Origin of the sequence: Kitasatospora sp. NPDC051702 (assembly GCF_040681575.1) — a bacterium.
GTDB lineage: Bacteria > Actinomycetota > Actinomycetes > Streptomycetales > Streptomycetaceae > Kitasatospora.
This window is the reverse complement of sequence record NZ_JBFAZB010000048.1, coordinates 1-57,671: the sequence shown is the minus strand read 5'-3', so window position 1 is coordinate 57,671 and position 57,671 is coordinate 1. Positions and strand designations below refer to the sequence as shown.

20 protein-coding genes (1 of these 20 running past the window's edge) are annotated in these 57,671 nt (G+C 77.1%); all 20 read left to right on the top strand.

Going from position 1 to position 57,671, the window contains the following annotated elements; translation table 11 throughout:
* A protein-coding gene (locus AB0N04_RS31045; protein WP_360214072.1) for an amino acid adenylation domain-containing protein crosses the window boundary here: on the top strand, positions 1-3,448 show its 3' portion. 2,888 nt of this gene lie to the left of the window's left edge; only the last 3,448 of its 6,336 coding nucleotides appear in the window; the start codon falls outside the window, past its left edge; the stop codon is at positions 3,446-3,448.
* Positions 3,445-15,930 (top strand): amino acid adenylation domain-containing protein, encoded by a 12,486-nt coding sequence (locus AB0N04_RS31040; RefSeq protein WP_360214074.1) that lies wholly within the window; start codon positions 3,445-3,447, stop codon positions 15,928-15,930. Before AB0N04_RS31045 ends, AB0N04_RS31040 begins: the two co-directional genes overlap by 4 nt.
* A 12-nt stretch (positions 15,931-15,942) precedes the next feature.
* Entirely contained in the window at positions 15,943-20,565 is a 4,623-nt protein-coding gene (locus AB0N04_RS31035) for an amino acid adenylation domain-containing protein (RefSeq protein ID WP_360214076.1), read from the top strand.
* 67 nt (positions 20,566-20,632) lie between these two features.
* Positions 20,633-21,388 (top strand): alpha/beta fold hydrolase, encoded by a 756-nt coding sequence (locus AB0N04_RS31030; RefSeq protein WP_360214078.1) that lies wholly within the window; start codon positions 20,633-20,635, stop codon positions 21,386-21,388.
* Between the two features lie 299 nt (positions 21,389-21,687).
* A complete protein-coding gene (locus AB0N04_RS31025; RefSeq protein ID WP_360214080.1) occupies positions 21,688-23,232 on the top strand; it encodes a tryptophan halogenase family protein in 1,545 nt (514 codons plus the stop codon).
* Between the two features lie 29 nt (positions 23,233-23,261).
* Positions 23,262-24,527, top strand: coding sequence for a cation:proton antiporter (locus AB0N04_RS31020; protein ID WP_360214082.1), 1,266 nt, complete (start codon positions 23,262-23,264; stop codon positions 24,525-24,527).
* A complete protein-coding gene (locus AB0N04_RS31015) occupies positions 24,524-25,030 on the top strand; it encodes a flavin reductase family protein (RefSeq protein ID WP_360214084.1) in 507 nt (168 codons plus the stop codon). Before AB0N04_RS31020 ends, AB0N04_RS31015 begins: the two co-directional genes overlap by 4 nt.
* A 47-nt stretch (positions 25,031-25,077) precedes the next feature.
* Complete coding sequence (locus AB0N04_RS31010) at positions 25,078-26,781, top strand: 2-isopropylmalate synthase (RefSeq protein ID WP_360214086.1); 1,704 nt, start codon at positions 25,078-25,080, stop codon at positions 26,779-26,781.
* 36 nt (positions 26,782-26,817) lie between these two features.
* Positions 26,818-28,239: a PLP-dependent aminotransferase family protein gene (locus AB0N04_RS31005; RefSeq protein ID WP_360214088.1), complete on the top strand. Its 1,422-nt coding sequence runs from the start codon at positions 26,818-26,820 to the stop codon at positions 28,237-28,239.
* A 59-nt stretch (positions 28,240-28,298) separates the two neighbouring features.
* On the top strand, positions 28,299-29,321 hold the full coding sequence (locus AB0N04_RS31000; RefSeq protein ID WP_360214090.1) for a 3-oxoacyl-ACP synthase: 1,023 nt from the start codon (positions 28,299-28,301) through the stop codon (positions 29,319-29,321).
* Positions 29,318-29,599 carry an acyl carrier protein gene (locus AB0N04_RS30995; RefSeq protein WP_360214092.1) on the top strand — a complete coding sequence of 94 codons (282 nt, stop codon included), beginning with the start codon at positions 29,318-29,320 and terminating at the stop codon, positions 29,597-29,599. Before AB0N04_RS31000 ends, AB0N04_RS30995 begins: the two co-directional genes overlap by 4 nt.
* A gap of 64 nt (positions 29,600-29,663) precedes the next feature.
* The gene (locus AB0N04_RS30990; RefSeq protein ID WP_360214094.1) at positions 29,664-30,806 is read left to right on the top strand and encodes an acyl-CoA dehydrogenase family protein; all 1,143 of its coding nucleotides are present in this window, start codon (positions 29,664-29,666) and stop codon (positions 30,804-30,806) included.
* Positions 30,803-32,038 (top strand): HAD-IIIC family phosphatase, encoded by a 1,236-nt coding sequence (locus tag AB0N04_RS30985; RefSeq protein ID WP_360214096.1) that lies wholly within the window; start codon positions 30,803-30,805, stop codon positions 32,036-32,038. The genes AB0N04_RS30990 and AB0N04_RS30985 overlap by 4 nt, the downstream gene beginning before the upstream one ends.
* A 14-nt stretch (positions 32,039-32,052) precedes the next feature.
* Positions 32,053-32,982 (top strand): 3-hydroxyacyl-CoA dehydrogenase family protein, encoded by a 930-nt coding sequence (locus tag AB0N04_RS30980; RefSeq protein ID WP_360214098.1) that lies wholly within the window; start codon positions 32,053-32,055, stop codon positions 32,980-32,982.
* Complete coding sequence (locus tag AB0N04_RS30975; protein WP_360214100.1) at positions 32,979-34,877, top strand: non-ribosomal peptide synthetase; 1,899 nt, start codon at positions 32,979-32,981, stop codon at positions 34,875-34,877. The genes AB0N04_RS30980 and AB0N04_RS30975 overlap by 4 nt, the downstream gene beginning before the upstream one ends.
* A gap of 50 nt (positions 34,878-34,927) precedes the next feature.
* Positions 34,928-39,631 (top strand): condensation domain-containing protein, encoded by a 4,704-nt coding sequence (locus AB0N04_RS30970; protein ID WP_360214102.1) that lies wholly within the window; start codon positions 34,928-34,930, stop codon positions 39,629-39,631.
* Entirely contained in the window at positions 39,628-45,342 is a 5,715-nt protein-coding gene (locus AB0N04_RS30965; RefSeq protein WP_360214104.1) for an amino acid adenylation domain-containing protein, read from the top strand. Before AB0N04_RS30970 ends, AB0N04_RS30965 begins: the two co-directional genes overlap by 4 nt.
* 3 nt (positions 45,343-45,345) lie before the next feature.
* A complete protein-coding gene (locus AB0N04_RS30960) occupies positions 45,346-56,322 on the top strand; it encodes an amino acid adenylation domain-containing protein (RefSeq protein WP_360214106.1) in 10,977 nt (3,658 codons plus the stop codon).
* Positions 56,319-56,543: an MbtH family protein gene (locus tag AB0N04_RS30955; protein ID WP_360214108.1), complete on the top strand. Its 225-nt coding sequence runs from the start codon at positions 56,319-56,321 to the stop codon at positions 56,541-56,543. The genes AB0N04_RS30960 and AB0N04_RS30955 overlap by 4 nt, the downstream gene beginning before the upstream one ends.
* A 257-nt stretch (positions 56,544-56,800) precedes the next feature.
* On the top strand, positions 56,801-57,671 hold an 871-nt coding region (gene ddaH / locus AB0N04_RS30950; protein ID WP_363365625.1), incomplete at its 3' end, for a dimethylargininase.

Below are 57,671 nucleotides of genomic sequence, written 5' to 3'. Positions count from 1 at the left end.
GCCGCGCAGCGCCCGGGAGGAGCAGCTGTGCGACCTCTTCAGCGAGGTGCTCGGGGTCGGCTCCGTCGGCGTCGACGACAGCTTCTTCGACCTCGGCGGGCACTCCCTGCTCGCCACCCGGCTGATCGGCCGGATCCGCTCGGTGCTGGACGTCGAGGTGCCGATCCGCACCCTGTTCGAGTCGCCCACCGTCGCCGGGCTGGCCGGCCGGCTGGGCGGCGTGCCGGCCCGCCGGGCCGGGCTCGTCCCGGTCGGGCGCGAGCGGCCGCTGCCGCTGTCCTACGGGCAGCAGCGGCTCTGGTTCCTGTACGACTACGAGTCCCAGGGCACCGAGTACAACTCGCCGCTGGGCCTGCGGCTCACCGGGCCGCTCGACGTCGCCGCCCTCGGCCGCGCCGTCGACGCCCTGGTCGAGCGGCACGAGATCCTGCGCACCACCTTCGCCACCGAGGACGGCCGGGGCGTCCAGGTCGTCCACGACCCCGCACCGCGGCCGCTGCGCCGCACCGACCTCGGGCAGGAGGGCGGCGCCGAGGGCCTGGACGCGCTGCTGCGCACCGGGCTGAGCCGCAGCTTCGACCTGCGCGGCGGCCCGCTGCTGCGCCCCTGGCTGATCCGGCTGGGCGACGAGGAGCACCTGCTGGTCCTCGACATGCACCACGTCGTCACCGACGGCTGGTCCAAGGAGGTGATGGCCCGCGAACTCGTCGCGCTGCTCGACCGGGAGACCACCGGCCGGCCCGCCGGGCTCGCCCCGCTGCCGCTGCAGTACGCCGACTACGCCGCGCACCAGCACGCCGAGCACGGCGAGCGGGAGGCCGCCGACCTGGCCTACTGGAAGGGCCGACTGGACGGCGTGGTGCCGCTGGAGCTGCCCACCGACCGCCCCCGGCCGGCCACCCGCAGCACCGTCGGCGCCGTCCACGCCTTCGAGCTCCCCGCCGCCCTGGTCGCCGACCTCACCCGGCTCTGCCGCCGCGAGGGCAGCACCCTGTTCACCGTGCTGACCGCCGGCGTCCAGCTGCTGCTGTCCCGCTACGCCCGCCAGCGCGACGTCGCGGTCGGCACCATCGTCTCCGGCCGCGAGCACAGCGAACTCGAGGACGTGCTCGGCTTCTTCGTCAACACCCTGGTGCTGCGCGCCCGCACCACGCCGGAGACGACCGTCGGCGCCTTCCTGGCCGAGGTACGGCAGACCGTCCTGGACGCCTTCACCCACCAGCACCTGCCGTACGACCGGCTGATCGACGAGCTCAAGCCCGACCGCGACCCGAGCCGCACCCCGCTGATCCAGGCGGCGCTGATGCTCAAGCGCGCCCAGGACGCCCTGCCCGGCCCCGACGGCCTGCGGGTCGAGGAGGCGGCGCTGCCGCGGATGCACGCGCTGTTCGACATCGGCTTCGAGTTCGAGGAGCGCGACGGCCGGATCGGCGGCCTGGTCGAGTACAGCACGGCGCTGTTCGACCCGGAGACCGTCGAGCGGATCGCCGGCCACCTCACCGCCCTGCTCGCGGGCATGGCGGCCGACCCGGACCGGCTCGTCGACGACGTGCCGATCATGGGGGAGGAGGAGCGCCGGCTCGTCACCACCGGCTGGAACGCCACCGCCACCGACGCCCGCTTCCGCACCGCCACCGTCCACCGGCTGGTGGCCGAGCAGGCCCGGCGCACCCCGGACGCCCCCGCCGTCACCACCGAGGACCGCAGCCTGACCTTCGCCGAACTCGACGCGCTCACCGACGCGCTGGCGCACCGGCTGGTCGATCGCGGCGTCGCACCCGGCACCGTGGTCGGCGTCCGGACGCTGCGCGGCGCCGAGATGACGATCGCCCAGCTCGCGGTGCTCAAGGCCGGCGGAGCCTACCTGCCGCTCGACCCGGAACTCCCCGACGACCGCACGCTCTTCGTGCTCGGCGACGCCGGTGTGCCGGTGCTGCTCACCCAGCGCGGCCTGGCCGGGCCCGGGGCGCCGGAGGGAGTCGAGACGCTCTACGTCGAGGACACCGCGGCGGGCACCCCGGCCGGTGGCCCCGACGGGCCGCCCGAGGTGGCCGTCGGCCCGTCCGACCTCGCCTACGTGATCTACACCTCGGGCTCCACCGGCCAGGCCAAGGGCGTGCTGATCGAGCACCGCGGCGTGGTCAACCTCTGCGACTGGTACCGGGAGTTCTTCGACGCCCGGCCGGGCGACCGGGCCACCCAGATGGTGCCGCCCGGCTTCGACCCCACCGTCCTGGAGCAGTGGGGCGCGCTCGCCTGCGGCGTCGAGATCCGCTACCTGCCCGACCGGGTGCTGGAGGACCCGCACCTGACGGCGGACTGGATCGTCGACCAGGGCATCACCCTGATCCTCGTCCCGGCGCCGCGGCTGGAGGCCCTGCTGGACCAGCCCGCGCTGTACCGGGGCCGGGTGCGGCACGTCATCACCGGCGCCGACGTGGTGCGCCGGCGGCTGCCGCGCGGCACCGCGTTCTCGCTGGCCAACCTCTACGGCCCGACCGAGACCACGGTGCTGACCACCGGCACCGTCCTGGAGTGCGAGGAGGACGCCCCGGCCGGGCGGCTGCCCTCGATCGGCCGGCCGATCGCCAACACCACCGGCTACGTGCTCGACGAGCGCCGCGCGCCGGTGCCGGTCGGCGTCCCCGGCGAGCTGTACGTCGGCGGTGCCGGGGTGGCCCGCGGCTACCTGGGCCGCCCCGAGCTGACCGAGGAACGGTTCGTCCCGGACCACCTCGGCGCCGGGCCCGGCGCCCGGCTCTACCGCACCGGCGACCTCGTCCGCTGGCTGCCCGACGGCACCCTGGAGTTCCTCGGCCGGATCGACAACCAGGTCAAGGTGCGCGGCTACCGGATCGAGCTCGGCGAGATCGAGACCGCGCTGCTCGACGACGAGAGCGTCGAGCAGACCGCCGTCGTCGCCCGCACCGGGCCGTCCGGGCAGACCGCACTGACCGGCTACGTGGTGCCCGCGGGCGGCACCGCCGACCCGGAGCGGATCAGGGCCCGGCTCGCCGAGCGGCTGCCCGGCTACATGGTGCCGCCGGTGGTCGTGGTGCTGGACGCGTTCCCGATGACCACCAGCGGGAAGATCGACCGCCGGGCCCTGCCGGAGCCGCAGGAACGCCGCCCGGCCGGCGAGCCGACCGCCCCGCGGGACGAGACCGAGGCGGCCCTGGCCGGGATCTGGGCCGACGTCCTGGGCGTGGCCGCGGTGGGAGCCGAGGACGACATCTTCGACCACGGCGCCAACTCCGTGCTCACCCTGCAGGTGACCGCCCGGATCCGCGAGGTGTTCGGCGTCGGCGTCTCGGCGCGGCACGTGTTCGCCGCCCGCACCGTGGCCGCCCTGGCGGACCGCGTCCGCAAGCAAGTACTCGAAGACGTGCGCCGGACACCGGCGGACCGGACCACGAAGCGCGGCGTCGCGCGGGGGAGCAAGCGATGACAGACCAGCGACACGGCGACGACACCACGGCCGCCGAGCCGGACGCCGACGAGATCCTGCGCCGCCGGCTGGCCACCGCGGCCGGCGGCGACCGGGACGCCGTCCGCCCCGGCGGGGACGGGCCGGCCCCGCTCTCCTTCGGCCAGGAACGGCTCTGGTTCCTGCAGGAGTTCGAGACCGACGCGGTGGAGTACACCACCTCCTTCGGCCTGCGGCTGCGCGGCGGCCTGGACCTGGGCGCGCTGCGCACCGCCCTGACCGCCCTGGTCGAGCGGCACGAGCCGCTGCGCACCGTCTTCACCACCGAGGACGGCGTCGCCCGCCAGGAGGTGCGCCCCGCCTACACCCCGGACACCGAGCCGGTGGACCTCGCCGGGCTCGGCGCCGAGGAGCGCGAGGCCGAGTTCGCCGCGCTGCTGCAACGCGAACTCGCCACGCCCTTCGACCTGTCCCGCGGCCCGCTGCTGCGCTCCACCGTGGTGCGGCACGCCCCGGACGACCACGCGCTCTTCCTCAACCTGCACCACATCGCCGCCGACGGCTGGTCCAAGGGCCTGCTGACCACCGAGCTGGGCGAGCTCTACCGGGCCGCCGTCGAGGGCCGCCCGCACACCCTCGCCCCGCTGCCGGTCAGCTACCGCGACTACTCCCGCTGGCAGCGCGAACGCTGCACCGAGGAGCTCCTCGCCGGCCAGCTGGACCACTGGCGCGAGGAACTGGCCGACCTCCAGCCGCTGGAGCTGCCCACCGACCGGCCCCGGCCCGCGGTGCGCACCACCGTCGGCGCCCTGCACGCCTTCCGGGTGGACGCGGCGGTGGCCCGCGGCCTGGAGGAGCTCGGCGCCGAACGCGGCACCACCCTGTTCGCCGTGCTCGCCGCGGCCACCCAGGTCCTGCTGGCCCGGCACACCGGGCAGCGCACGGTGGGCCTCGGCACCGTCTCGGTCGGCCGCGACCGCTCCGAACTGGAGCCACTGGTCGGCTTCTTCGTGAACACCCTGGTCCTGCAGGGCCGGATCGACCTGGACGAGCCCTTCGGCGAGCTGCTGGAGCGCACCACCGACCAGCTGTGGGACGCCCTGAGCAACCAGGACGTGCCCTTCCACCGCCTGGTGGACGAGATCCAGCCCGAGCGCGACCCGAGCCGCACCCCGCTGGTGCAGGCCGCCCTGGTGCTGCAGAACGCGCCCGGCGGGCTGCCCGACTTCGGCGGCCCGGAGGTCTCCGAGTTCCGCGCGCCCTCGGTCTCCTCCATCTTCGACCTGACGCTGGAGTTCACCCCGGACGCCGACGGCGGGCTGGGCGGGACGGTGGAGTACAACACCGACCTGTTCGACGCCGCCACCGTCGACGCGCTCTGCACCCGTCTGCTGCTCCTGCTGGCCGGCGTGGCCGCCGACGCCGACCGGCCGGTCGGCGACCTGCCGCTGCTCACCGCCGCCGAACTCGCCCTCGTCACCGGCGAGTGGGCCGAGAACCGGGTGCCCTACCCGGCCGACCGGACGGTCCACTCCCTGGTCGCCGAGCAGGCCGCGGCCACCCCCGACGCGATCGCCGCCTCCGACCCGGACGGCGAACTGACGTACCGTCAACTCGACGACCGGTCGGACCGGCTGGCCCGGCTGCTGGTCGAGCGGGGCGCCGGCGCCGGGCAGCACGTCGCGGTCTGCCTGCCCCGCGGGACGGGGCTGGTCGTCGCCCTGCTGGCGGTGCTCAAGGCCGGCTGCACCTACGTGCCGCTGGACCCGGACTACCCGGCCGACCGGCTGGAGTTCATGCTGGCGGACACCGCGGCCGCGCTCTGCGTCACCGACCGCGAGCTGCTCGCCCGACTGCCCGACCTGGCCGTGCCCGCCCTGCTCCCCGCCGAGCACGCCGCCGAACTGGCCGCGCTGCCGGCCGGCCCGCCGCGGACCGAGGCCGGCCCGGAGACCGCCGCCTACGTCATCTACACCTCCGGCTCCACCGGCCGGCCCAAGGGCGTCGTGGTCGAGCACCGCGCCGTCGTCCGGCTGGTCCACGGCGCCGACTACGCCCCGCTGCGGGCCGACGACGTGGTCGCCCAGGTCGCCGACGCCACCTTCGACGCCGCCACCTTCGAGTTCTGGGCGCCGCTCGTGGTCGGCGCGCGGATCGCCGTCATCACCAAGGACGTCCTGCTCGACCCGCCGGCCTTCGCCGCCGCGCTGGCCTCCACCGGCACCACCGCGATGTTCCTCACCGCCGGCGTCTTCAACCAGGTCGTCAGCCTGGAGCCGACCGCCTTCGGCGGCATGCGCCACCTGCTGGTCGGCGGCGAGGCGCTCAACCCGCGCCGGATCGCCGAGCTGCTGGCGGGCGGCCGCCCGCCGCAGCGGCTGGTCAACGCCTACGGGCCGACCGAGACCACCACCTTCGCCGTCACCCACCTGATCCGCGAGACCGACGGCGTGCGGGCCATCCCGATCGGGCGCCCGATCTCCAACACCGCGGTCTACGTCCTCGACGAGCGCCGCCGGCCCGTCCCGCCGGGCACCCCCGGCGAGCTCTGGATCGCCGGCCCGGGCGTGGCCCGCGGCTACCTGGGCCGCCCCGAGCTGACGGAGGAGCGCTTCCTCCCGTCGCCGTTCGCCACCGGGCCCGGCGAGCGGATGTACCGCACCGGGGACGTGGTGCGCTGGGCCGACGGCCTGGTCGAGTACCTCGGCCGCGCCGACACGCAGGTCAAGGTGCGCGGCTACCGGATCGAGCCCGGCGAGGTCGAGGCCGTGCTGGAGCAGCACCCGGGGGTGGCCGCGGCCCTGGTCGTCGCCCTCGCCGACGGCGACCACAAGCGGCTGGTCGGCTACCTGCGGGCGGAGCCCGGCGCCGCGCCGGCACCGCTCGACCTGCGCGCCTTCGCCGAGGAGCGGCTGCCGTCCTACAGCGTGCCGACGGCCTTCGTCACCCTGGACGCCTTCCCGCTCACCGCCAACGGCAAGGTCGACGTCCGGGCCCTGCCCGCGCCGGAGACCACCCTGGAACGGGAGGACTACCGGGCCCCCGAGGACCCGGCCGAGCAGGCGCTCGCCGAGGTCTGGTCGGAGGTCCTCGGCATCGACCGGGTCGGCGCCGACGACAACTTCTTCGAACTCGGCGGCGACTCCATCCTCAGCATCCAGGTGGTCGCCAGGGCCCGCCGGGCCGGCCTCGTCATCACCTCGAAGGACATCTTCTCCCGGCAGTCGCTCGCCGACCTGGCCCGCGCCGCCCGGCCCGTCGAGCAGGCCCCGGCGGCCGGGCCCGAGGCCGAGGACCACGAGCCGGCCCCGCTCGGCCCCGTCCAGGAGTGGTTCTTCGAACACCACACCCGGGGCGCGCACCACTTCAACCAGTCCGTGCTGATCACCCTGGACGGCGCGGTCGACGAGGCGGCGCTGGCCCGCGCGGTGGCCGGCCTGGTCGGCCGGCACGACGCCCTGCGCACCCGCTTCGCCACCGGCCCCGACGGCCGGCGCGTGCAGTTCGTCCCCGCGCTCGAACCCGGCAGCACGCCCTCCGAGGCCCGGATCGAGCGGATCACCCTCGACCAGGCCGCCCCCGAGGAGCGGGACGCCGCCATGCGCGCCCTCGCCGAGGCCGCCCAGGCCTCGCTGGACCCGGTCGAGGGCCCGCTGCTGCGCACCCTGCTCTTCGACCACGGCGCCGGCCGGCCGCCCCGCCTGCTGATCACCGTGCACCACCTCGCGGTGGACGGCGTCTCCTGGCGCATCCTGCTGGACGACCTGGAGGGCGCCTACCGCCAGGCCGTCCGGGGCGGGGCCGTCGACCTCGGCCCGGCCGGCACCTCCTACCGCGGCTGGGCCCGCCGGCTCGCCGCCCTCACCCGGGACGGCGGCCTGGACGCCGAGCTGGACCACTGGGCCCGCCCGGTGCCGGCCGGCTCCGCCGAGCTGCCCACCGACCGGGAGGGCCGCAACACCGTCGGCGAGACCCGTGCCGTCTCCGCCGGCCTGGACGCCGAGCGCACCCGGCAGCTGCTCCAGGACGTGCCGGCCGTCTACCGCACCCAGGTCAACGACGTCCTGCTGACCGCGCTCGGCCGCGCGCTGGCCCGTTTCACCGGCCGGTCCCGCACCCTGATCACCCTGGAGGGCCACGGCCGCGAGGAGATCCTCGACGGCGTCGACGTCTCCCGCACGGTCGGCTGGTTCACCTCGATCTTCCCGGTGCTGCTGGAGTCCCCGGCCGACCGCCCGCTCGGCCGGCTGATCCGCGACACCAAGGAGCTGCTGCGCGCCGTGCCCGCCCGCGGCGCCGGCTACGGCCCGCTGCGCCACCTGCGCGGCGACGAGCCGCGGGCCCGCGCGCTGGCCGCGGCGCCGCAGCCGCAGGTGAGCTTCAACTACCTCGGCCAGTGGAGCGACGCGGCGGCCGGCAGCGAGCTGTTCCGCGCCGTCGAGCCGGACTACGGCCGCGACCACCACCCGGACGAGGAACGGCCGCACCTGCTGGACGTCGTCGGCGAGGTCCGCAACGGCGTGCTGACCTTCGACGTCCACTACGCCCCGCAGCGCCACGACCGGGCCACCGTCCAGCGCTTCGCCGACGACTTCGCGGCGGCCCTGGCCGAACTCGTCGAACACTGCCTCACCCCCGGCGCGGGCGGCGCCACGCCCGGCGACTTCCCGCTGCTCAGCCTCGACCAGGCCACCGTCGACCGGCTGGTGCCGGCCGGCTCCTCGGTCGAGGACGTCCACCCGCTCACCCCGATGCAGAGCGGCATGCTCTTCCACACCCTCAACCAGGACGGCGTCGGCGCCTACTCCGACCACGTCGCCTTCCGGCTGGAGGGCGTGCGCGACGTCGACGCGCTGGCCGCCGCCTGGCAGCACGTCGTCGACCGCACGCCCGCGCTGCGCACCCGGCTGGTCTGGGACGGCGTCCCCGAGCCCGTCCAGGTGGTCGAGCGCACCGCCGAACTGACGGTCCGCCGCCTCGACTGGACCGGCCTGCCCGCCGCCGAGCTGGAGCGCCGGGTCAGGGCCCTGATCGACGAGGAGCGCGCCACCGGGATCGAGCTGTCCCGGGCGCCGCTGATGCGCCTGGCGCTGGCCCGCGAGGACGAGCGGACGGTGCGCGTCGTGTGGACCTTCCACCACGCCGTGCTGGACGGCTGGAGCACCTCGCACCTGTTCGCCGACCTCTTCGCCGCCTACCGGGCGCTCACCGACGGCCGGGGCGCGGCCCCGGCGCTGCCCGAGCGCCGGCCCTTCCGCGACTACGTCGCCTGGCTGGCCCGGCAGGACAAGGACGCGGCCGCCGCGCACTGGAGCGCCCTGCTGGGCGACCTGGACGCGCCGACCCCGCTGCCGTTCGGCCGCACGGTGCCGCAGGGCCACGAGTCGCAGTCCGCCGGTCAGGTCCGGGTCGGCCTGTCGGGCGCCGAGACGGACGCGCTGGTCGCGATGGTCCGGCGCCACCGGCTCACCCTCAACACCGCCGTCCAGGGCGCCTGGGCGATCCTGCTGGCCCGCCACTCGGGGCAGCGCGACGTCTGCTTCGGCACCACCGTGGCCGGCCGCCCGACCGACCTGCCCGGCGCCGACACCATGGTCGGCAACCTGCTGAACACCCTGCCGCTGCGCACCGCCGTCGACCCGGACGCGCCGCTGGTGGAGTGGCTCGCGGCGCTGCAGGCCGACCAGGCGGAGTCCCGCCGCTTCGAGTACTCCTCGATCGCCGAGATCCAGCGCAGCAGCGGCGTCCCGCGCGGCAGTGCGCTCTTCCAGACCCTGGTGGTGTTCGAGAACTACCCGGGCAACGGCGCCGCCGCCGAGCGCCACGGACTGCGGCTCAGCGACGTCCGCGCCGTCGACACCACCAGCTTCACGCTGGACCTCACCGCCTACGACGACGACGGCTCGCTGACCCTGCTGCTCTCCTACGACCCGGCGCTCTACGACCGGGCCCGGGCCGAGGCGCTGGCCGACCAGCTGGCCGTCCTGCTCGGCAGCATGCCGAGCGCCCCCGAGCAGCGGGTCGGCGACGTCCCGATGCTGTCGCTGCGCGCCCGCGACCGGGTGCTGTACGAGTGGAACGACACCGGCACCCCGGGCAGCGACGCCTGCCTGCACGAGCTGTTCGCCGAGCAGGTCCGGCTGACCCCGGACGCCGAGGCGGTGGTCTTCGAGGACACCTCGCTGACCTACGCCCAGCTCGACGCCCGCGCCAACCGGCTGGCCCAGCACCTCGTCGGCCAGGGCATCGGCCCGGAGACCGTGGTCGCGATCTGCCTGGACCGCGGCCCGGACACCGTCGTCGCCGCCCTCGGCGTGCTCAAGGCGGGCGCCGCCTACCTGCCGCTGGACCCCTCCCACCCGGCCGAGCGGCTGCGCCTGGTGCTGGACGACAGCGCCGCCGCCATGCTCGTCACCCAGCAGGACCTCGCCGAGCGGCTCCCGCTCTGCGACGCGACGGTGCTCTGCCTGGACGCCGACCGCGCCGAGATCGACAGCTGGCCCGCCGAGGCGCCCAGCACCGAGGTCACCCCGGACAACCTGGCCTACGTCATCTACACCTCCGGCTCCACCGGCCGGCCCAAGGGCGTCACGGTCGAGCACCGCAGCGTCGCCCGGGCCGCCGCGGCCTGGCGCGAGGCGTACCGGCTCGACCAGGCGCCGGCCCGCCAGCTCAACCTCGCCAGCATGGCCTTCGACGTCTTCGTCTCCGACCTCACCCACGCGCTGACCACCGGCGGCGCCCTGGTGCTCTGCCCGAAGGAGGCCACCACCGACCCGGCCCGCCTGTTCGACCTGATCGAGCGCCACCGCGTCACCCACGTCGAGACCGTCCCGTCGCTGGCCAACGCGCTGGCCGACGAGGCCGCCCGCACCGGCCGGCCCTTCCCGCCGCTGCGCTACCTGGCCGTCGGCTCGGACAACTGGCGCACCGACGACTGCCGCCGGCTGCTGGCCGCCGTCGCCCCCGGCACCGTGGTGCTCAACTCCTACGGCGTCACCGAGGCCACCGTCGAGTCCTCGTACTTCACCGTCACCCCGCAGTCGCTGCCGGACGTGGCGAGCGTGCCGATCGGCCGGCCCGTCCCGGGCACCCGGATGTACGTCCTGGACGCGGACCTCGAACCGCTGCCGGTCGGCGTCGTCGGCGAGCTCTACCTCGGCGGCTTCGGCGTCACCCGCGGCTACCTCAACCGCCCCGACCTCACCGAGGAGCGCTTCAGCGCCGACCCGTTCACCCCGCACCCCGACGGCCGGCTCTACCGCACCGGCGACCAGGCGCGCTTCCTGCCCACCGGGGACGTCGAGTTCCTCGGCCGCGGCGACGACCAGGTCAAGATCCGCGGCTTCCGGGTGGAACTGGCCGAGATCGAGGCCGTGCTGCGCCGCCACCCCGACGTCCTGGACGCCGTCGCGGCGCTGCGCACCGAACCCGGCGCCGTGCTCACCGGCTACGTGGTGGCCGTGCCCGGCACCGACCCGCAGAGCGCCGACCTGCGCCGGTACCTGGAGGGCTCGCTGCCCCGGCACATGGTGCCGCAGGCCTTCGTCCGGCTCGACCGGCTGCCGCTGAACGCCAACGGCAAGGTCGACCGCCGGGCGCTGCCCGCGGCCGCCGCCGACGACCGCCCCGCCACCACCAGGACCGCCCCCCGCACCCCCGCCGAGCAGGCGCTCGCCGGGCTCTGGGCCGAGGTCTTCCGGGTGCCCGAGGTCGGCGTCGACGACAACTTCTTCGACCTCGGCGGCGACTCGATCCTGAGCATCCAGGTCGTCTCCCGGGCACGCCAGCTGGGCCTGCGCCTCAGCTCGCAGGACATCTTCAGCCACCAGACCATCGCCGGGATCGCCGCGGCGATCACCACCCACGAACCCGAGGAGCCGGCCGGCGTGAACACCGAACCCGTCACCGGAAGGGCGCCGCTGACCCCGATCCAGCGGGCCTTCTTCCAGCACCACACCGAGGCCCCGCAGCACAGCACCATGTCCGTGCTGGCCGAGCTGCGGGAGCTCCCCGACGAGGCGCACCTGCGCACCGCGCTGGACGCGCTGCTCACCCACCACGACGCGCTGCGCACCCGGTTCCGCACCGTCTACGGCCGCTGGCAGCAGGAGATCGCCGCCCCCGGCGACGCCTGGCCGCTGGAGCGGCTGGACCTCGCCCTGGAGGCCGACCCGGAGGGCGCGCTGCTGGCCGCCGCCACCGCCGCCCAGGCCGGCTTCGACCTGGCCGAGGGCCCGCTGGTGAAGGCCGTGCTCGCCGACCTCGGCGGCACCGCCGGCGCCCGGCTCTTCCTGACCGCCCACCACCTGGTCGTCGACGCGGTCTCCTGGCAGATCCTGCTGGGCGACCTGGAGACCGCCTACCGGCAGGCCGCCGCGGGGCGCCCGGTCGACCTCGGCCCGCGCGGCACCTCCTTCCCGGACTGGTCCCGGCGGCTGTCCGAGCACACCGCGGTCGGCGGCTTCGACGAGGAGCTCGACCACTGGTTCGCGGCCGGCCGCGCGGCCGCCGCGCCGCTGCCCGCCGACGCCGACGGCACCCCGACCGTGGCCACCGCGGCCGCCGTCCGGGCCGCCCTCGACGCCGGGACCACAGACGCGCTGCTGCGCGAGGTCCCGGCCGTCTACCGCACCCAGGTCAACGACGTGCTGCTGACCGCGCTCGCCCGGGTCCTCGCCGACTGGACCGGCGGCTCCGCCGTCCTGGTCGACCTGGAGGGCCACGGCCGCGAGGAGATCTTCGACGACGTCGACCTGAGCCGCACCACCGGCTGGTTCACCAGCTCCTTCCCGGTCGCCCTGGACACCGACGCCGGCGCCGACTGGGGCGCCCGCCTGCGGTCCGTCAAGGAGCAGCTGCGCAGCCTCCCGCAGCGCGGCATCGGCTACGGCGCGCTGCGCCACCTCAGCCCCGCCGGCGCGCCCGGGGAGCTGCTCGCCGAGGGGGCCCGCGCCCAGGTCGGCTTCAACTACCTCGGCCGGGTCGTCGACGGCCACGACGGCGCCCTGCTGCGGGACGTGCGGCTCGGCTACGGCGCCGAGCAGTCGCCCGCGGAGCTGCTGGAGTACCCGCTCGACATCGTCGCGTACGTGCGCGACGGCGAGCTGGGCTTCGAGCTGTTCCACTCCACCGCCACCCACACCACGGAGACCGTCCAGCGGGTCGCCGACCAGCTGGTGGCGGCCCTGCGCGGGATCGTCGCGCACTGCCGGGAGGCCGGTGCCACCGCCTCCGGCGCGACCCCCTCGGACTTCCCGCTCGCCCGGGTCGACCAGCCGCTGCTGGACGAGCTCGGCCGCGCCGGCCGGATCGCCGACCTCTACCCGGCCACGCCGATGCAGCACGGCCTGCTGTTCCACAGCCTCACCGAGGAGGGCGAGGGCGTCTACCTCGGCCAGCTGTCCTTCCTGCTGGAGGGCGGCGTGGACCCGGACGCCTTCGCCGAGGCCTGGCAGCGCCTCGCCGACCGCACCCCGATGCTGCGCACCGCCTTCGCCCGGGTGGACACCGACCAGCCGCTGCAGGTCGTCCGGGAGAAGGTCACCGTGCCCGTCGAGCGGCTGGACTGGCGGGACCTGCCCGCCGCCGAGCGCGAGGAGCGGCTCGCCCGCCACCTCGCCGAGGACCGCACCCGCGGCATCGACCTGGCCGCCGCGCCGCTGATGCGGCTGGCCCTGATCGACGAGCCGGACGGCGCCCTGCGGGTCGTCTGGACCTCGCACCACCTGCTGCTGGACGGCTGGAGCAGCGCCGAGCTGGTCTCCGAGGTGGTCGACGACTACCTGCGGCTGACCGGCCACGACCGGCCCGCCCCGGCCGCCCGCCGCCCGTTCCGCGACTACGTCGCCTGGCTCGGCGAGCAGGACCTCGGCGACGCCGAACGCTACTGGCGCGGGCTGCTGGACGGCTTCACCGCCCCGACCGCGCTGCCCGCCGACCGCACCGGCGAGGAGGCGGCCCGCCAGGGCAGCGAGGCGACCAGCGTCTTCCAGCTGGACCGGGCCACCACCGAGCGCCTCGCCGAGGTCGCCCGGCGCCACCGCCTCACCACCAACACGCTCGCCCAGGGCGCCTGGGCCCTGCTGCTCTCGCGCTACTCGGGCGAACGGGAGGTCTGCTTCGGCTCGGCCGTCTCCGGCCGCCCCGCGGACCTGCCCGACGTCGAGTCGATGATCGGCCTGTTCATCAACAACCTGCCGGTGCGGGTGGAGGTCAGGCCCGAGCAGCCCGTCCTCGACTGGCTGGGCGACCTCCAGCGCGGTCAGGTCCAGGCCCGCAGCCACGAGTACGTGTCGCTGGCGCAGATCCGCGGCTGGACCGGACTGCCCGCCGGCGTCGACCTGTTCGACAGCTACGTGGTCGTCGAGAACTACCCCTTCGACGGCGAGATGGGCTCCGACCAGGGCATCGGCATCCGTGACGTGCGCTCGCAGGAGCCCACCAGCTACGCGATGGTGCTGGCGGTCTTCGCGGGCGAGCGGCTCTCCTTCCGGCTCGCCTACGACCCGGGGCTCTTCGACGCGGACACCGCCGACCGGGTCACCGGAGACCTGCGGGCCCTGCTGGAGGACCTCGCGGCCGAGCCCGGGCGCACCCTGGCCGAGCTGCCCGCGCTCGCCCCCGCCCACCGGGAGCTGCTGGTCACCGGGTACAACGCCACCGAGACCGCGCTGACCGACGACGCCCTGGTGCCCGGGCGGTTCGCCCGCCGGGCCGCGCAGACCCCGCAGGCCGTCGCGCTGGTCCACGACGGCGAGCGGCTCACCTTCGCCGAGCTGGACGAGCGGGCCAACCGGCTCGCCCACCACCTCGCCGACCGGGGCGTCGGCCCCGAGGTGCCGGTCGCGGTCTGCCTGCGGCGCGGGACCGGCCTGATCACCGCGCTGCTCGCGGTGCTCAAGGCGGGCGGCGTGTACACCCCGCTGGACCCGGCCGCCCCGGCCGAGCGGCTGCGGCTGCTGGTCGAGGACGTCCGCCCCCGGGTGGTGATCGCCGACGAGGCGACCGGCGCCCTGCTGACGCTGCCCGCGGACGTCGACCTGCTCGCCCCGGACCGGGAGCGGGACGCGATCGCCGCCCGGCCGGCCACCGCGCCCGAGGTGGCGCTCGCCCCCGAGCACGCCGCCTACGTCATCCACACCTCCGGCTCCACCGGCCGGCCCAAGGGCGTGCTGATCGAGCACGGCAGCCTGGCGAACCTGTTCGACAGCCACCTGCGGACGGTCTTCGAGCCGCTGCGCGAGGCCTGCGGCGGCCGGCAGGTCCGGGTCGCCCACCTGGCGCCCGCCTCCTTCGACGCCTCGTGGAACCCGGTCCTGTGGATGGTCGCCGGGCACGAGCTGCACCTGGTCGACGACGAGGTCCGGCGCGACGCGCACGCCCTGGTCGCGTACCGCGCCGAGCAGCGGATCGACTTCCTGCAGACCACCCCGTCCTGGTTCCGCCAGCTGGACGACGCCGGACTGCTCGACGACGGCGCCCACCCGCTGCGCGGCGCCGCGCTCGGCGGCGAGGCGATCGGCCAGGCCCAGTGGGACCGGCTGCGGGCCCGCACCGGCCTGCTCGCCTACAACTTCTACGGGCCCACCGAGGCCACTGTGGACGCGCTGGTCTGCCGGATCACCGACAGCCCCCGACCGGTCCTCGGCCTGCCGGTCCAGAACGTCCGGGCCTACGTCCTCGACCCCGAGCGCAACCTCGCCCCGGTCGGCGCGCCCGGCGAGCTGTACCTGGCCGGCGACGGCCTGGCCCGCGGCTACCTGGGCCGGCCCGACCTGACCGAACGGGCCTTCCTGGCCGCCCCGTTCGACCCGAAGGAGCGCCTGTACCGCACCGGGGACCGGGTCCGCCGGCTCTCCGACGGCCGGCTGGAGTTCCTCGGCCGGCTCGATGACCAGGTCAAGCTGCGCGGCTACCGGATCGAGCCGGGCGAGATCACCGCGGCCCTGGACGAGCACCCGGGCGTCGCCGAGTCGGTGGTCCTGGTCCGCGGCGAGGCCGAGCACGCCCGCCTGGTCGCCTACCTGCGCCCCGCCGCGGGCGGCCTGCCCGGCGGCGCCGAACTGGCCGGCTACCTCGCGGAGCGGCTCCCCGCCCACCTGGTGCCGGCCGCCTACACCGAGGTGGCGGAGTTCCCGCTCACCCGGCACGGCAAGATCGACCGGGCCGCGCTGCCCGACCCGGAGGAGACGGCCGTCGAGGCCGCCGAGGAGTGGGTGGAGCCGCGCGACGGGACGGAACGGCTGATCGCCGGGATCTGGGCCGAGACCCTGCACGTCGAGCGGGTCGGCGCGCACGACAGCTTCTTCGCCCTCGGCGGGCAGTCCCTGACCAGTGTCCAGGCGATCACCAGGATCAAGCAGACCTTCGGTGTCCGGATCGCGTTCCGCAGCCTCCTCGAGAACCCCACCGTGGCCGCGGTCGCCCGGCTGGTCGAGGACGCGCTGCTGGAGGAACTCGAGCGAGAGGCCGCGCGCCAGTCGGCGCCCGCGGCGGAGTGAGGGACGACGACCATGAGTGAAGTCCGGACGACCACGTCCCGGGAGGACCGCATCGCGGCCCTGCCCGAACACCTCAGGGCCCTGCTGCGGGACCGGCTGGCGGGCGCCGAGGCGCCCGCCCCGGAGGCGGCCGCGCCCACCGCGCTGCGCACCGTCGAGCGCGGCCGCCCGCTGCCGATGTCCTTCGCCCAGCAGCGGATGTGGTTCCTCTACGAGTTCGACCCGCTGGCGGTCGGTTACAACTCCTCGTTCGCGCTGCGGCTGCGGGGCGAGCTCGACCACGCCGCGCTGCGCCGTGCGCTGGCCGCGGTCGTCGACCGGCACGAGGCGCTGCGCACCACCTACGACCAGGTGGACGGCGTCCCCGTGCAGGTCCCGCACCCGTCGGTGGACATCCCGCTGCCGGTCGTGGAGGCCGTCGGCGGGAGCGCCGAGGACCGCGAGGAGGAGCTGCTGCGGCTGGTCCGCGAGGAGGCGGTGCGGCCCTTCGACCTGCGCACCGGCCCGGTGCTGCGGACCCTGCTGGTGCGGCTCTCCGAGCGCGAGCACGTCCTCGTGCTGAGCATCCACCACATCGCCCACGACGGCTGGTCGCTGTCGATCGTCACCCGGGAGCTCGGCCAGTACTACGCGGCCGCGCTCCAGGGCCGCGAGCCGGACCTCCCGGCGCCCGGGCCGCAGTACGCGGACTACTCGGTGTGGCAGCGCGAGCGGCTCTCCGACGGGCGGCTCGACGAGCAGGTCGACTACTGGCGCGAGCAGCTCGCCGGCGTGCCGGTGCTGGAGCTGCCGACCGACCGGCAGCGCCCCGCGGTGCCCACCGGCGCCGGCGCCTTCCACGAGTTCACCGTCCCGGCCCGGACGCTCGCCGGGCTGCGCGAGCTCACCGAGGCCTCCGCGGCGACGCTCTTCATGACGCTCACCGCCGCCACCCAGCTGCTGCTGGCCCGGCTCTCCCGGCAGGAGGACGTCGCCGTCGGAACGCCGGTGGCCGGGCGCGACGAGCCCGAGCTGGCGGACCTGGTCGGGCTCTTCCTGAACACCCTGGTGCTCCGCGCCCGGCCCGAACCCGACCTGAGCTTCCGGGAGTTCCTGGGCCGGGTCCGGGACACCGTGCTGGCCGGCTTCGACCACGCCGAGGTCCCGTTCGAGCGGGTGGTGGACGCCGTCCAGCCCGAGCGCGACCCCAGCCGGATGCCGCTCGCCCAGGTGCTCGTCGTCCTGCAGAACGCCCCCGAGGCGCGGCTCGACCTGCCCGGGCTGACCATGGAGCAGCTCGCCCTGCCGCAGGCCAGCACCGGCTTCGACCTGGTGGTGGCCTTCGAGGAGCGGCCCGACGGCAGCCTCTGGTCGGCCCTGGAGTACAGCACCGACCTGTACGACGAGGCGACGGTGCGCCGGTTCGCCGGCCACCTCACCACCCTGCTCGGCTCGATCGCGGCCGACCCCGACCGGGCGATCGGCGCGCTCGACCTGCTGAGCCCGAAGGAGCACCACCGGCTCACCGTGGACTGGGCCCGCAACCCGGTGGCGTTCCCGGAGCAGGAGCCGGTGCACCTGCTGGTCGCCAGGCGGGCCGCCGAGCGGCCCGACGACCTCGCGGTGGTGCGCGGCGAGGAGCGCCTCAGCTACGCCGAACTCGACCGGATGGCAGGCCTGCTGGCCGGGGTGCTGCGCGAGCGCGGCACCCGCCCCGGCGACGTGGTCGGCATCTGCTGCGAGCGCGGGCCCGCGCAGGTGGCCGCCACCCTCGCGGTGCTCCGGGCCGGGGCGGCCTTCCTGCCGCTCAACCCGCGCTTCCCGGCCGCCCGCCGGGAGCTGATGCTGGGGGAGACCGGCGCCCGGTTCGTCCTCACCCAGCGCTCGCTGGCCGCCGCGCCGGGCGAGTCCGCCGCCGAACCGCTGGTCCTGGAGGACCTGCGGCCGCTGCTGGAGGCGCACACCGGGGAGGTGCCCGAGGGCCTGGCGGTGGAGCCGGACGCGCTCGCCTACGTCGTCTACACCTCCGGCTCCACCGGCACGCCCAAGGGCGTGCTGCTGGGCCACGGCGGCCTGACCAACATGATCAACGCCTCCCGGCTGATCGTCGGCACCGGCCCCGCCCACACCGTCTGCCAGCTCTCCTCGCCGAGCTTCGACGGCGCGGTCTGGGAGACCTTCCTCGCCCTGGTGTCCGGTGCGGCGCTCGCCGTCCCGGCGAACGAGTCCGAGGCGCTCGGCACCGAGCAGCTGCGCGCCATGGCGGCGGGCCGGCCCACCGTGCTCGGACTGCCGCCGGCGGCGCTCGCCGCCGTCGACCCGCAGGCGCTGCCGGCCGGCTCGGTGGTGCTCGCGGTCGGCGACCGCTGCCCCGTCGGCCTGGCCCGCAGGTGGTCGCGGGTGCACCGGTTCATCAACGGCTACGGCCCGACCGAGAACACCGTCGGCGCCACCATGTTCGAGGTCGGCGCCGAGGAGGGCGGCGACCGGCTGTCCATCGGGCGGCCGCTGCCCAACACCGAGGTGTACCTGCTGGACGGGCAGGGCAACCCGGTGCCGCCCACCGTCACCGGTGAGATCCACCTCGGCGGCCGCGGCGTCGCCCAGGGCTACCTGGGCCGCCCCGAGCTGACCCGCCGGAGGTTCGTCCCGCACCCCTTCGACGAGGACCCGAAGGCCCGGCTCTACCGCACCGGCGACCTCGCCGCCTGGCTGCCGGACGGGCGGATCGACTTCCGCGGCCGCGCCGACGACCAGGTCAAGATCCGCGGCTTCCGGGTCGAACCCGGCGAGATCGAGGCCGCCATGCAGCGCCACCCGGCCGTCGCCGAGGCCGCCGTGGTGGTCCGCGAGAGCGACCGCGGCAAGCAGCTCGTCGGCTACCTGGTCGCCGCGGACGGCCACGAGCCGGGCGGGGCCGTCCGCGAGCTCCGCGAGGCCCTCACCGAGGAGCTGCCCGCCTTCATGGTGCCGGCCGCGCTCGTCCCGCTGGACGCGCTGCCGCTCACCGTCAACGGCAAGGTCGACCGGGACGCCCTCCCGGACGCCCGGGAGGCGCTGGCCCGGGCCGTCACCCCGCCCGACGGCCCGGTGGAGACCGCGCTGGCCGAAGTGTTCCGTTCGGTGCTGGGCGTCCAGGAGGTCGGCGCGCAGGACGACTTCTTCCTGCTCGGCGGGGACTCCATCCTCTCCACCCAGGTGGTCGCCCGGGCCCGCGAGGCGGGCCTGCACTTCACCGCCCGGGACCTCTTCCAGCACAAGACCGTGGCCGCACTGGCCAGGGTGGCCGGCACGGGGGAGGACGAGCCGGAGGAGGCGGACCCGTACCGCACCGGCCCCGTCCCGCTGACCGCCGTCCAGCAGTGGTTCTTCGACCACCACACCGTCAACCCGGACCACTTCAACCAGTCCGTGCTGTTCGAGCTGGTCCCGGGCGCCGACCTCGCGGCGGTGCGCGCGGCCCTGGCCGGGCTGGTCGACCGGCACGACGTGCTGCGCGCCCGCTACACCCGCGACGACGCGGGGCGGTGGTCCCAGGAGGTCGCCGAGGTCGCCGAGGAGTCCGACGGCCACTGGGGGTTCGAACCGCTCGACCTCGCCGGCGCGGACGACGCCACGGTGCGGGAGCGGACCGCCGCGGCCTTCGGGCGGGCCCAGCGCGGCCTGCGGCTGGCCGACGGCCCGCTGCTGCGCGCCGTCCTCGCCGACCTCGGACCGGACCGCCCGGCCCGGCTCTTCCTCACCGCGCACCACCTGGTGGTGGACGGCGTCTCCTGGCGCATCCTGCTGGACGACCTGCGCGCCGGCTACGCCGAGCTGGCGGCCGGCCGGCCGCTGCGCCCCGCCCCGCGCTCCACCTCCTTCGGGCAGTGGTCGCGCCGGCTGCGCGAGCACGCCCTGGCCGGCGGCTTCGACGACGAGCTGGCGCACTGGCGGGCCCTGCCCGCGCCCGTCGGCGAGCCGGCCGCGGCCGGCCGCTTCGGTGACCGGCGCACCGTGCGGCGCACCCTGGGAGAGGAGGAGACCGAGGCGCTGCTGCGCCGGGTGCCCGGGGTGCTGCGCGCCCAGGTGCACGAGGTGCTGCTGACCGCACTGGCCCGGGCGCTCGCCGTCCGCGGGTACGCCGAGGAGGGCGGCACCGTGGTCGACCTGGAGGGCCACGGCCGCGAGGAGATCCTGGACGGGGTCGACCTGTCCCGCACCGTCGGCTGGTTCACCACCATCTACCCGGTGCTGCTGGACGCGCCCGCGGACCTCGCACCGGCCGCCGCGGTCCGGGTCGTCAAGCGCCGGCTGCGGGCCGTCCCGCGCCGCGGCCTCGGCCACGGCGTCCTCGGGCTGGTGGCCGCCGGCGGCCGCGAGGACCTGCGGGTCCCCGCGTCGCGGGCGCGGATCGGCTTCAACTACCTCGGCCAGTGGGACAACCAGCTGCCCGAGGGGGACCGCCTGGTGCTGCGCCACCTGGACCACGGCGGCGGCGACCACGAGCCGGACGAGACCCGCACCTACGAGCTGGACGTCGCGGCCGCCGTGGAGGGCGGCCGGATGGAGCTGTCCTGCGTGCACGCGGGCGGCCGGTTCGACGACGCCTCGGTGACCGCCCTGCTCGGGGCGATGCACGAGGCGCTCGCCGAGATCGTCCGGGCCTGCGGATGACCGGCCGCCGCGGCACCGGCCGCGCCGCCGCCCACCGCCGCACCCGTCGACCCGGGGAGGGGAACCGGTGAACGACCAACCCTGGCTGGTGGTCCCCCGGCCGCGCCCGGAGGCCACCCGGCGGCTGGTCTGCCTGCCGCACGCCGGCGGCAGCGCCGGGTTCTACCGGCCGTGGGCCAACCACCTGTCGGCCACCGTCGAGCTCCAGCTCGTCCAGTACCCGGGGCGCGAGGAGCGGGTCGAGGACCCGTTCGTCGACGACGCGGCCACCCTGGTGGAGCAGTTGACGCGGGCCCTGCTGGAGACCGACCGCCCGGGCGTAGAGACGGTGGTCTTCGGGCACAGCATGGGCGCGCTGCTCGCCTACGAGACGGTGCTCTCGCTGCAGGCCCACGGGCTGCCGGTGGCCCGGCTGGTGCTCTCCGGCTACCCGCCGCCGCCGCAGACGGCGGGCGGGCCGGCGGCCCCGGTCGGCCCGAGGAGCGACGAGGACCTGCTGCGGACGGTGGCCGGCCACGGCGGCACCCAGATGTCGATCTTCGACGACCCGGACATCCGGGAGATGGTGCTGCCGATCCTGCGCAACGACTACCTCCTGATCGACTCCTACCGCTCGGCCGGGCCCCGCCCGGTCGAGTGCGGGATCGTGGTCCTCACCGGGGACTCCGACGTCACCGTGACCCCGGAACGGGCCCGCGGCTGGGAGGCGCTGGCCGGCAAGGAGTTCGCCTGCCACGTGCTGCCCGGCGGGCACTTCTACCTGACCGCGCAACGGGCCCGGGTCATCTCCCTGCTGCACGACCACCTGCTGGACCGCGGCTGAGCCGGCCGCCTGCTGCACGACCACCTGCTGGACCGCGGCTGAGCCGGCCGCGACCCGCCCCCGCCGAATTCCGCGCGTTCCGCGGGATCCGGCGAGTTCGCCGACGGATGGCACCCGGCACTATCGGGTCGCCATCCGTTCGGCATGCCCGGAATACCCCCGCGAAGGCCGGGGCGCGCTGGAGTGCGTGTTTCCGCTGAGGCTTAAAAGCCTGTTTCCGGCGGCTCCGCTGCCGGAGGATTTCGAGCCATGGGACAGCCCGGGGCTCCGGGTTGAACGACCGGCTGAGAGGGTCAGGAATGCTTGGCAACGTCGTCATCGTCGGCGGTGGGACATCCGGTTGGATGACCGCCTCGTACCTGCGCGCCGCATTCGGCGATCGGATTTCCGTCACGCTGGTGGAATCCAAGCGAATCAAGACCATCGGGGTCGGTGAGGCGACCTTCAGTACCGTCCGGCATTTCTTCAACTACCTGGGCCTGCCCGAGCACGTGTGGATGCCCAAGTGCAATGCCACCTACAAGCTCGGCATCCGATTCGAGAACTGGCGGCGCAAGGGCCACTACTTCTACCACCCCTTCGAGCGCCTCCGGGTCGTCGACGGCCTGCCGCTCACCGACTGGTGGCTGAACAGCCGCTCCGGCGACCGCTTCGACCAGGACGTGTTCCTGATGGCCGCGATCTGCGACGCCGAGCGGTCCCCGCGCCACCTGGACGGCACCCTCTTCGAGCAGGAGTTCAAGGAGGGCGCCGACACGGCCGACCGCAACACGCTCACTGAGCAGGACACCCAGTTCCCGTACGCCTACCAGTTCGACGCCTCGCTGCTCGCCGACTACCTCTCCGAGTACGCCACCGAGCGCGGCGCCCGGCACATCGAGGACGACGTCGTCGAGGTCGTCCAGGACGAGCGCGGCTGGATCAGCGGCGTGCGCACCAAGGAGCACGGCCTGCTCGAGGGCGACCTGTTCATCGACTGCACCGGCTTCCGCGGCCTGCTGATCAACCAGACCCTCGAGGAGCCCTTCGACTCCTTCCAGGACACCCTGCCCAACAACCGCGCGGTGGCGCTGCGCGTCCCGGTCGACATGGAGAAGCGGGGCCTGCGCCCCTGCACCACCGCGACCGCCTCGGACGCCGGCTGGATCTGGACCATCCCGCTGTTCGGCCGCATCGGCACCGGCTACGTCTACTCCGACGAGTACACGACGCCCGAGGAGGCCGAGGCCACCCTGCGCGCCCACGTCGGCCCGGACGCGGAGGCCCTGGAGGCCAACCACATCCGGATGCGGATCGGCCGCACCCGCAACGCCTGGGTCAACAACTGCGTCGCCATCGGCCTGTCCAGCGGCTTCGTCGAGCCCCTCGAGTCGACCGGCATCTTCTTCATCCAGCAGGGCATCGAGGAGCTGGTCAAGCACTTCCCGGACGCCGACTGGAACCCGGCGCTGCGCCGCTCCTACAACCGCACGGTGGGCAACACCATCGACGGCGTGCGGGAGTTCCTCGTCCTGCACTACAAGGCCGCGGCCCGCGCCGACAACGCCTACTGGCGGGACGCCAAGACCCGCGTGATGCCCGACGGCCTGGCCGAGCGGATCGAACTGTGGCAGGCCAAGCCGCCGACGGAGAACACCATCTACCCGCACTACCACGGGTTCGAGTCCTACTCGTACCTGGCGATGCTGCTCGGCCTCGGCGGCGTGGAGCTCAAGGCCCCGCCGTCCGTCGCCCTGCAGGACTCCACCCGGGCGGAGAAGGAGTTCCAGCTCCTGCGCGACCAGTCCGCCGAGCTCGTGAAGCGCCTGCCCAGCCAGTACGAGTACCTCGCCCAGATGCACTGACCCGCCGGAGCCCCGAGGAAGGAGGCACCATGGACAGTCTTCCGTACGTACCGGCCGCGGTGACGCTCGCTCTGCTCGTCCCCGCGGCACTGCTCGGACGCCGGCTGGCCAAGCTGTTGCGGCAGCCTGAGATCGTCGGCGAGATCATGGCCTGCCTCCTGCTCGGCGCGCTGCTGGCGAGTCAGTGGGACTGGAAGCCGGCCGGCATGGACGGCGGCGCCGTCCTGGAGAAGGCGGGCCACCTCGGCCTCGCGCTCTTCCTGGTCGGCGCCGTCCACGAGATCAGGGCCGGCGGCAGCCGGCTCGGCGGCCGGACCATCGCGCTGACCGCCGCCGGCTCCCTGCTGCTGCCGCTGGGCTGCGGCGTGGCGTTCGCCGCCTGGGTGCTGGCTGACGGCTCGCCGGCCCTGCGCGGCGACGCCCCGGCCGGGGTCCTGGTCCTGATGCTGGCGATCGCCCTCGCCGTCACCGCCGTCCCGGTGCTCGCCGGCATCCTGGACGACCGCGGCATGCTGAACACCGCGATCGGCCGGCTCTGCATGGCGGTCGCGGTCTCCATCGACGCCGTCACCTGGTCGATGCTGGCGATCGCGGTCGGCCTGGCGCACGGCGGCGGGAGGATCACCCCGTACGCGGTGTTCGCCGTCGGCCTGCTGGTCGCCTGGGCGATCCGGCGGGCGGGCGCCGCACCGGTGCCCCGGGCCTGGGCCGAGCGGGTCCCGGTCGCGGTGCCGATCGGGCTGACCGCCGCCGCGGCCGTCGCCGCCGCGCTGACCACCTCGCGGCTGGGCCTGACCGACGTGCTCGGCGCCGTGCTGGTCGCCCTCGCCCTGCCGGGCGACGACGGCGCCGGCCCGTGGACCAGGGCCGCGCACACCGTCGGCGGCTGGGGGCGGCTCGCGCTGCCGCTGCTGTTCACGGTGACCGGCATGGGCCTCGCCTCGGCGCCGCTCAGCGTCTTCTCCTGGCAGGCCGTCCTGCTCTCGGTGGTGCTCGCGATCCTCGGCAAGCTGGTCGGCAGCTACGCCGGTGCGCGGGCGGCCGGCCGGCCCCCGGTCGAGTGCATGAAGATCGCGGTGTTCCTCAACGCCCGCGGCCTGACCGAACTCGCCGTCCTGCAGGCCGGCTACCAGGCCGGGATCCTCACCCCCGCGCTGTTCCTCGCGCTCGTGGTGATGGCCCTGTTCACGACGGCGCTCAGCGGCCCGCTGCTGTGGGCCATCGACCGGTTCACGGCGCCCGAGGCCGCCCCCCGGACCGCGGAGCCGGCCGTCCCCTACCCCGTCGAGCGGTGAGCCACGTGGAACTCGTCACCTCAACCCCCTCCGACTTCCGGACCTTCATGTCCGGCTTCCCGAGCGGCGTCTCCGTCGTCACCTCGCTGGACGACGCCTCGCGCCCGTGGGGCATGACCTGCTCCGCGCTGTGCAGCGTCACCGTCGACCCGCCCACGCTGCTGGTCGGCATGCGGGCCGAGAGCCCGACCCTGCGGGCCGTGCTGCGCAGCGGCGCCTTCGCGGTGAACCTGCTGCACGCCGACGGCCGCGGCACCGCCGAACTGTTCGCCTCCGGCGACCCGGACCGCTTCGACGCCACCCCCTGGCGGCTGCCGCCCGGCGCGGGCGGACCCCACCTGGTGCGCGACGCCCACGCGGTGGCCGACTGCCGGGTCAGCCAGCTGGTGCCCGTGGGCGGCCAGCGGATGGTCTTCGGCGAGGTCGTCCGGATCACCGAACTCAGCGACGCGCCGCCGCCGCTGCTCTACGGGAGGCGACAGTTCAGCACCTGGACCGCCTGACCAGAGGGTTCCCACCCGACCCCCGAGAACACCGTTGTGGAGGAGAGATGACAGCTCAACCCACTGACGCGGACACCCCCCGGCGCGCACCCGCCCGCGACCAGGGCATCCAGCGCCACAGCGCGATGCCGGTCCGGAAGTACCGGCCCTACGAGGCGGTCGGCCTGCCCGACCGGACCTGGCCGGGACGCCGCGCGGAGCGCGCCCCGCTGTGGTGCAGCGTCGACCTGCGGGACGGCAACCAGGCCCTGACCGACCCCATGGACACCACCCGCAAGCGGCGGATGTTCGACCTGCTGGTCGGGATGGGGTTCAAGGAGATCGAGGTCGGCTTCCCCACCTCCTCCCAGGACGACCACGCCTTCCTGCGCCACCTCGTGGACACCGACGCCATCCCGGAGGACGTCGTCGTCCAGGTGATGACGCCGATCCGCGGCGACTTCATCGAACGCACCGTCAAGGCCCTGGAGGGCGTCCCCCGCGCCGTCCTGCAGATCTTCAACCCCACCTCGGAGGCCCAGCGCCGGCTGGTCTTCCGCAAGGACCGCGCGCAGATCACCGCGATGGCCCTGGACGGCGCCGAACAGGCCCTCAAACTCCAGGACTCCATCCCCGGCACCGAGATCTACCTGCAGTACGCGCCCGAGTCCTACACCCAGACCGAGCCCGACTACGCGCTCGAACTCTGCAACGCCGTCCTCGACTTCTGGGCCCCGCGGGCCGCGCACACGCTGCGGATCAACCTGCCCTCCACCGTCGAGGTCTTCCCGCCGCAGGAGTTCGCCGACCGGATCGAGTACACCCACCGCAACCTGCTCCACCGCGAGCGCACCATCCTCTCCGTGCACCCCCACAACGACCGCGGCAGCGGCGTGTCCGCCGCCGAACTCGCCGTGCTGGCCGGGGCCGACCGGGTCGAGGGCACCCTGTTCGGCAACGGCGAGCGCTCCGGCAACGTCTGCCTGGTCACCCTGGCCATGAACCTGTTCTCGCAGGGCGTCGACCCGATGCTCGACCTGCGCGACATCGACGGCGTCCGCCGGATCGTCGAGAGCTGCAACCAGATGCCCGTCCACGCCCGCCACCCGTGGGCCGGCGACTTCGTCTACACCTCCTTCGCCGGCTCCCACCAGGACGCCATCGCCAAGGGCCTGCGCGCCCGCGAGGAGTCCGGCCAGGACACCTGGGACGTGCCCTACCTGCCGATCGACCCGCGCGACATCGGCCGCGACTACCAGGCGCTGATCCGGATCAACACCCAGTCCGGCAAGGGCGGCATCGCCCACCTGCTGCGCACCGAGTACGGCATCGAACTGCCGCGCCGCCTCCAGATCGACTTCGCCTCCGAGATGCAGGCGGTCTGCGAGGAGATCGGCGGCGAGATCACCGGCGACCAGCTGTGGAGCCACTTCGTCGAGCGGTACGTGGCGCTCGGCACCGAGGCGGTGCCCGGCCTGCCCCGGCCCGAGCCGCTGGCGGCGGAGCCTGGCGGCGCCCGCTGGACGGAGGCGGCCGCCGCGGCCGTCGCCGGGTACGGGCTGGACGCCGTCGTCCAGGGGCTCACCGTGGACCGGGCCGGCGCACCGCTGAACGCCGTCACCGCCGCCTTCGAGATCGTCGTGGACTCCCGCTCCCACTGGGGGGTCGGCATCGCCGACGAGGAGGGCGAGGCCGTCGGCCGGGCCGTCCGCGCCGCCGCCCTGCGGGCGCTGCTGGAGACCGAGCCGGCCGGCGTGTCCGGAGCCCGCTAGCGAGGCCGCCGAGGGCGGGGGAGGGAGGGGGCGCAGATGCCCTGGAACACCTTGATCGACGTGGCGCGGGAGGACGTGCTCCCGCTCACCGCCCAGATCCGGGACGGCATCAAGCGGGAGATCGCCGAGGGGGCGCTGCACCCCGGCACCCGGCTGCCGTCGAGCCGTCAGCTCGCCGAGGACCTGCGGGTGTCCCGCAGCGTCGTCGTCGAGGCCTACGGGCAGCTGGTGGCCGGCGGCTACCTGGAGGCCACCCGGGGCTCGGGCACCCGGGTCGCCGCCCACCTGGACCGCGGCACCCGGCCGCCGACCCTGCTGAGCGACGCCCGCCCCGCCCCGGTGGTCCGCTGGGACCTGCGGGCCGGCGGCGCCGACGCCTCCGCCTTCCCGCAGCGCGAGTGGCTCGCCGCCTACCAGCGGGCGGCGCGCCGGCTCGGCCCGCGCGACCTCGGCTACCCGCCGGTGTCCGGCGTCCCGGCGCTGCGCGCCGAACTCGCCCGCTACCTCGGGCGGGCCCGCGGCGTGCACACCACCCCGGAGCACGTGATGGTGGTCTCCGGGTTCGCCCAGACGCTCGGCCTGGTCTGCGCCACGCTGCCGCGCACCGGCCTGGCCGCCCTCGCGGTCGAGGACCCGTGCCACCCGCAGCAGCGCCAGTTCATCGTCGAGTCGGGCCTGGACTGCCCCTCCGTCCCGGTCGACGAGCACGGCATCGACGTGGCCGCCCTGGCCCGCACCGGCGCCCGGGCCGTCCTGGTCACCCCCGCCCACCAGTTCCCCACCGGTGCCGTGCTCAGCGCCGAGCGGCGGGCCGCGCTGGTGCGCTGGGCCGAGGACGTGGACGGCTGGATCATCGAGGACGACTACGACGGCGACCTCTGGCTGGACCACGGGCGCCGGCCCACCGCGCTGCAGCGGCTCGCCCCGACCCGGGTGCTCTACGCGGGCACCGCGAGCAAGTCGCTGGCCCCCGGGATGCGGCTGGGCTGGCTGGTCGCCCCGCCCCGGCTGCGCCGCCGGCTGGAGGAGGTCCGGGCCCAACGCGACCTGGGATGCGACGTGTTCACCCAGCACGCGTTCGCCGAGGTGCTCGACAGCGGAGAGCTCGACCGGCACCTGCGGCGCCAGCGGGAGCGGCTGCGGGCCCGCCGGGAGGTCTTCCACGAGGCCGTCCGGCGCCGGCTGCCCGGCGCCCGGATCACCGGAGCCTTCGCCGGCCTGCACGCCTACGTCCAGCTCCCGCCGCGGGTGGACGAGGCCGCGCTGGTCGCCCGGGCGCTGCGCCGCTCGGTCCTGGTGCGCGGCGCCCGCAGCTACCACCACCGCTCCTGGCAGGCCGGCCCCGCCCTGGTCGTGGGCTACGCCGGGGTGCCCCGCAGCGGGGTCGCCGAGGCGGTGCGGGAGCTGGGCGAGGCCTACGCGCAGGCGGCGGCCGACGGCTGCCTGCGCAGCGCGTAGGGCCCGCCCGGCTCCACGGGGACCGGGCACGACGGACGACGGAGAGTGAGGAGGACCCGATGGTGACGACGAGCCCGGGCGGCGCGCCCGCCCCGCTCGCGGTCCGCGCCGCGGCCTGGCACCTGCCGGAGCACCGGGTGCCGGTCGGCGAGCTGGCCGAACGCGAGGGCCTGGACCGCGAGCGCAGAACCGTCCTCGCCGGCCTCGGGATCGACACGGTGGCCGTCGACACGGGGCTCGGCGCCACCGCGATGGCCGAACGGGCCTGCCGCGGCGCGCTCGCCCGCGCCGGTGTCGCCGCGCAGGACCTGGGCGCCCTGGTCGTCGTCGAGTCCCGCGCGCCCGAGACGCTGATCAGCTCCGAGGTCACCAGGCTGCAGGCCCGGCTGGGCGCCGACCGGGCCCTCGCCTTCGGCGTCGGCGGCCTCGGCTGCGTCTCGCTCGGGCCGGCCCTGCTGGCCGCCCGGGGCCTGCTCGCCGCCGACCCGGACCTGCACCACGTGCTGGTCGCCCACGCCTCCACCCCGGCCACCCCCGGCCGCTACCGGCACCCCGTCACCGTCAACGGCGACGCCGGCCAGGCCCTGCTGCTCGCCCGCACCGGTCCGGTCCGGATCCTCGACCTCGTCCAGGAGACCAACGGGGCCCACTGGGACCTCTTCCGGGTCGACTACCGGGACCGCCCCTGGGAGCAGTGGCGGGAGGAGTGCCGCGACCTGCCCGGCTACTCCTTCCGGCTCGCCGTCGAGACCAGGAACCGGCTCGCCGCGCTCCTGGCGGGCCTGCTGAAGCGGCACGGCCTCGACCGCGCCGACGTCGCGGGCTACGCCAGCCAGAACCTCTCCGCGGGCGGGCTGCGCTTCCTGGAGGAGTCGCTGGACGTCGAACTGCTGCCGGAGTGCCGGGAGAACCTGGCCCGCTACGGCCACCTCGGCCCGAACGACGTCCTCCTCAACCTCTGGACGGCGCTGGCGAACCGGCGGCTGGCCGAGGGCGACCGGGTCGTGCTGGTCAACGTCAGCCCGGTGGCGGCCTGGAACCTGCTGCTGGTGGAAATCGGACCCTGGGAGAGCACCGCGTGACCGACACCGCAATCGAGATACGGGAGTTCCTGACCGTCGCCCTGCGCCGGCCGGTGGAACCGGACGAGGACTACTTCGCCCTGGGCCTCGCGGACTCGCTGTTCGCCCTGGAGCTGGTGGTCTTCGTCGAGGAGCGGTTCGGGATCCGGATCGAGGTGGAGGACCTCGAACTGGACAACTTCCGCACCGCCGAACGGATCGCCGCGCTGGTCGCGGGCAAGCACGGCGGGCCCGCCGCGGGCGACGAGACGGGCGCCGGCCGTGCCGCCCGCGGCTAGCGGCGCCCGGCCGGCCGGCCCGGACGCACCGCGGCCCGCGGGCGCCCCGGGGCTCCCCGCGGCCGTGCCGGACGTCCCCGCGGCCGTCCCGGACGTCTCCGTGGTGGACGCCGCCGCCGACCTGGCCGCCGCGGTGCGCGAGGACGCCGGCCGCTGGGACGAGCGGGGCGCCCTGCCCGACGAGGCGGTCCGCGCGGTCGCCGCCGCCGGGCTGCTCGCACCCGACCTGCCGGCCCGCCACGGCGGAGCCGGCGCCACGCCCGTCCAGCTCGGCGAGGCGGTCGCGCACCTGGGCGGCGTCTGCGGCGCCCTGCGCGCGCTGCTCACCGTCCAGGGCATGACGGCGGCCGCCCTGCTGCGCTGGGGCAGCGCCGCCCAGCGCGAGCGCTGGCTGCCCGCCCTGGCCTCCGGCGAGCGGCTCGCCGGCTTCGCCGCCACCGAGCGGGAGGCGGGCAGCGCGCTCGCCGAGGTCGGCACCCGGATCGAGGACGACGGCGAGCAGCTGGTGGTCACCGGCGCCAAGCGGTGGGTGACCTTCGGGCAGAGCGCCGACCTCCTGCTGGTGCTCGGGCGCACCGCCGCCGGCCCGACCGCCGTCCTGGTGGAGGGCGACCGCGCCGGGATCGGCCGCGAGCCCGTCGCCGGCCAGCTCGGCCTGCGCGCCGCGCGGATCGCCCACCTCACCTTCGACCGGGTGCGGGTGCCGCGGGAGAACCTGGTGGCGCCGGCCGGGGCGGGCCTGACCCACACCGCGGCGGTGGCCCTGGACCACGGCCGCTTCACGGTGGCCTGGGGCTGCGTCGGCATGGCGGAGGCCTGCCTGGCGGACGCCGTCGAGCACGCCGTGCGGCGGGTCCAGGGCGGGGTCCCGCTGGCCGAGCACCAGCTGGTGCGCTCCCTGCTCGCCCGCTCGGCCGTCGACGCGGCGGCCGCCCGGGCCCTGGCCGAACGGGCCGCCCAGGCCCGGGCCGGCTCGCCGCTGGGCGCCGTCACCGAGACGGTGGCCGCCAAGTACGCGGCGGCCGGGGCGGCGAAGGCGGTCGCCGACCGGGCCGTGCAGGTGCTCGGCTCGGCGGGCTGCGAACCGGGGGGCCGGCCGGGCCGGTTCTACCGGGACGCCAAGGTGATGGAGATCATCGAGGGCAGTCCGCAGCTGGCCGAACTGCACCTCGCCGACCGGCTGTTGCGCCGGGCGGTGCGCCGATGAGCGCCCCGCGCGGGGCCACCGCGCCGGGCGGCGGGGCCGGGCCGGAGCGGCCGACCGTCAAGGTCCTGGTCTGGGACCTCGACGACACCCTGTGGGACGGCACCGTGCTGGAGGGCGACGACCCGGCGCCGTTCCCGGCCGCCACCGCCGCGCTGCGGGAGCTGGACGGGCGCGGCGTGCTGCACGCCGTCGCCAGCCGGAGCGACCGGGCCGCCGCCACCGCCCACCTGGAACGGCTCGGCCTGCACGAACTGTTCACCGTGCTGGAGGTCGGCTGGGGCCCGAAGTCCGGTGCCGTGCGGCGGATCGCCGAGGCGATCGGCATCGGCCTGGACACCGTCGCCTTCGTCGACAACGACCCGGTCGAGCGCGCCGAGGTGGCCGCCGCCCACCCGGAGGTGCGCTGCTACCCGGCCGAGCAGGTCGGGGCGCTGGCCGGACTGCCGGAGTTCCGGCCGCCGTTCGTCACCGCCGACGCCCGCGAGCGGCGGCTGCGCTACCGGGCCGAGGCCCGGCGCGCGCAGGCCGGGGGCGAGTACCAGGGCACGCCGCAGGAGTTCCTGGCCTCGCTCGACCTGACGCTGACCGTCCGGCGCGCCGAGCCGGGCGACCTCGCCCGGGCGCACGAACTCACCGTCCGTACCCATCAGTTGAACACCACCGGCCGCACCTACGACCTGGCGCGGCTGCGGGCGCTGTGCGGCTCGCCGGACCACCGGGTGCTGGTCGCCGAACTGACCGACCGCTTCGGCGACTACGGCACGATCGGCCTCGCGCTCAGCGAGCGCATCCGGTACGCCGCGGGGGAGGGCCCGGCCGAACCGGCGGAGCTCCTGCGGCTGCTGCTGCTCTCCTGCCGGGTGATGTCCCGGGGCGTCGGCCCGGCGCTGATCGGCCACGTGGTGCGCAGCGCGCTCGCCGAAGGGCGGCGCCCCCTGGCCGAGTTCGTCCCGACCGAGGTCAACCGGGTGATGCTGGTCAACCTCCGCTTCGCCGGGTTCACCGTGCTGGGCCCGGCGGAGGAGGGGCGGCTGCTGCTCGGCTACCCGCCGGCCGCCCCGCCGCCCCCGCCCCCGGGCCACCTGCGGCTCATCACCCCGGCGCCCGCCGAAGCCCCGGTGCCCGCCGAGACCCCGCCGCCCGCCGACACCCGGGGGCCCGCCGAATCCTTGCGGCCCGCCCCTGCCGGCCCCGGGCCGGCGGCCCGCCCCGAACCCCCGGCCACGCCGTGACCAGGAAGGACACCGTGCACACGCAGGACACCACGCCCCGGGACACCGCCGGGAGCGGTGCGGGCACCGCAGGACGGATCCCGGTCGGGATCGTCGGCGCCGGCACCATGGGCACCGCCGTCGCCCAGGTCTTCGCCTCGGCCGGGCACCCGGTGGTGGTGGTCGACCGCCACCGCCCCGCCCTCGACGCCGCCCCGGGCCGGCTGCGGGACGGCCTGCGGGCCGCGCGCCTGCTGGGCCGCCGACCGGCCGCCGACGAGGCCCGGCCCACGGCCGCGGAGACCGTCGGACTGGTCCGCTGGACGGACGAGTTCGGCCGCCTGGCGGAGGCCGGATTCGTCGTGGAGTGCGCCTCCGAGCGGCTCTCCGTCAAGGAGCGGGTGCTCCGGGAGCTCGACGAGGTCTGCGCCCCCGAGACGGTCTTCGCCTCCTGCACCTCGGCCGTCCCGGTCCGCCAGCTCGCCTCCTACACCGACCGGCCCGACCGGGTGCTCGCCACCCACTTCATGAACCCCGCCTACCTCAAGGAGACCGTCGAGGTGGTGCGCGGCCCGGCGACCACCGCCCGGACGCTGGAGACCACCCTCGCCCTGCTCGCCGGGGTCGGCCGCCGCGCCCACGTGGTGCGCGACTCGCCGGGCTTCGTCTCCAACCGGGTGCTGATGCCGATGGTCAACGACGCGGCCGCCCGGGTGCAGGAGGGCGTGGCCGACGCGGAGACCGTCGACCTGATCTTCCAGGACTGCTTCGGCCACGCCATGGGGCCGCTGCGCACCGCGGACCTGATCGGGCTCGACACCATCGTGGACACCCTCGACGTCCTGCTGGAGACCACCGGGGACGAGCGCTACCGGCCCTGCGGGCTGCTGCTCGACCTGGTGCGCCGCGGTCACCTCGGCCGCAAGACCGGGCTGGGCTTCCACGCCTACGGGACGCGGCCGTGACCGCCGGGCGGCCGGCCGCCGACGTGCTCGACCTGATCCGGGAACGGTTCCGCACGGTGCCGGACCGGACGGCCGTGGTGGTCGGCGGGGAGTCCCTGACGTACCGGCGGCTCGACGTCGCGACCCGGGAGCTGGCCGCCCGGCTGGCCGCGGCCGGCGCCGCCCCCGGCGGGCTGGTGCTGGTCCACCGCCGTCAGGGGGTGCGGACCGTCGTCGGCATGCTGGCCGCCCTGCGGCTCGGCGCCGCCTGGTGCGTCCTGGAACCCGACCGGCCCGCCGCCGCGGTCCGCGCGCTGCTGCGCGACGGCGGCTGCGGCGTCCTGGTGCACGACGAGGCGGACCGGGCCACGGCCCCCGCCGCCGTCCGCGAGCTGGTGGCCGGCTGCGGCCGGCCGGTCGCCCTGGTGCCCGAGACCGGCCCCGCGCCGGCCGCCGGCCCGCTCCCGGACGCCGCCGCGCCCGCCTCCGCGCCCGCCTACGCCGTCACCACCTCCGGCACCACCGGCGAGCCCAAGGCCGTCCTGGTCTCCCGGGGCGCCCTCGCCGCGCTGGTCGCCTCCCGCGACGAGGACCCCGCCGCGACCACCTTCACCGCCTCCCGGCTCTCCTGGGACGGCCCGCTGCTGATGCTGCTCCACACGCTGTGCGGCGGCGGCACCGCGGTGCTGCCGGACGAGCGGGCCCTGCCCGACCCGGAGGCCTGCGCCGCCCTGGTGCGGCGCCACCGGGTCGAGGTGGCGGTCTGCCCGCCCTCCTTCCACCGGCTGATGCTGCCGTACCTGGCGGGCGCCGACAGCCACCTGCGCCGGTGGATCGTCGGCGGCGAGGCCCTGCCGGCCGCGCAGGCCGCCCGCCACCGCGCCGTCCTGCCGGGCACCGCACTGCGCAACGAGTACGGGGCCACCGAGACCACCGTGACGGTGGTCGCCCACGACGTCCCGCCCGCGCCGGCCGACCCCGTCCCGATCGGGCGCCCCACCGCCGGGGCCCGGATCCACCTGCTGGACGGGCGACTGGCGCCGGTGCCGCCCGGGCGGACCGGCGAACTGTACGTGGCCGGCCCGCAGGTCGCCGAGGGCTACGCCGGCCGGCCCGTCGACACCGCGCTGCGTTTCGTCCCGGACCCGTTCGCGCCCGCCCCCGGCGCCCGGATGTACCGCACCGGCGACCTCGCCGCGGTCGACGCCACCGGCGCCCTGGTCTTCCGCGGCCGGGCCGACGGGCAGCTCAAGGTGCGCGGGGTCCGGGTCGAGCGGGAGGAGGTGGAGGCGGCCCTGGCCCGCCACCCCGCCGTGCGGCAGGCCGCGGTGCTCGCCGTCGCCGACCCGGCGGGCGGCACCGCGCTGGCGGCCTTCTGGTCCCCGGTGGACCAGGCCGCGCCCGGCCCGGGGGCGGGGGAGCTGGTCGCGCACTGCGCGGCCCTGGTCGGCGGGCCGGCGGTGCCCGAGCGGTTCGTCCGGGTGGCGGCGTTCCCGCTGGCGCCGTCCGGAAAGACCGACCTGCGGGCGCTGCGCGCGCTGCTCCCGGCGGTACCGCAGGCCGGGGGCCCGGACGGCGGGGGCGTGGAGGGCGGGGGCGTGGACGGAGAGGCCCCGGTAGGCCAGGACCGGGGCACCGGTGCCGCCGTGGCGGTGGTGACCGGGTTCTGGGCGGACGTCCTCGGCCACCGCGACTTCGGGCCCCGGGACGACTTCTTCGCCGTCGGCGGCAACTCCCGGCGCGTGGTCGACCTGCACCTGCGGCTCGAGCGCACCTGGCCCGGCGCCGTCCGGGTCGGCCGGCTCTTCGACCTGCGCACCGTCGCCGACCAGGCCGCCGCCGTCGCCGCCACGGCCCCGCCGCCCGGCCCGCCGGAGCACCCGGGCCCCGGACCGGGCACCGCGTACGAGGTCTGACGGACGAACCGGCGAACGCGCACCGAGCCCGAGGAACGGGAGCAGAGACAGTGACCACCAGCCCCACGACGGCGCCCCGCGACACCGACATCGCGGTCGTCGGCATCGGCGCCCGCTTCCCCGACGCCGACGACCTGGCCGCCTTCCGCGCCAACCTCGCCGCCGGCCGGGACTCGGTGGGCGCCATGCCGGCCGCCCGGGCCGCCGCCACCGGACTCGACCCGGACGCCCACCGCCTCCCGATGGGCCACCTCGCCGACGTCCACACCTTCGACCACGCGTTCTTCGGCCTCTCCCGGCGCGAGGCCGCCCTGATGGACCCGCAGCACCGGATCGCCCTGGTCCTCGCCCACCGGGCCGTCGAGGACGCCGGCTACCCCGTGGACGCCCTGCGCGGGCACCCGGTGGCCGTGGTGCTCAGCGCCGCCGCGTCCGGCTACCGGGCCGCCGCCGCCGAACCCGGCCCGCTCGGCGCCCTCGGCAACGTCCCCTTCGCGCTGCCCGCCCGGATCGCCCACGTGCTCGGCTTCACCGGCCCCTGCTACGCCGTCGACACCGGCTGCAACGGCTCGCTCGTCGCCGTCCACCAGGCCTGCCGCGAACTGCGCGACGGCGAGGCCGCGTACGCGCTCGCCGGGGGCTTCAGCCTGCGCCCCGAGGGCCTGCCCGCCCCGCAGACCGAGGGGATGACCGAACTGGTCTCCCCGGGCGGGCGCTGCCGGGCCTTCGACGCCGACGCCGACGGCACGGTGAGCGGAGAGGGCGGCGCCGTCCTGCTGCTCACCACCCTCGGCCGGGCCCGTGCCGACGGCGCGCCCGTGCACGCCGTCCTCCGCGGCAGCGCCGTCCGGCACAACGGCCGGGCCGCCGCCACCATCAGCACCCCGAGCGCGCCCGCCCACGCGGCCGTCATCGGCGCCGCCTGGCGCGCCGCCGGCCTCGACCCGGCGCTGGCCGGCTACCTGGAGGCGCACGGCTCCGGCACCCGGCTCGGCGACGCCGTCGAACTGGAGGGCCTGGGGCAGGTGTTCGGCACCCGCGGCTTCGGCGGGCGGGGCCGGCGGCTGCCGATCGGCTCGGTCAAGACCAACATCGGCCACCTCGACCACGCCGCCGGGATCGCCGGCCTGGTCAAGGCCGTCCTCGCGGTCGGGCACGGCGAGCTCTACCCCTCGCTGCACTTCCGCCGGCCGGTGGACGCGGCGGCCCTCGACCCCGTCGAGGTGGTCACCGAACTGCGGCCCTGGGAAGGCGCGGAGCGGATCGCGGGCGTCAGCTCGTACAGCCTGGCCGGCATCAACGCCCACTGCGTCGTCCAGCGGCCGCCCGCGCCCGCGCCCGCCGCGCCGCGCCGGGCCGAAGGGCCGCGTCCGGCCCGGCTGGTCGCGGTCTCCGCCCGCAGCCGCCCCGCGCTGGCCGCGCTCTGCGCGGACCTCGGCGCCGCCCTGGCCGGACCGGCCGCCGGCGCCGACCTCGACGACGTCGCCCACACCCTCAACTCCGGGCGCGCCCACCACCGGTACCGGCTCGCCGTGGCGGCCCGGGACACCGCCGGACTGGCCCGCGCCCTCGCCGACCGGGCTCCGGGGCCGGGCGAGCCGGTCGCCGACGCCGCGCCCGGCGGCCGCGGCGGGCCGCCCGCCGTCTGTCTGCTGCTCTCCCCGGACGCCGCCCCCGTCGCCCCCGGCCCGGCGCCGCTGCCCGCGGACCTGCCCGCCACCGGCCGGGTGGAGGCCGAACTCCTGGCCGGTCAACTGGCCCTCCACCGCGCCCTGCTGGCCGCCGGCGTGCCGGTCGAGACGGTGCTCAGCAGCGGCGTGTCCCGCTACGCGGCCCGGCACCTGCTCGGCACCCTCACCGCCGCGGACACCCGGGAGCTCGCCGCCGGCGTCGAGGCCCCGCCGCCGGACCGGGACCGCCTGGTCGCGGCCGCCGAGCGGCTCACCGCCGCCGGACCGGTGGTGTTCGTCGACCCCGGCCCGGGCGGGGTGCTCGGCCGGCTGCTCGCCGAGCGGTTCGGTCCGCACGGGCAGGACGGCGCCCGGCTGGTGACCGTCCCCGCCGAGGCCGAGGCCGAGGCCGCGGCCGCGGGTGCGGGCACGGCCGCCGACGGATTCGAGGCCCTGCTCGGCCGGCTGTACGAGGCCGGCGTCGAGCTCGACTGGGCCGCGCTCGGCCCCGCCCCCGGTACGGCCCGCCGGCTGCGGCTGCCCGGGCACCCGCTGGCCGCCACCCCGTGCTGGCTCCGGCCGCCGGCCGCACCCGCCGCGCTCGTCCCGTCCGCTGCCGCCATCGCTGCCGCGCCCGCCATCGCTGCCGCGCCCGCCACCGCTGCCGCGCCCGCCACCGCCGTCGCGCCCGCCCCCGTCGAGCGGCCGGAGGACCCGCAGCCCTGGCTCGCCGGCGTGCTGGCCGAACTGCTGCACAGTGAGCAGCCGCTCGGCCCGGCCGACCACTACTTCGAGCTCGGCGGCAACTCGATCATCGCCCTGCAGCTCGCCGACCGCGTCGAGGCCCGCTTCGGCTTCCGCCCCAAGCTGCTCGACGTCTACGAGCACCCCGAGGTCGGCGCCCTCGCCGCGCTCATCCGGGCCAGGGCGGGCCGCCCGTCCGCCCCCGCCCTGCCCCCGGTCGTCCCGCGCGGCGCCGCGGTCACCTCCTTCGGCCAGGACCGGATCTGGTTCCACCACCAGCTCGACCCGGACACCACCCTCTACAACCTGCCGATGGTCAGCCGGATCAGCGGCCCGCTCGACGTCGACGCCGTCCGCGGCATGTGGCACGACCTGATGCTGCGCCACGAGGTGCTGCGGTCCAACTTCGTCGAGGAGGACGACCAGCCGGTGCTGCGCCTGCGGCCCGAGCCCGGGGACTTCTTCGCCTTCCGGGACGTCTCGGGCGAGCCGGATCCGCAGGCCGCCGCCCGGGAGCTGGTCCGGCGGGCCGCCGGGCACCGCTTCGACCTGGCCCACGACCCGCTGGTGCGGGTGCTCGTGGTCCGCACCGCCCCCGAGGAGCACGTGCTCCAGGTGACCATGCACCACGCCGTCAACGACGGCGCCTCCCCGCGGATCTTCGCCCGCGAGCTGCCCGAACTCCACGCCGCCCGCCGCGAGGGCCGCCCGCACCGCCTCGCGCCGCTGCCGGTCCAGTTCGCCGACTACGCCGCCTGGCAGCGGGACCTGGTGGCCGGCCCCGCCCTGGACGGCGAGCTCGCCTACTGGCGGGAGAAGCTGCGGGACGCCCCCGTGCTGCGGCTGCCCACCGACCACCCCCGCCCGGCCCGCAAGGACTACGCCGGGGACCTGGCCGTCTTCACCCTGGACGCCGAGCTGATGCGCGAGCTGCGCCGGCTCGCGGCCGAGCACTCCGCGACCCTCTTCGTGGTCCTGCTCGCCGGCCTCTACCTGCTGCTGGCCCGCCACAGCGAGCAGGACGACCTGGTCGTCGGCACCCCGACCACCGGGCGCAACCGGCCCGAACTGGAGGGCCTGATCGGCTTCTTCAACAGCACCGTGGCGCTGCGCGCCGACCTCTCCGGCGACCCGTCGGTGGCCGGCTTCCTGCGCCGGGTGCGCACCGTGGTGCTGGAGGCCCTGGAGCACCAGGAGATCCCGTTCGACAAGGTCGTCCAGGCCCTGACGGCGGAGCGCGACCCGGGCCGCAGCCCGCTGTTCGACGTCTTCTTCGTGCACCAGGAGCTGCCGCCGATCCAGCGGATCGAGGGCACCTCCACCGGGTACTTCGACACCGGGCACACCCGTGCCAACCTCTTCGGCGGCCTGCCCGGCGGCACCGCCAAGTTCGACCTCACGCTGATCACCTCCGACCGGGCCGGCGACGACGCGATGACCGCCTGCCTGGAGTTCAGCACCCAGCTGTTCACCGCCGCGACGGCGGCCGCGTTCGCCGCGGAGTACACCGCGCTGCTCGGCGAACTCGTCGCGGCCGACGGCACCGCGCCGCTCGCCGGGCTGTGGGCCCCGGCCCCGGGTGCCGCCCAGGCCCCCGGCGAACCGGCCCCCCGTGGACCGGTCCCCTCCGGACCCGTCCGGCTGGACGTCCCCACCGACCGCCCCCGCCCGGGCAGCCCCGTCGCCGCCGCACGCGCCGCCACCACCCCGGTCGACCAGCCGCTCCGGGAGGCGGTCGAGGCCTTCGGCACCGACCCCGAGCGGGTGCTGCGGGCCGGCTGGCTGGTGCTGCTCTCGTGGATCTCAGGAGAGGACGAGGTGGCGGTCGGCCTGCCCGGCGGCACCCTGCTGAGGGCCGACCTCTCCGACGAACCCGGCTTCGCCGCCCTGGTCGAGCGGACCGCCACCGCCGCGGTGGCCGCCCCCGGAGCCGAACCGACCGTCCGCTCCCGCGGCGACCGCGGCGACGGACGCGACAGCGGTGAGTTCGGAGGTTCGGACCAGGACGGCCCGGACCAGGACGGCCCGGACCAGGACGGCCCGGCCACCCAGGGCCCAGGGCCGGCCGAACTCGACCTGGCCTGGCGGTCCGGGCCGGGCGGCGGCCCGACCGCCCTGACCGTCCACTACGCCCCGGAGCTCTTCGACCCGTCGACCGCCGCCGGCTTCGCCACCGCCCTGCGCGAGCTGCTGCGCGGCCTGCTCGCCGAGCCAGACCGGCCCGTCCACGACGTGGCGGCCGAACACGCCGACCCGGAGCCGGGCCCGGCCCCGGTCGGCACCCGGCCGACCGCGGCCGCACCCCCGCAGACCGACGCCGCCCGGAGGGACGCCCGATGAGCAGCTCCACCCCCACCCCGCTCGACGCCGCCCCGCTCGACGCCGCCCGCCGGGCCGTCCTGCGGGACACCCCCGGCCTGGCCACCGACTGCGTGGCGCGCCTGGTCCGGTTCGAGGGCCGGATCGCACCCGACCGGCTGCGCCGCGCCGTGGCCCGGGCGCTGGCCGAACGCCCGGACCTGCGCGCCGCCCTGCGCACCGACCGCCCCGGCGCCCCGGGCGGGGCCGCGCTGTGCCTCCCGCCCGGCCCGGCCCGCCCGCTCGCGGTCGAACTGCTCGACCTCGACCCGGCGGACCTGGACGGCTGGACCGCCGCCGAACTCAGCCGCCCGCTCGACCTCGCCCGCGGGCCCCTGCTGCGCCACGTGCTGATCCGCCGTCCGGACGGCGGGCTGCTCTGGTTCCAGCGCCACCACCGGCTGCTCGACGACGACGGCGGGCTGGCCGCACTGGTCCGCCGGGCCGCCGAGCTGTACGCCGCGGACGGCGAGGCCGCCCCGCCCCCGGCCGGCGCCCGCCCGGCCGTCCCGGAGCCGGAGGGCGAGCGGCCCGCCGACCGGGCGCACTGGCGGCAGGCCCTGGCCGGGCTGGCCGCCCCCGAGCCCGCGGCCGGCGCCCGCCCGGCCGGGCCGGGCGCACCGCCCGTCGAGCTGCCCTGGCTGCCGGTGGCCGGCCCGGCCGCGCTGGCCCGGGCGGCCCGGGCCGGCGGCGCGGGGCCCGCGGCGGTGCTGCTGGCCGCCGCGGCCGTCCACACGCACCGGCTGACCGGCGCACGGGACCTGCTGCTCGGCCACTGGACGCCCGCGCCGGGCCCCGGCGGCCGCGGTCTGGTCGTCCCGGTGCGGCTCGCCGCCGCCCCCGAACTGTGCTTCACCGACGTCCTGCGGCAGGCCGGCCGGGCGCTGCGGGCGGCCCGCCGGCACGGCCACCGCCCCGACCTCGACCTGCCCTGGAGCCCGTCCTCCGGGTACGGCCTGGTCACCGGGCTCGCCGACGGCGCCGAGCGGGTGGCGTACGGTCCGGAGGCGGTGGCCGTGCTGGCACGGGCCTGGGGCGAGCCGCTGCCCGGCCTGGTGCTGCGCGCCGACCCCGCCCCCGGGCCGGCCGACCCGGACGGCGGGTGGCGGGTCGCCGCCGGCGGCCACGGCGCGGACCCGGCGGCGCACCGCCGGACGGTCCGGCTGCTGGCGCGGCTGGCGGAGCGGCCCGACGCGCCGCTGCACTCCTTCGACCTGGCCGGCGAGGAGGAGCTCGCCCTGCTGCGGAAGGTCAACGCCACCGACCGCGCGGTGCCCGCGGCCACCGTGCCGGCGGCGTTCGCCGCCCGGGCCGCGCGGACCCCGGCCGCCGTCGCGGTGCGCGGCGCGGGCACCGAGCTGGACTACGCGGGCCTGGACGCGTGCTCCGAGCGGATCGCCCGGCACCTGGCCGGACTCGGCATCGGCCGCGAGGACGTCGTCGCGGTGCTGCTGCCGCGCACCCCCGCGTTGGTCGCGGCCGTGCTGGGGGTGCTGAGGGCCGGCGCCGCCTACCTGCCGGTGGACCCGGCCCACCCGCGCGGCCGGGTGGCCTTCCTGCTCGCGGACGCCCGTCCGCGGGCGGTCCTGACCACCGCGGACCTGGCTCCCCTCCTGCCGGAGCCGGAGCCGGAGCCGGAGCCGGAGCCGGAGCCGGAGCCGGAATCGCAGCCGGGGGCGGACCCGCGGCCGGGGGCGGCCGGCCCCGCCGTCGTCCTGCTCGACGAGGCCGGTGCGCCCACCGGGCCCGCGGCGGCGCAGGCCGACCCCGTCGGCCCGCTGCCCGGCAACGCGGCGTACGTCCTGTACACCTCCGGCTCGACCGGGACGCCCAAGGGCGTGGTGGTCACCCATCGTTCGGTGGCCAACCTCGCGGCCTGGGCGGTGGCGGAGCTCGGCCCCGAGGCCTTCTCCCGGGTGCTCGGCTCGACCCCGCTCTCCTTCGACCTGTCGGTCTTCGAGCTCCTGGTGCCGCTGTTCACCGGCGGCGGCGTCGACCTCGTCGACAGCCTGCTCTCGCTGCTGGAGCGCCCCGACTGGTCCGGGAGCCTGGTCAACACCGTGCCGTCGGTGTACCGGCAGGTCGCCGACGCGGAGTGGGTGCACGAGCGGGCCGCCGTCTACGTCTTCTGCGGGGAGGCGCTGCCCGCCGAGGTGGTCCGCCGGGTGCACGACCGCAACCCGCGGGCCCGGGTGCTCAACCTCTACGGGCCCACCGAGGCCGTGGTGTACGCGACGGCCGCGGCGTGCCCGCCCGGCGCCGAGGGCGAGCCGCCGATCGGCACCCCGATCGGCAACGTGCGCGCCCACGTCCTCGACCCGGTCCTGCGGCCCGCGCCCGTCGGCGCCACCGGTGAGCTCTACCTGGCCGGCGACCACCTGGCCCGCGGCTACGCCCACCGGCCCGGGGCCACCGCCGAGCGCTTCCTGCCCGATCCGTTCGGCCCGCCCGGCGCCCGGATGTACCGCACCGGGGACCTCGCCCGCTGGACCGCCGCCGGGCAGCTGGAGTTCCTCGGCCGCACCGACCAGCAGGTGAAGATCCGCGGCCACCGGATCGAACTCGGCGAGATCGAGGCCCGGTTGACGGCCATGCCGGGCGTCCGGCAGGCGGTGGTGGTCGCCACCGAGGACGGCGAGGGGGACCGCCGGACGACGGCCTTCCTGGTCGCCGGGGAGGGCGGCCCGGCCGACCCGCGGGCCGTCCGGGCGGCGCTCGGCGAGGAGCTGCCCGCAGCGGTGGTGCCGGCCGCGGTGGTCCTCCTGGACGCGCTGCCGACCAACGCCAACGGCAAGACCGACCGGCGGGCGCTCGCCGAGCTGGCCGCCGGGTCGATTGCCCCGTCCTCCGCCGACGTCCCGCCCCACGCAGACGCCCCGTCCTCCGCCGACGTCCCGCCCCACGCAGACGCCCCGTCCTCCGCCGACGCCCCGCCGGCGGACGCCGGCCCGGACCCGGCTGTCACGGAGCCGTCCGCAGCCGACCCGGTCGCCCCCGCGGCCGCCGCGGACCCTGCCGCGGCGACCCCGGCCCCCGACCCCGGGCAGCACCGCACCCGGCTGCTGCGCGAGCTGTTCGCCGGGGTCCTCGGCCTGCCCGAAGTCGGCCCGGACGACGGCTTCTTCGCCCTCGGCGGGGACAGCATCCGCTCCATCAAGCTGCTCCGCCGGGCCCGCCGGGCCGGCCTCGCCCTCGCCCCGGAGGACGTCTTCGCCCATCCCACCCCGGCCGGGCTCGCGGCGGTCGCCACCCCGGTCGACCCGGCCGGCCCAGCAGCCGGCCGCCCCGGCGGCGGTGAGCTGCTCCCGCTGGACGCCGCCGACCGCGCCTGGCTCGCGGAGCGGTTCCCGGGCCACCGGGAGGTGCTGCCGCTGACCCCGCTCCAGGAACGGCTGCTGTTCAGCGCGCACCACGGCCAGGACGGCGGCGACGCCTTCGTGATGCGGCTGTGGACGGACTTCGCGGGCCGGCTGGACGCGGCCGCGCTGCGCGGGGCCGTCGAGGCGCTCTGCCGCCGCCACCCGAACCTGATGGCCGGGTTCGTCCGGCTGCCCGGCGGGCGCCCGGTCCAGGTCGTCCCGGACCGCCCGGCGCCGTTCACCGAGCTGGACCTCACCGGCCTGAGCCCGGTCGAACGACTCGCCCGGACGGAGCAGGAGGCCGCCCGGGACCGGACCACCCGGTTCGACCCGGCCGACCCGCCGCTGATCCGCTTCACCCTGCTGCGCCTGGGGGCGGACCGGTCCCGGCTGGTCGTCGTCGCGCACCACACGCTCGTCGACGGCTGGTCCAACCAGCTGCTCCTGCCCGAACTAGCCGCGCTCTACCGGGAACGGGCCGTGCCGCCCGACCCGCTGCCGTCGGCCGACCCGGTGCCGCTGCCGGACCCGGTGCCGCTGCGCGACCACCTCGCCTGGCTGGCCGGCCGCGACCACGAGGCCGCCCGCCGGGCGTGGCGCGAGGCCCTGGCCGGGCCGCCCGAGCCCACCCTGCTGACCCCGCCCGGGCCGCCGCCCGCCACCGGGTGGCCGTCCCGCCGCTACCGCGACCTGGGCGAGCGGCGCACCGAGCGCCTCGGCGCCCTCGCGGCCGGACTCGGCGTCACCCTCAACACGGTGCTGCAGGCCGTCTGGGCCCTGCTGCTGGCCGAGCGGACCGGCCGCCCGGACGTGGTGTTCGGGACCATCGTCTCCGGCCGCTCGCCGGAGCTGCCGGGCTCGGAGTCCGTCCTGGGGTTCCTGATCGACACCCTGCCGCTGCGGGTCACCCTGCGGCCCGACGAGTCGCTCTCCGGGCTGCTGGAGCGGGTCCAGCGGGAGCAGGCCCGGCTGATCGCCCACCAGCACCTGGGCATCCCGGAGATCCAGCGGGCCACCGGCCTCGGCGAGCTCTTCGACACCGTCCTGGTGTACGAGAACTTCCCGCAGGCCGGCGACCAGCGCGACGCACTCCCGGGGGTGCGGATCACCGCCTCCGGCAGCGAGACGGCCACCCACTACCCGCTGACCCTGATGGCCATCCCGCGGGGCGGCGCGCTGGAGCTGGACGTCCTGCACCGGGAGGACGTCGTCGACGCCGCGGCCGCCGACGCCCTGCTCGCCCGGGTGCTGGACCTGTTGGACACCCTGGCGGCCGAACCGGACACCGCCGTCGGCGCGCTCGGCCTGGTCGACCGCTGGCCGTCGGCCGCCACGCCCGCCGCGCTCCCGACGTCCGAGGCGCTCCCGGCGCCCGCCGCGCTCCCGTCCGCCGACGGCCCGCCCGCGGCGCTCCCGTCCCCTGACGGCCCGTCCGCCGCGGAGCCGCCCGCCGACGGCCTGGAGCCGATGCTGGCCCCGCTGCTGCCGCTGCGCTCGACCGGCACCGGCGCGCCGCTGTTCTGCGTGCACCCGGCCGCCGGGATCGGCTGGACGTACGCGGCGCTGCTCGGCCCGCTCGGCGACCGGCCGCTCTACGTCCTGCAGTCCCGGGGCCTCGACGGCCGGGGCCCGCTGCCGACCAGTGTCGAGGAGGTCGCCGAGGACTGCCTGCGGGAGATCCGCGCCGTCCGGCCGCAGGGGCCCTACCACCTGCTCGGCTGGTCCTTCGGCGGACTGGTCGCCCACGCCGTGGCCACCCGGCTGCAGGAGCAGGGCGCTGAGGTGGGCCTGCTCGCCCTCCTCGACAGCTACGTGCTCGCCGACCTGCCCGCGCGCACCGAGGCCGAGGTGCTCCTGGAGCAGGGGCAGGTCCGCAACGCCCTGCTGCGGCTGTCGGGCGTCGACCGGCCGGTCGACGCGCCCGCGCCGACGGCCGAGGAGTTCCTCGCCCTCGCGGCGGAGTCCGACTCGCCGCTCTCGGTCTTCTCCGAGCGCCGCCTGACCGCGCTCGCCGAGGTCTACGACAACAACGTCCGGATCGGCCGGGCCTTCCGCCCCGGCCGCTTCCGCGGCGACCTGCTGCTCGTCGAGGCCGTCCCCGAGAGGAGCGGGCCCGTGCAGGAGCCGGAGACCTGGCGGCCCCACCTGGACGGCGGCCGGCTGCTGCGCCACCGCACCGACCACGCCCACCAGGACCTCGGCGGCCCGGCCGCCCTGGCCGACCTCGCCCCGGCGCTGCTCGCCCGCCTCGCCGACCCGCAGGAGCCGCAGGAGCCGTACGAGCCGTACGAGCCGCACGAGCCGGGCGGGCCGCACGGCCCGGAGAGGAGCTGACGCATGTCGCCGCAGCGCTGGCCGCTGACCGCACCGCAGTCGGGCATCTGGTTCGGTCACCAGGCCGACCCCACCGGCCGGCGGTTCACCGCCGCCCAGTACGTCCGGATCCACGGCGCCGTCGACGAGGACGTCTTCGAACGCGCGCTGCACACCGTGCTGGCCGGCAGCGAGAGCCTGCGGGTGCGCTTCGAGCCGACCGCCGAGGGCGCCGTCCAGGTCCTCGACGACACCGGGCACCCGCTGCACCGGCTGGACCTGCGCCACCACGCCGACCCGGCCGCCGCCGCCCGGGAGTTCGTCACCGCCGGGCTCGCCCACGCCTACGACCTGACCGCCGGCCCGCCCGCCGACCACTTCCTGCTGCGCACCGGCGAGGCGGAGTACCTCTGGTACGTCCGGATGCACCACATCCTGTGCGACGGGACGGGCTCGGCCGGGCTGATGCGCCGGGTGGCGGCCGAGTACACGGCGCTGCGCGCGGGCGGGCCCGGCTCCACCGGCCTCCACGACCCGCTGTCGGCGCTGCTGGACGACGACGCCGCCTACCGGGCCTCGGACCGGTTCCGCACCGACGCCGGGTTCTGGGCGGCCGAGCTGGCCGGGCTCGGCGACCCGCCCCGGCTGGCGGGCGGGCGTACCCGCCGCACCGGCGCCGGGCCGCAGCCGCCGGTCGCCGTCCGCACGGAGCTGTCCGCGCCGCGCTGGGCCGCCGTCCGGGAGCGGGCCGGCGCGGGCTGGACCACGCTGTTCCCGGCCGCGCTGGCGCTCGCCCTGCACGCCGACACCGGCGAGCGCACGGCCGTGCTCGGGCTCGGCGTCCGCGGCCGGGACGCCGCGCTGGCCCGCAAGGCCCTCGGCATGACCGCCAACGTCGTCCCGCTGCGGCTCGCCGTGGACCCGGCCGCCACCGCCGGGGAGCTGGTCGCGGCCACCGCGGACCGGGTCCGCGCGGCGCTGCGCCGCCAGCGCTACCGCTTCGAGGACATGCTCCGCGACACCGCCGCCGCCCGCGGTGACCGGCCGCTGGTCGGCCCCACCCTGAACCTGCTGCCGCTCGACCTCGGCCTGCGCTTCGACGGCGTCCCGGCCACCGTGCACGAGGTCTCGCCGGGCCTGCCGGAGGACTTCGCCCTCGGCGTCTACGACCACGGCGGGGACACCCTGCCGGTGTTCGCCGACGCCGTCGGCGACTACCCCGAGGAGACCGTCCGGGCCCACCTGGACCGGGTGCTCGACCTGGTGACGGCGCTGGCCGCGGCGCCCGAGGGGCTCCCCGTCGGCCGGCTGCGCACCGGCGACGGGCCCGGCCCCGCGCCGGTGCCGGTCCGCGGGGGCGCGGAGCCGGACACCCTGGTGTCGCTGTTCGAGGCGCAGGCCGCGGCCCGCCCGGACGCGCCCGCCGTGACGATGGGCGGCACCGTCCTGAGCTACCGCGAACTCGACCTGCGGGCCACCGGGTTGGCCCGCCGCCTGGCGGCCCGCGGGGTGCGCCGCGGCGACCTGGTCGGCGTCGCCCTGCACCGCTCGCCCGACCTGGTGGTCGCCCTGCTCGGCGTCCAGAAGGCCGGCGCCGGCTACCTGCCGCTGGACCCGGACTACCCGGCCGGGCGGCTGCGCGCCACCGTCGAGGACGCCGCGCCCCGGCTGGTGGTCACCGACGAGGCGGCCCGCGCCGCGCTGCCGGACGGCCTGCCGCTGCTCTCCCTCGACGCCGCGCCGGGGGAGCGTGACGACGCGGCGGCCCCCGCCGCGCCGGTGACGCCCGAGCGCCCCCGCCCGGACACCGTCGCGTACGTCATCCACACCTCCGGTTCCACCGGGGCGCCGAAGGGCGTCCTGGTCACCCACCGCAACGTCGTCCGGCTGTTCACCGCCACCGCCGACCGGTTCGGCTTCGGACCGGACGACACCTGGACGCTGTTCCACTCCTACGCCTTCGACTTCTCGGTCTGGGAACTGTGGGGCGCCCTGCTGCACGGCGGCCGGCTGGTCGTCGTCCCCCGGGACACCGCCCGCTCGCCGGAGGACCTGCTGGCGCTGCTGGCCGCCGAGCGGGTCACCGTGCTCAACCAGACCCCCTCCGCGTTCACCCAGCTGGCCGCCGCCGACGCGGCCCGCCCCGGCACCCCGCTGGCCCTGCGCCACGTGGTCTTCGGCGGTGAGCAGCTCGAACCCTGGCGGCTCGCCGACTGGTACCTGCGCCACCCCCAGGACGCGCCCCGGCTGGTCAACATGTACGGCATCACCGAGACCACGGTGCACGTCACCGCGGGCGACCTCGACGCCGCCGCCACCGCCTCCGGCGCCGCCACCATCGGCCACCCGCTGCCCGACCTCGCCGTCCGCCTGCTGGACGCCGCGCTGCGCCCGGTGCCCGACGGACTGCCCGGCGAGCTGTACGTGGCCGGCCCCGGCCTGGCCCGCGGCTACCTCGGCCGCCCGGGGCTGACCGCGGCCCGCTTCGTCGCCGACCCCTTCGGCCCGCCCGGCGCCCTGATGTACCGCAGCGGGGACCGCGCGCGCCGCCGCCCCGACGGCGAACTGGAGCACCTCGGCCGCACCGACCGGCAGGTCAAGGTGCGCGGCTACCGGATCGAGCCCGGCGAGGTCGAGGCCGCGCTGACCGCACTGCCCGGCATCACCGGCGCCGCCGTGCTGGCCGTCGAACGCGAGCCCGGCCGGAGGAGCCTGACGGCCTACCTGCTCGGCGACCGGCAGGCCGTCCGGGCCGCCGCCGCCGACGCGCACCGGGTGCTCCCGGAGCACCTGGTGCCCGCCGCCTTCCACGCCGTCGACGCCTTCCCGCTGACCGCCAACGGCAAGCTCGACGAGCACCGGCTGCGCGCGCTGGCCGGCGCCCCGGCGCTCGGCGGCCGGGCGCCGCACGGGGAGCAGGAGCACCTGCTGCACCGGCTGTTCGGCGAGGTCCTCGGCGTCGCCGGGTTCGGTGCGGACGAGAGCTTCTTCGCGCTGGGCGGCGACTCGCTGGCCGCCAACCGGCTGGTCGTCCGCGCCCGCGCCGAACTCGCCGGGGCCATCGGCATCCGGGACGTCTTCGCGGCGCCCACGGTGGCCGCCCTGGCGGCCCGGACCGGCGCCCGCCACGAGGCTCCGGTGCCCGCCCCGCCGCGCCCGGGGGCCGGCCCCCGGCCGGAGTCCGTCCCGCTCTCGCACGCCCAGCGCGGGCTCTGGGTCCTGCACCGGCTCGGCGGGCAGGGCTCCACCTACCACGTCCCGCTGGCCACCCGGCTGACCGGCCCGCTCGACCCGCGGGCGCTGCGGGCCGCCGCGGCCGACGTCCAGCGGCGGCACGAGAGCCTGCGGACCGTCTTCCCGGCCGTCGACGGCACACCCCGCCAGGTGGTGCTGACCGACCCGCCCGTGCCGTTCACCGTCCGGCACCCCGGACCGGCCGGGCTGGCGGCGGCGGTGGACGAGGAACTGCACCGCCCCTTCGACCTCGCGCACCAGCCGCCCTGGCGGCTGGCCGTCCTCACCACCGGGCCCGGCACCCACCTGCTGCTGGTCGTGCTGCACCACATCGCCGCCGACGAGCAGTCGCTGCGCCCGCTGACCCGGGACCTCGCCGCCGGCTACGCGGCGCGGTGCCGCGGCCGGGCCCCCGAGTGGCCCGAACCGCCGCTCCAGTACGCCGACTTCACGCTGTGGCAGGGCCGAGCCCTGGGGGCGCCGGACGACCCGGACAGCCCGCTGTCGGCCGAACTCGCCCACTGGCGCGCGGCGCTGCAGGGCGCGCCGGAGCGCACCGCGCTGCCGGCCGACCACCGGCCGGCGGGCGGCACGGCCCTGCGCGGGGCCGCCACCGGCTTCCGCTGGAACGCCGAACTGGTCAATGCTGCGAGGGAGTTGGCGGCGCAGCGCGGCGCCACCCTGTTCATGGTGTTGCACGCCGCCGTCGCCTGCCTGCTCACCCGCTCCGGCGCGGGCACCGACCTGGTGCTCGGGACGGTCACCGCGGGCCGCGCCGATCCGGCGCTGGACGAGGTGGTCGGCCACTTCGCCCAGTCGCTGGCGCTGCGCACCGACCTGTCGGGCCGGCCGGGCTTCGCCGAGGTGGTCGACCGGGTCCGGCAGGCCGACCTCACCGCCTTCGCCCACGACACGGCGCCCTTCGACCGGGTCGTGGACGCGCTCGCGCCGGGCCGCGAACTCGGCCGCCACCCGCTGTTCCAGGTGATGGTCACCCTGCACGCCGGCCGCCCGCCGGCCCTCGCGCTGCCCGGCCTGACCGCCGAGCCGTACGAACTCCACCGGGTGATGGCCAAGTTCCCGCTGCTCTTCGACTTCACCGAGCAGCCGGACGGCACCCTGGACGGCACCCTGGAGTACAGCACCGACCACTTCCGCCCGCGGACGGCCGAACGCCTCGCGGGGGTGCTCGGCCGGCTGCTCGCCGCGGCCCTGGCCGACCCGACGGCCCCGGTGGACACGCTCGCCCCGGTGGACACGCCTGCCCTGGCGGACGGCCCGGACCTGCCGGACGCCGTGGCCCTGCCCGCCGTCCCCGCGCCTGCGGCCGGCCCCGGCCCCGGCGCCGACCCCGCCGCCGGGCCCGCCGAGGAACAGCTGCGGACCCTGTTCGGCACCGTGCTCGGCCGGGCCCGGCCCGGGCCGTCGGAGGGCTTCTTCCGGCTCGGCGGCGACAGCATCCTGGCGATCCGACTGGCCACCCGGGCCCGGGCCGCCGGGCTGCCGATCACCCCCAAGGACGTGTTCACCCACCAGACCCCGCGCGCCCTCGCCGCCCTGGCCGGAGCCCCGGCCCCCGCCCCGGTGCCACGGCCGGCCGCCCCCGCCGAACCGGGCGCCGTGCTGCCGGCCACCCCGATCGCGCACTGGCTGGCCTCCCGCGGCGGCCCGATCGAGGGCTCCGCCCAGTCGGTGCTGGTCGAGCTGCCGCCCGGGGCCACCGAGCACACCCTGCGCGCCGCCCTGCAACAGCTCGTCGACCACCACGACGCCCTGCGGACGCGGCTCACCGGAGGCCCCGGCGAGCCGCTGGACTTCGAGGTCCGCCCGGTGGGCGGCGTCCCGGCGGGCCCGCTGCTGCACCGGGTCGACCTGGCCCGCGAGGGCCTGGCGGACGCCGGCCCGCTGCTCGGGCCCGGTGGGGAGCCGGTGCCGGCGCTGGCGGCGCTGGTCGAGGAGCAGCGGCGCGACGCCCGCCGCCGGCTCGACCCCCGCCGGGGCGAGCTGCTCCGGGCCGTCCGGTTCGACGGCTCGGCCGGCGGACTGCTGCTGCTGGTCGTCCACCACCTCGCCGTCGACGGCGTCTCCTGGCGGATCCTGCTCGACGACCTCGCCCTCGCCCACGAGGCCGCCGCGGCCGACCGCCCGGCCGAGCTCGCCGCCGTCCCGGTGACGGCGGCCCAGTGGGCCCGCGCCCTGCGGTCGGCCGCGGCCGACCCGGCGGTGGCCGGCGACCACGCCCACTGGCACCGCCTGCTGACCACCGGCACCGGCGGCCTCGGCACCCGACCGCTGGACCGGGCCCGGGACACCGCGGCCCGCGCCGAGTCCCTGCGCACCACGCTGCCGAGCGGCCCGACCGCGGCCCTGCTGACGGAGCTGCCGGAGCGGCTCGGTGCCGCCGTCCCGGAGATCCTGCTCGGGGCGCTCGCCCTGGCCCTGGACGGCTGGCCCGCCCGCACCGGCGACGGACCGCTCCTGGTCGACGTCGAGGGCCACGGGCGCGATCCGGAACCGGCCCCCCTGGACGGCCTGGACCTCTCCCGGACGCTCGGCTGGTTCACGGTGATCCACCCCGTCCTGCTGGACGCCGGTGCCGCTTCCGCCGAACCCGCCGCCGACGAGGCCGCCGGTGCCGGGTCCGCCGAATCCGCCGCCGACGAGGCCGCCGGTGCCGCCGAGGCCCGTGCCGTCACCGCCGCCCGGGACACGCTGCGGGCCACCCCGCACCGCGGCCTGACGTACGGTCTGCTCCGGCAGGCCGGCCGGCTGCCCGAGCGCACGGCGCCGATCGCCTTCAACTACCTGGGCCGGTTCGACACCGACCGGCGCGGGCCCTGGCGGCCGCTGCCCGGCACCCTGCGGGGCGAGGCCGACCCGGCCCTCGCGCTCTCGCACGTCCTCGCGGTGGACGCCTTCGTGGAGGCGGGCCCGGACGGGTCGCGGCTGCGGGTCGAGTGGGCGTGGCCGGCGGGCGTGCTGGACGCCGCCGCCGTGGGCGGCCTCGCGGCCCGCTGGGAGCGCGCGCTCACCGCCCTGACCACCACCGTCCCGGCGGCCCCCGCCGAAGCCGTCCCCGCCGCACTCGCCGGCGGTCCCGCTCGCGAGCCCGCCGCGGCCGCCCCCGCGCACCCCGCCCCCGCGCACCCCGCGTCCGACGGCCCGTCGGACGCCGCCCCGCCCGCCACCGCCGCGGACGCCGAGGCCCTGCCCGCCACCCCGCTGCAGAGCGGCCTGCTCTTCCACTCCCGCTACGCCGTCCGCGACGGCCGCCCCGACCCGTACCTCGTCCAGCTCGCCCTCGACCTCACCGGGCCGCTCGACCCGCAGCGGCTGCGCGAGGCCGCCCACCGGCTGCTCCGCCGGCACCCGCACCTCGCCGCCGCCTTCACCGCCGACGGGGACGGCCCACCGCGGCAGGTCGTGCCCGCCGCCCCGGCGCCGCCGCCCTGGCGCACCCTGGACCTCACCGGGCGGCCGGCGGGGGAGCGGGCCGAGGCGGCCCGGCGGCACGCGGCGGAGGACCTGCGGCCGTTCACGCCGGACGCGCCGCCGCCGGGGCCCGCCCTGGTCCGCTTCACGCTGCTCCGGCTGGCGGCCGACCGCTGGCGGCTGGTCTTCACCCACCACCACCTGCTGCTGGACGGCTGGTCGGTGCCGATCGTGCTGGGCGAGCTGTTCACCCTGCACCAGGGCGGTGAGCTGCCCCCGCCGCCCGCCTACCGCGGCTACCTCGACTGGCTGGCCGCCCGCGACACGGTGGCGGCCCGGGCCGCCTGGCGCACCGCCCTGGCCGGCGCCGAACCCACCCGGGTCGGTCGCGCCGGGGCGGCGGACCCGGCCGGAGCCCCGTCCACGACCGTCTTCACCCTCGCCCCGGAGCTGGCCGCCGGGCTGCGGGCGCGGGCCGCCGACTGGGAGGTCACCCTCGGCTCCCTGGTCTCGACGGCCTGGGCCCTCGTGCTGTCCCACCTCACCGGCCGGGACGACGTCCTCTTCGGCACCACCGTCGCCCAGCGCCCGGCCGAACTGCCCGGCGCGGAGCGGCTGGTCGGCCTGCTGATCAACACCGTCCCGGTGCGGGCCAGGCTGCACCCCGGCGAGCCGCTGCCCGGGCTCGCCGCCCGGCTCCAGCGCGAGCGCACCGCGCTGCTGGACCACGAGCACCTGGGGCTCGCCGAGATCGAGGAGGCGGTCGGGGCCGGCCGGCTGTTCGACAGCTCGCTGGTCTTCGAGAACTACCCGCTGGACGAGGAGGGGGCCCGCGAGCCCGCGCCGGGACTGCGGATCGACCGGGTCGAGCCGTCCGACGGCACCCACTACCCGCTGTCGCTGGTGGTGCTCCCGCGCCGGGGCGGCCTCGACGTCCGGCTCCAGCTGCGCCCCGCCGAACTGGACGGGCACATCGACGCGGACCGGGTCCGTGGCCTGTTCACCGCCGCCTGCGCCGTCCTGGCCGGCCCGGGGGCCGGGGCGCTCACCGCCGGCCGGGTCGACCTGCTGTCGCCGGTGCAGCGGGCCGGCCTGCGGGCCTGGGGCACCGGCCCGGCGGCCGCCGCCGAACCGCCGTCGATCGGTGCGCGGTTCGAGCGGCTGGCGGCCGAGCACCCGGACCGGGTGGCCCTGCGGTACGGCGGCGCCGCCGGTGCGCCCGGCACCACCACGTACGGCGCGCTCAACGCCGCGGCCAACCGCCTGGCCCACCACCTGGCCGGGCTCGGCGTCCGGGCCGGGACGCGGGTCGCCCTGCGGGTGCCGCGCTCCCCGGAGGTGCCGGTGGCGGTGCTGGCGCTGGCCAAGCTCGGCGCGGTCTGCGTCCCGCTGCACCAGGGGTTCCCGGCCGCCCGGGCGCGCGAGCTCGCCGCCGGGGCGGGCACCGCGCTCCTGCTGGACGCCGACGGGCTGGCGCGGGCCCGCAGCTCCGGCGCGAGCACCGCGAACCCCGGGACGACGGTGCCGCCGGACGCCGTAGCCCAGCTGCTGCACACCTCGGGCTCGACCGGTCTGCCGAAGGGCGTCGCCGTCACCCACCGCGCCGTCCTGGCGCTGGCCGACGACCCGCTCTGGGACGGGCCGGACCACGACCGGGTGCTGTTCCACTCGCCGCACGCCTGGGACGCCGTGGTCTACGAGCTGTTCGCACCGCTGCTGACCGGCCGCCAGGTCGTGGTGGCCCCGGCCGGGGAGCTGGCCCCGGCGGACTACGCGCGGGTGGTCGAGCAGGGCGGCGTCACCGCGGCCTGGCTCACGGCCGGCCTGTTCGACCTGCTCACCGAGCAGATCCCGGCCGCCCTCGCCCGGCTGCGGCTGATCTGCACCGGCGGCGACGTCGTCCCCCCGGCGGCGCTCGCCCGGGCCCGCCGGGCCGCCCCCGGTCAGCGGCTGCTCGACCTGTACGGCCCGGTGGAGAGCACCACCTTCGCGCTGGGCCACGAGCTCCCGCCCGGCCCGGTCCGCGAGGACCAGGCCGTCCCCGTCGGGCGCCCGCTCGCCGGGACGCGGGTGCTGCTGCTGGACAACGCCCTGCGCACCGTGCCGCCCGGCGTCCCCGGCGAGGTCTACCTGGCCGGGGCGGGCCTGGCCGAGGGCTACCACGGCGCGCCGGCGCGCACCGCCGAACGCTTCGTCGCGGACCCGTACGGCCCGCCGGGCGGCCGGCTGTACCGCACCGGCGACCTCGGCCGCTGGGACGCCGCCGGCCTGCTGCACTTCCTCGGGCGCGCCGACCGGCAGCTGAAGATCAACGGTTTCCGGATCGAACCGGGCGAGATCGAGGCCGCGCTGTGCGCCGAGCCCGGGATCACCGCCGCCCGGGTGGTGCCGCACGGCAGCGGTCCGGCCGGGCGCTCCCTGGTCGGCTACCTGGTCGCCGACCGGCCGGTGGCCGTCGCCGAGCTGCGCCGCCGGCTCGCCGACCGGCTGCCGCGCCACCTGGTGCCGGCCGTGCTGGTCCCGGTGGAGAGGCTGCCGCTGGACCCGAACGGCAAGGTCGACGCGGCCGCGCTCCCGGCGCCGCCGCGCCCGGCCGCAGAGCCGGCCCGCACGCCCCGCCGGGAGGTCCTGGCGGCCCTGTTCGCGGAGGTGCTGGACGCCCCGGCCGTCGCCGCGGAGGACGACTTCTTCGCCCTCGGCGGCAACTCGATCGCCGCGATGCGGCTGACCGGCCGGATCCGGGCCGTCCTCGGCATCGACCTGCCGCTGCGCGAGCTGTTCGACGCGCCCACGGTGGCCGCGCTGGACCGCCGGCTCGACCGGGCCGCCCGCCCGGCCGCCGCCGCACCGGGCCCGCCCGATCCGGCGGACCGGCCCGCCCGGCTGCCGCTCGCCCCCGCCCAACTGCGGCTGTGGACGGCCGGCTACCTGGGCGAGCACCGCCCGGACCACCTCACCGCGCTGGCCCTCGACCTCACCGGGGAGCTGGACGCCGCCGCGCTGACGGCCGCGCTCGGCGACGTGGTGGCCCGGCACGAGGCGCTGCGCACCGTCCTGCCGTACGGCCCGGACGGCCCGGAGCAGCGCGTCCTCGACCCGGCGCAGGCCCCGGCCGCGCCGCAGCGCGAGGACGTCCCGCCCGAGCTGCTGGACGAGCGGATCGCCGCCGGACTCGACCGCGGCTTCGACCTGTTGACGGAGCCGCCGCTGCGCACCGCACTGCTGCGCAGCGGCCCGGACCGGCACACCCTGCTGCTGGTGCTGCACCACGCGGCGGTGGACGGGCACGGCCTCCGACCGTTGCTGGCCGACCTGCGGTCCGCCTACCGGGCCCGGGCGGGCGGCCGGGCCCCGGCGTGGCCGGCCCCGGCCGTCCAGTTCGCGGACTGCGCCCTGTGGCTGCGCGGGCGGCTCGGCGAGGAGTCCCGGCCGGACGGTCCGGCCGCTCGCCAGGAGGCCCACTGGCGGGCCGAGTTGGCGGCCCTGCCGCCGTGGCGGGGGCTGCCGGAGGCGACCGGGGTGCCGGGCGCCGCGCCGGGTGAGGCCGGCACCGTGCGGTTCGCCCTCGACGCGGCGGCGCACCGGCGGCTGGCCGCGGCCGCCCGGGCCTGCTCGGCCGGCACCGGGATGCTGTTGCAGGCGGCGTTCGCCGCCGCCCTGGGCGACCTGGGCGCCGGTCGCGACCTGGCGCTCGGCGTGCCGCTGGCCGGCCGGGACGACGAGGTGCTGGACGGCGTGGTCGGCTGCCTGGTGAACACCGTGGTGCTGCGGGTCGACCTGTCCGGCGCCCCGGACGCCCGCACCCTGGTCGGCCGGGTGCGGGAACGGCTGCTGGCCGCGCACGCCAACCAGGACCTGCCGTTCGACCGGGTGGTGGAGCTGCTCAACCCGCCCCGGGAGGCCGGCCGCCAGCCGCTGTTCGGGGTGGCGCTCTCCCATCTGGTGCGGCCCGCCCCGACCGGTGCGGACGTGCGCTGGACGGACGCCCTGACGGCCGTCGAGCGGCCCGTCCCGGCCACCCGCACCGCCGTCGACCTGCTGCTCCAGCTGGTGGAGCGGCGTGCCGCGGACGGCTCGCCGGACGGGCTGGAGTGCACCCTGGTGCACGCGCTGGAGCGCTGCGACGGCCCGTCCGCCGGTCGGGTGGCGGCCGCCTTCCGGCGGCGGGTCGCCGCGTTCTGCGACGCGTTGAACGGCCCCGACACGTTGAACGGCCCCGACGAGCCCCGCTGCCCCGACGAGCCGCGCCGCCCCGACGAACGCGCCGCCCCGGCCGGTCGGGCGACGCCGCCGGTCCGCGAGTTTCCCACCACCACTGAGACGAGGTCCCGATGAGCAGCACCAACCCCTTCGACGACGAGCAGGGCGCCTTCCTGGTCCTGGTGAACGAGGAGAACCAGCACGCGCTCTGGCCCGCCTTCGTCGAGGTGCCCGCCGGCTGGCGGAGCGTGTTCGGCGAGGAGACCAGGCAGGCCTGCCTGGACTACGTCGAGAAGCACTGGACCGACCTGCGCCCGCGCGGCCTGGCCGAGGCGATGGACGCCCGCGTCGACTGAGCCCGGCCGACCGGTTCCATCAGGGCTGTTCCGCTCTGGCTTAAGGATCTTCCGCCCCCTGAACGGGAACTGACAGCATGTCAGGGACGGGCGCGGGGCCGGCCCGTAGCGACGCGGTGCGGCGCGCCCGGGTTCCCCCACACCCGGCCGCGCCGCCCGCGGACCGGCCCCGGAGCCCCGCAGGCACCCGATCGCCGCCCGTCCGGGCCGAGCGAGCCCCGCCGCCCGACCTCCCGATCCCTCACAAGGAGTCACCGATGACCGCCGCCACACCGCGGGCCGAGCGCACCGCCCGCCCCCGGCACTACCTGATGTGCCGCCCCACCCACTTCGAGGTCAGCTACGCGATCAACCCGTGGATGGACCCGGCGAAGCCCGTCGACACCGGGCTCGCCGTCGCGCAGTGGGAGCGGCTGCACGCCCTCTACCGGGAGTTCGGCCACCGGGTGGAGCTGATCGACCCGATCCCCGGCCTGCCGGACATGGTGTACGCCGCCAACGGCGCCACCGTGGTGGACGGCAAGGTGCTCGGCGCGCGCTTCCGCAACGCGGAGCGGGCCGCCGAGGGCCCGGCCTACCTGGAGTGGTTCCGCTCGCACGGCTACGCCGACCGGCACGACCCGCAGCACGTCAACGAGGGCGAGGGCGACTTCCTGGTCACCGCCTCGTACGTGCTCGCCGGCCGGGGCTTCCGCAGCACGCCGGCGGGCCACGAGGAGGCGCAGGAGTTCTTCGGCCGCCCGGTGATCGGCCTGCAGCTGGTCGACCCGCGCTACTACCACCTGGACACCGCGCTGGCCGTCCTGGACGGCGACGAGGTGATGTACCACCCGGACGCCTTCTCCTCGGGCAGCCGGGCGGTGCTGCGCCGCCTCTTCCCGGACGCGGTGCTCGCCGACGCCGACGACGCGGCCGTGTTCGGCCTCAACGCGGTGAGCGACGGCCGGCACGTGTTCCTGCCGGAGGCGGCCACCGGCCTCGCCGTCAAGCTGCGCGAGCGCGGCTTCGAGCCGATCGGCGTCGACCTGTCGGAGCACGCCGAGCACCGCCTGGATCTGGAAGGTCGCCGCGGCGGCACTGGTGTCGCCGATCAGCTCCATGGACGGGATCCGGCTCAGCGCCTCGGCC

Bases quoted from the DNA above. Each gene is read 5' to 3' on its own strand.
- AB0N04_RS31000 (WP_360214090.1), top strand. From the start codon at position 28,299: ATGGTGACGACGAGCCCGGGCGGCGCGCCCGCCCCGCTCGCGGTCCGC.
- AB0N04_RS31020 (WP_360214082.1), top strand. From the start codon at position 23,262: ATGGACAGTCTTCCGTACGTACCGGCCGCGGTGACGCTCGCTCTGCTC.
- AB0N04_RS30985 (WP_360214096.1), top strand. From the start codon at position 30,803: ATGAGCGCCCCGCGCGGGGCCACCGCGCCGGGCGGCGGGGCCGGGCCG.
- AB0N04_RS31040 (WP_360214074.1), top strand. From the start codon at position 3,445: ATGACAGACCAGCGACACGGCGACGACACCACGGCCGCCGAGCCGGAC.
- AB0N04_RS30960 (WP_360214106.1), top strand. From the start codon at position 45,346: ATGTCGCCGCAGCGCTGGCCGCTGACCGCACCGCAGTCGGGCATCTGG.
- AB0N04_RS31005 (WP_360214088.1), top strand. From the start codon at position 26,818: ATGCCCTGGAACACCTTGATCGACGTGGCGCGGGAGGACGTGCTCCCG.
- AB0N04_RS30965 (WP_360214104.1), top strand. From the start codon at position 39,628: ATGAGCAGCTCCACCCCCACCCCGCTCGACGCCGCCCCGCTCGACGCC.
- AB0N04_RS30955 (WP_360214108.1), top strand. From the start codon at position 56,319: ATGAGCAGCACCAACCCCTTCGACGACGAGCAGGGCGCCTTCCTGGTC.
- AB0N04_RS31025 (WP_360214080.1), top strand. From the start codon at position 21,688: ATGCTTGGCAACGTCGTCATCGTCGGCGGTGGGACATCCGGTTGGATG.
- AB0N04_RS31010 (WP_360214086.1), top strand. From the start codon at position 25,078: ATGACAGCTCAACCCACTGACGCGGACACCCCCCGGCGCGCACCCGCC.
- AB0N04_RS31035 (WP_360214076.1), top strand. From the start codon at position 15,943: ATGAGTGAAGTCCGGACGACCACGTCCCGGGAGGACCGCATCGCGGCC.